This is a genomic window from Mycobacterium europaeum (assembly GCF_034555895.2).
In the GTDB taxonomy this organism is placed as follows: domain Bacteria; phylum Actinomycetota; class Actinomycetes; order Mycobacteriales; family Mycobacteriaceae; genus Mycobacterium; species Mycobacterium europaeum.
The window spans coordinates 2750586-2806342 of record NZ_CP157315.1; the positions used below are offsets into that span (position 1 = coordinate 2750586).

The window sequence follows — 55757 nt, forward strand, 5'->3', positions numbered from 1 at the left end:
TCCCCTGCGACCACGTCGACCTGAGCTTCATCGACAGCGCGCCCTTCGTGTTCCGCAACAGCGTCGACCTGGCCATCACGCCCGAGCAGCTGTTCGAGGTGCTCGCCGACGCCGAGTCGTGGCCGCGCTGGGCCAGCGTGATCACCAACGTGACCTGGACCAGCCCCGAGCCGCGCGGTGTGGGCACCACCCGAGTCGTCGAGATGCGCGGCGGCATGGTCGGCAACGAGGAATTTCTGGCGTGGGAGCCGTTCAGCCACATGGCTTTTCGGTTCAACGAATGCTCCACGCAGGCCGTCGCGGCGTTCGCCGAAGACTACCGGGTCGAGGTCATCCCGGGGGGTTGCCGGCTGACGTGGACGATGGCGCAGAAGCCCGCGGGCCCGGCCCGGCTGGCGATGTACCTGGTGGGGCCGCTGCTGAACCTGGGCCTGCGCCGATTCCTGCGCAACCTGCGCAGCTACACCGATGCCCGCTACTCCGCGACCCAGCAACACTAGGAGCCTGCCATGACCTTCAACGAGGGTATGCAGATCGACACCAGCACCGCGTCGTCGTCGGGGGGCGGCATGGGCATGGCGCTCGGCGGTGGGGGCCTGGGTCTGCTCATCCTCATCGGCGCGCTGTTGTTGGGCGTCGATCCGGGCCGCGTGCTGAACCAGCAGGGAAACACCAGCGGCTACTCGGCGCCCGGGTTCGACCTGAGCCAGTGCAAGACCGGCGCCGACGCCAACAAGTACGTGCAGTGCCGCGTGGTCGCCACCGGCAACTCCGTGGACGCGGTCTGGCACCAGCTGATGCCGCGGTACACCCGCCCGCACGTGCGGCTGTTCACCGGATCGGCCGACACCGGCTGTGGACCCGCCACCACCGCGGTGGGGCCGTTCTACTGCCCGGTGGACCAGACCGCGTACTTCGACACCGACTTCTTCCAGGAGCTGGTCGACAAATTCGGTTCCAGCGGAGGGCCGTTCGCCCAGGAGTACGTGGTCGCCCACGAATACGGCCACCACGTGCAGCAGCTGCTGGGCGTCCTGGGCCGCTCCCAGCAGGGGGCCAAGGGCGCCGGCGGCAACGGCGTGCGCACGGAGTTGCAGGCGGACTGCTACGCGGGCATCTGGGCGCACTACGCATCGACGGTCAAGCAGGAGAGCACCGGCGTGCCCTACCTGCAGCCGCTGAGCGACCAGGACATCGCCGACGCCCTGTCGGCCGCGGCGTCGGTGGGCGATGACCGGATCCAGAAGGAAGCGACCGGGCGGGTCAATCCCGAGTCGTGGACGCACGGCTCGTCGGAGCAGCGGCAGCACTGGTTCACCGTCGGCTACCAGACCGGCGACCCGAAGCAGTGCGACACCTTCGACGCGCCCAGCCTCGGCTAGTTGTACTGGCGGCGGCCCGTCCCCCGCAAGCGGGAGGTGCCCCCATCACCCGGCTCCGCCGCGCTCGCGACCGCCGCTAACCTGATGGCGGCGGCCCGCTTCACCCGGCTCCGCCGCGCTCGCGACCGCCGCTAACCTGCCAGGAGTTTCTTCAGCTCGGCGCGGCCCTCTTCGTCGAGCGGCAGCAGCGGGGCGCGCGGGTCCCCGACCGGGAAGTCGAGCAGGTCCAGGCCGGCCTTCACGGTGGTGGCCAGTCCCCCGGCGACGATGAACTGCAGCAACGGCTTGAGGTCGTCGTAGAGGGTTTGAGCCTTGTCGAGGTCGCCGGCACGCACCGCCTCGTACAGGTCGATGCACGGCTGGGGACGCAAACATGGTGCGGCCGTGCACCATCCAGAAGCGCCGGCTTTGAGGGCGTCGAGCACCAGCGGGTTGCTGCCGTTGTAGAAGGGCAGCCTGCCGCCCGACAGCTCGGTGATGCGCTGCATCCGGGTCAGATCACCGGTGGATTCCTTCACCATGGTGACGTTGTCGATGGTCTCGAACATGCGGACCAGCAGCTCAGGGGGCATGTCGACGCCGCTGGTGGCCGGGTTGTTGTAGGCCATGATGGGAATCGAGATCGCGTCGCTGACGCTTTGGTAGTGCGTGACGATCTCCCGCTCGCGCAGCTTCCAATACGACACCGGCAGGATCATCACCGCGTCGGCACCGGCCCGCTGCGCGTACCGCGCGCGGCGAATGGTCTTGGCGGTGGTCACATCCGACACCCCGACGATCACCGGCACCCGGCCCGCGACCGTGGCGATCGTGGTGTCCACGACGGCGTCGAATTCGGGTTCGTCCAGGTAGGCCAGCTCGCCGGTGCTGCCCAGCGGGGCGATCGCGTGGACGCCGGAGGAAACGAGCCTCTCGACCAGCGCAGCCAGCCGTTCGGTGTTGATGCCTTCGTCGGCGAACGGAGTCACCGGGTAGGCGACGATGCCGTGGATGTCGGGCACGGGCGGACTCCTCGAATGTCGTTGAGCGTGGCGTCAATCGGTCAGCGCGTCGGGATGGCGGGCCAGGGCGCGGCGGGCGGAGTAGGCGAAGTTGGCGCGGCTGCGCTGCGGCGACAGCGTCCAGTCGTGGGCCTCGCGGGCCAGCTTCTCGGGCAGCTCCTGGACGGGGCCGGCGGCCATGGCGGCCAGCTGCAGCCGGGCGGCGCGCTCGATCAGGACCGCCAGCGAGCACGCCTCCTCGACGCTGGCGCCGGCGACCACCTGGCCGTGATGCGCCAACAGCACCGCCTTCTTGTCGCCCAGGGCGGCGGTGATGATCTCCCCCTCCTCGTTGCCGACCGGCACACCGGGCCATTCGGCGAGGAAGGCGCAGTCGTCGTAGAGCGGCGTGGTGTCCATGTGGGACACGATCAGCGGCACCTCCAGCATCGACAGCGCCGCCACGTGGAACGGGTGGGTGTGCACGATGCACTGCACGTCGGGGCGGGCGCGATAGATCCAGCTGTGAAAACGGTTGGCGGGGTTGGGGATTCCGTCACCGTCGAGCACGTTGAGGTCCTCGTCCACCACCAGCAGGTTGGCGTCGGTGATCTCGTCGAACCCGAGGCCCAGGCGCTGGGTGTAGTAGGTGCCGGCGGCCTCGGCCCGCGCGGTGATCTGTCCGGCCAGCCCCGAGTCGTGACCGGCATCGAACAGCGCGCGACAGGTCAGCGCGAGCTTCTGCCGGGTGGTCAGCTGCGAATCGGCGAGGTTGGCCGTCAACTGCTCGGCGGCGCGACGCATCAATGCGGACTTGGAGTCGGTGAACGTGCCAGCCATATGACACAATGTAACACGATAGGACACCTTGTGTCATCGCCGGCTCATTGGAACGTTCATCGGAGGCATCGCCAGTGACAGCACTACTGCGCGCGGTCCGCACCCAGCGCGGCCTGACCCTCGAGGCGCTGGCCGAACGGACGGGACTGACCAAGAGCTACCTGTCCAAGATCGAACGGCGGCAGAGCACCCCCTCGATCGCGGTGGCCCTCAAGGTGGCCAAGGCTCTCGACGTCGACGTCGGGCGGTTGTTCTCCGACGAGGAGGCGCAGGAGAAGATCGCCATCGACCGGCCGTCCGCCGCGGCCGAAAGCCAGCGCTATCGGGTGCTCGCGTCGTCGCTGCTGGGAAAGTCCATGTCGCCGTTCGTGGTTCGCCCGGCCGCGGGCCCGGCCGACGACCCGCACCCCGAGCACGGGGGCCAGGAATTCATGTTCGTGCACGCCGGCAGCGTCGAACTCGACTACGGCGACCGGACGATCAGGCTCGACACCGGCGACAGCGCCTATTTCGACGCGGCGGTCAGCCACACCATCCGGGCCGTCGGCGCCGATCCGGCCGAGGTCGTCGTCGTCGCCCACGAGCCGGGGATCCGGAACCTTCGGTGACGCCGCTCGATCGAGACCCGGTGTTCGCGATCGGCGAACACCGGCGACCCGCTCACCAGGGCCGCGTCGAGCAGGTGACCCCGGTGGTGGCGCTCTGCGTCACCACGACCTGGCCGTCGACGGCGATCTGGCACTGGATCTGCGGCGTGTTCGACGAATCGCAGTCCGGCCAGTGGCACCCGCCGCTGGCGTTGACGAACGCCCACTGATTCGGGTCGTTCAACGTCGTGTTGTAGACCAGCGGCTGATTAGCGGTGAACGCCGTCTGCACGCTGTTCAGATACTGCGAGGAGTTGGCGTTGAACGCCGCCTGGCTGGGCGGATCGGTGTTCATGTAGCGGACGTTGCCGGTGAGGTTGCCGGTGGCGGTGATCGTGTAGGTCACCTGGTGGCCGGCCGGGTCCGCCGATGAGGTCGCGGGCGTGACGGCCACCGCTGCGGCGGCCGCAAACGTCGCCGCCGCCACCCCCGTGATCACTATTCGCACGTTCGTCATATCGAAAACGCTACCCAATTCGTTACGGCGCTACGCACGAATCAGGTTCCCGACCATGCGTCGGTGCCCACGGCAACCACCCCCGGCGGGCGCCGTTCCGCCGACGTTCACCGCCGTCGGGTATGAAGCAGGAGTGGTCGACGATCCCGCTATCCCCCGCAGCGACGATCCGGCCCCCGCCATCAGCCGCCGCAGGCTGTTGACGACCAGCGCGGTTTCGGCCGCCCTCGGCGCGGGCGTCGGGGGCGGGGCCGCGCTGGTGTGGTCCCACCCCAGCGCGCCCGCACTCTGGTATCAGCCCAGCCGCAACGGTGCGCCGCCGGTGACCGGGCTGCACCTGCAATTCGGCCGGCACGCCGGCACCGAGGCGGTGGTGTCCTGGCACACCGTCGACGCGGTCCGCAACCCGCGCGTCATGCTCGGCACGCCGACGGCGGGCCTGGGACGCGCCGTGGCGGCCGAAACCCGCACCTACCGCGACGCCAAGTCCAACACCGAGATCCGCGTGAACCACGCCCGCCTGACGAACCTGACCCCGGACACCGACTACGTCTACGCCGCCGTGCACGACGGCGCGGAGCCCGAGATGGGCACCCTGCGCACCGCGCCGTCGGGGCGTAAACCGTTCCGCTTCACCAGCTTCGGCGACCAGTCCACACCCACGCTGGAGAGGATGCCCGACGGCACGTACGGCACGGACAACATCGGGTCGCCCGCGTCCGCCGACACCACCCTCGCGATCGAACGCATGGCGCCCCTGTTCAACCTCGTCAACGGCGACCTGTGTTACGCCAACCTCGCGCGGGACCGGATCCGCACCTGGTCCGCCTGGTTCGAGAACAACACCCGATCGGCGCGCTACCGGCCGTGGATGCCCGCGGCGGGCAATCACGAGAACGAATTGGGCAACGGCCCAATCGGTTACGCCGCCTATCAGACGTATTTCGCGGTGCCCGACTCGGGATCGAGCCCCGAGACCCGCGGACTGTGGTATTCGTTCACCGCCGGATCGGTGCGGGTGATCAGCCTGAGCAACGACGACGTGGCGCTTCAGGACGGCGGCAATTTCTACGTGCACGGCTACTCGGGCGGGGAGCAAAAGCGTTGGCTGGCAGCCGAACTCGCCGCCGCCCGGCGCGACCCGGAGGTGGACTGGATCGTCGTGTGCATGCACCAGACGGCGATCTCCACCGCCGACGCGCCGGCCAACGGCGCCGACCTGGGAATCCGCGAGGAGTGGCTCCCGCTGTTCGACCAGTACCAGGTCGACCTCGTCTTATGCGGCCACGAACACCATTACGAGCGATCGCACCCGTTGCGCGGCACGCAGCAGACCGACACCCGAACGCCGATGCCGGTGGACACCGGCACCGACGTCATCGACCCCACCAAGGGGACGGTGCACGTCGTCATCGGCGGCGGCGGCACGTCCGCGCCCACCAACGGCCTCTTCTTCGCCGAGCCGCGGTGCCGCGTGTTGACCGGGGTGGGCGCGTTCGACCCCGGGCTCGGGCGCAAGGCACCGATCTACGTTCTCGAGGACGCACCGTGGTCCGCCTTCCGCGACCGCGACCATCCCTGGGGCTTCGCGGCGTTCGACGTCGACCCGGGCCAACCCGGCGGCGACACCTCGATCAGGGCCACCCATTACGCGCTCAACGGGCCGTTCGGCGAAGTGACCGCGGTGGACCGGTTCACGCTGACCAAGCCGCGCCGAGACAAGCCGGCCTGACTCAAAACAACGTCGCCTGCCCGCTTTCCGGCTCCGGCCGGGGCGCCGCGACGGGCCGGCGGAACGAGCGGTGTTCGCCGCCCAGCCGGTACCTCGCGACCAACGGCGCGGCCCGCGCCCGCAGCATCTCGCGGTAGCCGGGCGGCAGGTACGCCCCGCGCCGGTACAGCTCGCGGTAGCGGCCCACCAGCTCGGGGTGCGAGCGTCCCAGCCAGGACATGAACCAGGCCCGGGTCGAGCCGCGCAGGTGCAGGCCGAAGACCGTGACGCCCGTCGCGCCGGCCGCCGCGATCTGGCCGAGCAGGCCGTCGAGGTGCTCGACGGAGTCGGTCAGGTACGGCAGCACCGGCGCGACCATCACGTGCGGATCCAGGCCCGCCTCGCGGATCGCGGCGATCAGGCCCAGCCGCGCCTGCGGCGTGGGCGTGCCGGGCTCGACGTCCCGGTGCAGGTCCGCATCGCCGACGGCGAGTGACACCGCGACCGACAGCGGAACCCGTTGCGCCGCATCGGCGATCAAGGGCAGGTCGCGCCGCAGCAGCGTGCCCTTGGTCAATATCGACAGCGGCGTGCCGGATTCGGCCAGGGCGCCGATGATGCCCGGCATCAGCGCGTAGCGCCCCTCGGCCCGCTGGTACGGGTCGGTGTTGGTGCCCAGCGCGACGGTCTCCCGCCGCCACGACGGCCGGCGCAGCTCGCGGCGCAGCACCTCGACGACATTGGTCTTGACGACGACCTGGCTGTCGAAGTCGTTGCCGCAGTTGAAGTCCAGGTATTCGTGGGTGGGCCGGGCAAAGCAGTAGCGGCACGCGTGCGAGCAGCCGCGGTAGCCGTTGACGGTGTACCGGAAAGGCAGGGCGGATGCGGCGGGCACCTTGTTGAGCGCGGACTTGCACAGCACCTCGTGGAAGGTGATCCCCTCGAACTGCGGCGCGCGCACGCTGCGAACCAGGCCGATCCGCTGCAGCCCCGGCAGCGCCCCGTCCTCGACCGGCTCCCCGTTGACCGCGACGGCCTGATCCGCCCAGCGCATGCCCTATTCGAACACTAGTTCGACGCGAGGTCAAGCGCCCTGGCCGGCGCAGTCAGAGCACCGCGTCGGCCAGGCGATCCACCTGGTCGAGCGCGGCGACGCAGGGATGAAAGACGAGCCCGTCGAAGCCGAGGTCTCGGTAGGCGCGAACGGTGGCCGCCGCGTCCTGCCGCGTGGTCAGCATGTCGGCGACATTGAGCGCCGCATACTCCGGGCTGAATCCGTAGTAGTCCTGCAGGTGCGCGCGGCCGAGGCGAACGGTCTCCTCATCCCCGAAGGCGAAGTTCACGCTGGCGTGTAGCCGCGGCCGCCCCGACCGGTCCGCCGTCCGCCACGCGTCACGTATCCGCTCGGCATACGCCGACTGGTTGGCGTAATCGCGCAGGGCGCCGGCCGACCAGCCGTCACCGACGGTCGCGACGCGGCGCACGGTCGCCTCCGACCTCCCGCCGAACAGGACGGGGATCCGCAGCGGCCGTGGACACAGCGGGCGGTCACCGATACCCGGCGCGGCGCGCCAGGTGTCGCGCAGCAACCCCACCGTGCGATCCAACACTCGTCCCCGTCGGCCGAAGTCCACGCCGGCCGCCGAGTAGTCGTCGGTCCGGTTGCCCACGCCCAAGCCCACGGTCAGCCGGTCACCGGTGGTGTCCGCGACGGTGGCGAGTTGCTTGGCGAGCACGGCTGCCGGATAGAGGGGCGCCAGCAGAACGTTGGTGACCAGGGCGATTTCAGCGGTCGCACCGGCAGCGACGGACAGCGCAACGATCGAATCGAGGCTCTCGTAGACGAGCCGGTCGATCGTGGCCAGGCTGGCGAATCCACGGTGTTCCGCCCGGCGGGCCCAAGGGACAGTCAACGGCCCGGGCACATGGGCGATGTGGGTCGGCAATCCGATTCCGAGTTGCATGGCGTCCTCGGCTATTTCGTTCTCGGGATGGTCGGGCAGTACGTCAGCGTCATGGTGCAAGGCTCGCAGTGCCGATTACGAAATACCCAACGCTGCGGTCCAAATGTGGAGAAATACTCACCGACCCCCGTTGAATGCTTATCATTGTTCATGATCGACCCGCTGGACGGACAGATTTTGCATGCCTTGCAGATCTCGCCCAGGGCATCGTTTCGGCGCATCGCGGACGTTGTCGGAGCGACCGAACAAACGGTTGCCCGCCGCTATCACCGACTCCGCCGGAACGGGGTCGTGCGTGTCATGGGGCTACAGAACCCCGGGGCCGACGGCAATGGCGATTGGGCGCATTGGGTCTGCCGGATACACGCCAAGCCCGACCGCATACCGCAACTGGCCGACGCACTGGTCCGGAACCCGGACGTGTCCCACGCGAACGTCCTCTCGGGCTGGACCGACCTGGTCTGCACCATCCGGGCACCGCTCGGCGAGAGTCGCGAAGACGTGCTGCTGCAGCGGCTTCCGCGCACGGGCTCGGTCATGGACATCGACATCGAGCTGGTGCTGCACACGTTCGGGCGACCCCCGACCGCGCCGTGGACGGGCTACGGCCACAAGCTCAGCGCCGAACAGGCCGAACGAATCCTCGACGGTGCCGAGGCGGTGACAACCGGCCGGCCGCCGCCGCCGGCTCTCGAGGACAGCCCCATGCTCAACGCGCTGGCCGACGACGGCCGCGCGCCCCTTTCGCGACTGGCTGCATGCACGGGGTGGTCGGTGGCGCGAGTGCGCAGGCGCCTGGCGGCACTCGAAGCGGCCGGGTCGTTGGTCTACGACGTGGACGTGCTTCCCGAGCGACTCGGATACCGCCTCAGCGCCATGCTGTGGCTGACGGTCGCGCCCCGGCACATTCAGCGCGTCGGAGAACAGATCGCGGCGCACGACCACGTCGCCTTCGCAGCGGCCGTCAGCGGCAGGACAAACGTGATGGCCGTGGTGATCTGCCGTGACGCCCGCGACCTCTACGCGTATCTCACCGACGGCCTCGGGGCCATCGAGGAAGTCCTCACCTACGAGGTCAGCACCCGCATCCAGCGTCTGAAGCAACACGGATCCGTGATCGCGCACGGACGACTGATGAACCCGAATCCCAGGACGCCGCGGCGGTCGTAGAGTGAGCCACGACCCAGTCGTACTACACCGGCGGCGAGGCACCATGACCGAACGCATCGAGGTTCAGCGCACCATCGCGGCGGGGGCGCCGGACATCTTCGCCGTACTGTGCGACCCGCAGGGGCACGTCGCCATCGATTCGTCCGGGATGCTGCAGGACGCCGAAGGCGATCCGGTGCGCGGCGCCGGTGATCAATTCGTCGTGCACATGGACCGCGAGGCGTTGAACGACTTTCCGCAATTCGGTAAGTACGACGTCACCGTCGACATCACCGAATTCGAACAGGATCGCCTGATCGCATGGACGGTTCTCGGTCAAATCGAGCCGCCGATCGGTCACGTCTACGGTTATCGGCTGGAGCCGGCCGAAGACGGCGCGGCGACCGTGGTCACCTCGTTTTACGATTGGTCGGACATCGACCCGAAGTGGCGGGCGGCGGGGATTTTCCCGATTCTGTCCGAGGGGGCATTGCGGGCGACGTTGGGAATTCTCGACCGCACCGTCCGCCGCGGTTATCCACGAAGATGACCGGTTTCCGGTAAGCGTCCATACCGGACTGCGGTTTTGCCGCGCATTCGGGCGGGTATCACGTCGGGGCCCCTCAAGAAAGGACCTGACATGTTGCACTCGGTGATTGTGGCGAGTTCGGACCCGGTTGCGGCGGGCTTTATCCTTCGCGGCATCAAGGGAATCTTCGTCGCCATCGGCAGCGTGATCGCGGCAATTATCTGCGCACTAATCGCAATGATGAAGGGGCGCAATCCACTGGGCTGGGGAATTCTGGGGCTGTTCTTCTCGATCCTCACGCTGATCGTCGTCATCGTTATTCCAAGCAAGAAAAGCTGACGCACGACCGCTTCCCGATGCAGTTCGGGAGAGGTATATTGCGGCATGCGGTTCGTCTATCTCGCCGCGGCGCTCGGCTTGACCACCGCCGGGCTGATTGTGGGCTCGCCGGCTCACGCCGACACCGGCGTCAATGGTTACGTCCGCTGCATCGGCGGCGACGCGAAGCCCCCGCCGCCGGGAGTGTCCGCAGAAGACTGGTTTCCCAGCGTCCACGTGATAGCGACGGATTTCGATGGCGGTGTGCCTTCCGCCCAAATAGTGCAGCGATTGGTGGATATGGGAGTCGCGCCCAACGACGCCGCCACCCAGGTGCGGTGCTTTGTGGCCAACCAGCCGCATTGACGCAGACACCCGGCGACATCGTCGCAGTGCGCATGCCCGCGTTAGCCGGTTAGCGGGCCGGTTAGCGGGTTAGCCGCGAAAGCACCTCGGGTACAACGGAATCCGTGGCCACGGGCACCTGCTGCCCGGTGGTGAGATCCTTCACCCCGACCGTGCCGGACTCGATGTCGCGGTCCCCGAGGACCAGCGCGAGGCGGGCGCCCGAACGGTCGGCCGCGCGCATCGCGCCCTTGAGGCCGCGGTCGCCGTAGGCCATGTCGACGCGGACGCCGGAGCCGCGCAGCTGCGCGGCCAGCACCGCCAGCCGCAGCTTTGCCTGCTCGCTCAACGGCACGCCGAACACGTCGCAGCGGGCCGTCTCCCCCACGCTCTTGCCCTCGGCGCGCAGCGCCAGCAGGGTGCGGTCCACGCCCAGCCCGAACCCGATGCCCGACAGGTCCTGCCCACCGAGTTCGTGCATCAGCCCGTCGTAGCGGCCGCCGCCGCCGATGCCGGATTGGGCGCCCAGGCCGTCGTGCACGAACTCGAACGTGGTCTTGGTGTAGTAGTCCAGCCCGCGCACCATGCGCGGGTTGATCACGTACGACACCCCGAGCGCGTCCAGGTGCGCCAGCACGGTGTCGAAGTGCTGCTTGGCGACGTCGGACAGGTGGTCGAGCAACACCGGCGCGTCGGCCGTCATGGCGCGCACCTCGGGCCTCTTGTCGTCGAGCACCCGCAACGGGTTGATCTCGGCGCGCCTGCGCGTCTCGTCGTCGAGGTCGAGCCCGAACAGGAAGTCCTGCAACAATTCCCGGTACTGCGGGCGGCAGCTGTCGTCGCCCAGCGAGGTGATCTCCAGGCGGAACCCGTCCAGCCCCAGCGAGCGGAAGCCGGCGTCGGCGACGGCGATCACCTCGGCGTCCAGCGCCGGGTCGTCGACGCCGATCGCCTCCACGCCGACCTGCTGCAGCTGCCGATAGCGGCCGGCCTGCGGACGCTCGTAGCGGAAAAACGGCCCGGCGTAACAGAGTTTCACCGGCAACGCGCCGCGGTCCAGGCCGTGCTCGATCACCGCGCGCACCACCCCGGCGGTGCCCTCGGGGCGCAACGTGACCGAGCGGTCGCCGCGGTCGGCGAACGTGTACATCTCCTTGGACACCACGTCGGTGGATTCACCGACGCCGCGGGCGAACAGGCCGGTGTCCTCGAAGATGGGCAGCTCGATGTCGCCGTAACCGGCCCGGCGGGCGGCGCCCAGCAACCCGTCCCGCACGGCCACGAACTGGGCCGAGTCCGGCGGGACGTAGTCCGGCACCCCCTTGGGCGCAGAGAACGCCGAGAAGCCCGTCACGGGCTCAGGCCTTCGATGAACGGATTGAACCGCCGCTCGGCGCCGATGGTGGTGGCGTTGCCGTGCCCCGGCAGCACCACCGTCTCGTCGCCGAGCACCAGGAGTTTCTCCACGATCGAGGTCAACAGGTCGCGGCCGCTGCCGCCGTGCAGGTCGGTGCGCCCCACCGAGCGCTCGAACAGGGTGTCGCCGGTGAACACATAGTCTTTGTCGTCCTTGTCGGACGACACCCGGAACACCACCGACCCGCGGGTGTGCCCCGGGGTGTGGTCGACGTTGACGGTGACGCTGCCCAGGTCGAGCTTGTCGCCGTCCCGGTCCAGCTCGACCACCTGCCTCGGTTCACGGAAGAAGGCGCCCGCCACCAGCTGCGCCACCCGCGGCCCGAGGCCGTAGATCGGGTCTTTCAGCATGAAGCGGTCCTCGGGGTGGATGTAGGTGGGGCAGCCGTAGGTGTCGGACACCTTCTGCGCGGACCACATGTGGTCGATGTGGCCGTGGGTGAGCAACACCGCGGCCGGGGTCAGTCGATTCTCGTCGAGGATGCGCCGCAACGGGCCCATCACCCGCTGCCCCGGATCCACGATGACGGCGTCCGTCCCGGGCCGCTCGGCCAGCACGTAGCAGTTGCACTGCAACATGCCGGCGGCGAATCCGGTGATCAACACGGTTCCCAGTTTCCCACGGGCCCCACTTGACACCGGTCGCGGCGCCCACATTAGCCTGAGCTGGCCACCGGCGCCTTTGCGGGCCCGCGACCGACCAACCATGGAGGCATACGGCCGTGCCGACCAACGAACAGCGACGTGCCAACGCCAAACGCAAGCTGGAGCGCCAACTGGAGCGCCGCGCCAAGCAAGCCAAGCGGCGCCGGATCGTGGTGATCGCCGCCGGCTCGATCGTGGCCGTGGCCGTGGTCGTCGCGGTGGTGCTCGCGGTCATCAACACCAAACACGAGCACAAGGGCAACAGCGCGTCGAGCACCACTTCCTCCGCCGCCACCAGCTCCCCGGAGTCGACGACGCCCGCCGGCCCGACGCCGCCCGTTCCGCCCTTGCCGGCGTTCAAGCCGTCGGCCGACCTGGGCGCCAACTGCCAGTACCCGGCGTCGCCGCAACCGGCCGTCAAGCCGGTCAAGCCGCCGCGCACCGGCAAGGTGCCGACCGACCCGGCCCAGGTGAGCGCGAGCATGGTGACCAATCAAGGCCGCATCGGGCTGATGCTGGCGAACAACGAATCACCTTGCACGGTAAACAGTTTCGCGAGCCTGATCGGCCAGAAATACTTCGACAACACCAAGTGCCACCGGCTGACCACTTCCCCGGACCTGGGCGTCCTGCAATGCGGCGACCCCAAGGGCGACGGCACCGGCGGCCCGGGCTACCAATTCGCCAACGAATACCCGACCGACCAGTACCCGCCGAACGACCCCAAGGCGCAGCAGCCCGTCCTCTACCCGCGCGGCACCCTGGCGATGGCCAACGCCGGCCCCGGCACCAACGGCAGCCAGTTCTTCATGGTGTACAAGGACTCCCAACTGCCGCCCCAATACACCGTGTTCGGCACCATCCAGCCCGACGGGCTGGCCACGCTGGACAAGATCGCCAAGGCCGGCGTCGCCGGCGGCGGCGAGGACGGCGCGCCGGCCTCCGACGTGACCATCACGTCGCTGCTGCTGGACTAGAGCCAAACACCGCAACGCCGGCGCGGATTCGCGCGACCCGCGGGCGGTCCACCGCTTAAGGTCGTCGGGTGGGGTCAGAGTCTTTCGGGCAATACCGATTGCTGGACGTCCTGGGGCGTGGCGGCATGGGGCAGGTCTATCGGGCCTACGACGCCGCCACCGATCGCGTCGTCGCCCTGAAGGTGCTGCCCCCGAACCTGGCCGAGGACCAGGAATTTCAGCAACGCTTCCGCCGCGAGGCGCGCATCGCGGCGAGCCTCAACGACCCGCATGTGGTGCCCATCCACGGCTACGGCGAGATCGACGGTCGGCTGTATGTCGACATGCGGCTGATCGAGGGCCGCGACTTGGTGCAGTACATCGACGAAAACGGCGGACGCCTGTCCCCCGAGCGCGCGGTCGCCGTGATCGAACAGGTTGCCGCGGCGCTCGACAGCGCCCACCAGGTGGGGCTCGTCCACCGCGACATCAAACCGAAGAACATCTTGGTCGCCAACGCGCGCGACTTCGTCTACCTGATCGACTTCGGCATCGCCCGCGCCGTGGCCGACACCGCGCTCACCCAGACGGGGCACACGATGGGCACCGTCGCCTACATGGCACCCGAACGATTCAGGGGCACAACCGATCACCGCGCCGACGTGTATTCGTTGGCCTGCGTGCTGCACGAGTGCCTGACCGGCAGGCGCCCCTATGGCGGCGACAGCCTCGAGGAACAACTCCACGCCCACCTGAACACCCCGCCGCCGCGGCCGTCGACCACGTCGGCCGGCGTGCCGCCGGCCCTTGACGCGGTGGTCGCCCGCGGAATGGCCAAAGACCCCGAACACCGTTACCAGTCGGCGATGGAACTCGCCGAAGCCGCCAGGGCGGCGTTGGCCGGCGCGGACGGGCCCGCGGCCCCGGGCCGCCCGGCGCCGGCGCCCCCGGCCGCCCCGCCACCGACGCAGGACCTCCCCGCGGCGGGCGCCCCGCCCGCGCCGCAACCGCCGTACCAACCGCCCACCCACTCCCGGCGGCTGCTGCTGGGCATCGTCGGCGCGTCGGCGCTGGCGCTGGCCGCGGTGGTGGCGTTGGTCATCGCGCTGGTCACCCAGAACGACGACTCCGCGAACAGCGCGGCGCCGGCCACCCCGACCCGCGCCCGGGTGCCGGGCAGGCAGGGACCCAACCCCGGCCCGTCCGCGCACGCGACGGCGGCGGTGCCGGCGCTGCCGGCGTTCGCGCCGCCGGCCGATCTGGGCGCCAACTGCCAATACCCGAGCGCGCCGGACACCGTCGTCAAGCCCGTCAGCCCGCCCCCGTCCGGCCGGGTATCCACCGACCCTCCGCAGATCCCGGCCACCCTCTCCACCAACTTCGGCGACATCGGCATCCAGCTGACCAACTACGAATCCCCGTGCACGGTCAACAGCTTCGTCAGCCTGGCCAAGCAGCAATTCTTCGACAACACGCAATGCGCGCGGCTGATCGACTCCACCGACGGGGGATCACTGCTGTGCGGCGGTCCGGAGTCCGACGGCTCCGGCGGCCCCGGCTATCAATTCGCCGACGAATACCCCACCGACCAGTACCCCGCCGGGGATCCCGCCCTCCGGGCGACCGTGATCTACCCGCGCGGCACCGTGATCATGGCGACCGACGGGCCCAACACCAACGGCAGCCAATTCTCCCTGGTTTTCCGGGATTCCGAACTGGCTCCGCAGAGCACGGTCTTCGGCACCATCACCGAGGCGGGCCTGGCGGTCCTCGACAAGATCACCCAGGCGGGCATCGCGGGCAATCGCCAGAGCGGGGCGCCCACCAACCCGGTCACGATCAACTCGGTGCGCATCGGCTAGAACCTCGCCGCGGTGAGCGCCGGCAGGCCGCCTCAGGCGGCGGAGGTCACGCGGTAGACGTCGAAGACCCCCTCGACGTTGCGCACCACATTGAGCAGGTGGCCGAGGTGCTTGGGGTCACCCATCTCGAAGGTGAACCGGCTGACCGCCACGCGGTCATTGGAGGTGGTCACCGACGCCGACAGGATGTTGACCTTCTCGTCGGCCAGCACCCGCGTGACGTCGGAGAGCAAGCGGTGCCGGTCGAGCGCCTCCACCTGGATGGCCACCAGGAACACCGACGACGGCGACGGCGCCCAGTGCACCTCGATGATGCGCTCGGACTGCTGCTGCAGCGACGCGGCGTTGGTGCAGTCGGTGCGGTGCACGCTCACTCCCCCGCCCCGGGTGACGAAGCCCATGATCTGATCGCCCGGCACCGGCGTGCAGCACTTGGCCAGCTTGGACAGCACGCCCGGGGCGCCGGGAACCGAGACCCCGACGTCGTCGCTGCTGCGTGGGCGCCGCAGCATGGTCGTCGGCGTGGACCGCTCGGCGAGATCCTCTTCCGCCTGGTCGATTCCGCCGAGCTCGGCGAGCAGCCGCTGCACGACGTGGCGCGCCGACACGTGGCCCTCGCCGATCGCGGTGTAGAGCGCGGACACGTCCGCGTAGTGCAGTTCGCGGGCCACCGCGGCCATGGATTCAGCATTGACCAAGCGCTGCAAGGGAAGTCCGCCGCGGCGCACCTCGCGGGCCATCGCCTCCTTGCCCGCCTCGAGCGCCTCCTCGCGGCGCTCCTTGGCGAACCACTGCCGGATCTTGGCCTTGGCGCGCGGCGACACCACGAACTGCTGCCAGTCGCGCGACGGCCCGGCGTTGGCCGCCTTCGACGTGAAAACCTCGACGACCTCGCCGTTTTCCAGCTTCCGTTCCAGCGCCACCAACCGCCCGTTGACCCGGGCACCGATGCAGCGGTGGCCGACCTCGGTGTGCACGGCGTAGGCGAAGTCCACCGGCGTGGACCCGTTCGGCAGGGTGATCACGTCGCCCTTCGGCGTGAACACGAAGATCTCCTGCACCGCAAGGTCATAGCGCAACGACTCCAGGAACTCGCCCGGGTCGGCGGCCTCCCGCTGCCAGTCGAGCAGCTGACGCATCCAGGCCATGTCGTCGATCTCGGCCGCGGCGTGCGGATGCGGAAGGCCGTTGCGGCCCTTGGCCTCCTTGTAGCGCCAGTGCGCTGCGATGCCGTATTCGGCGGTGCGGTGCATGTCGCGGGTGCGGATCTGCACCTCCAGCGGCTTGCCCTCCGGACCGACGACGGTGGTGTGCAGCGACTGGTAGACCCCGTACCGGGGCTGGGCGATGTAGTCCTTGAACCGCCCCGCCATCGGCTGCCACAGCGAATGCACGACGCCCACAGCGGCATAGCAGTCCCGGATCTCGTCGCACAGGATCCGGATGCCGACCAAGTCGTGGATGTCGTCGAAGTCGCGTCCCTTGACGATCATCTTCTGGTAGATCGACCAGTAGTGCTTGGGCCGGCCCTCGACGGTGGCCTTGATCTTCGAGGCGGCCAGGGTGTTGGTGATCTCGGCGCGCACCTTGGCCAGGTAGGTGTCCCGGGACGGCGCGCGGCCGGCGACCAGCCGGACGATCTCGTCGTACTTCTTCGGGTGCAGGATCGCGAAGGACAGGTCCTCCAGCTCCCACTTGACGCTGGCCATACCGAGCCGGTGCGCAAGCGGCGCAATGACTTCCAGCGTCTCGCGGGCCTTGCGGGCCTGCTTCTCCGGCGGCAGGAACCGCATGGTGCGCATGTTGTGCAGCCGGTCGGCGACCTTGATCACCAGCACCCGGGGGTCGCGGGCCATCGCGGTGATCATCTTGCGGATGGTCTCGCCCTCGGCGGCGGTGCCCAGCACCACCCGGTCCAACTTGGTCACGCCGTCGACGAGGTGGCCCACCTCCTCGCCGAACTCCTCGCTCAAAGCCTCGAGCGTGTAGCCGGTGTCCTCGATGGTGTCGTGCAACAGCGCGGCCACCAAAGTGGTGGTGTCCATGCCCAATTCGGCCAGGATGTTCGCGACGGCCAGCGGGTGGGTGATGTAGGGATCGCCGGAGTGGCGCAACTGCGTGGCGTGCCGCTGGTCGGCGACCTCGTAGGCGCGCTGCAGCAGCGACAGGTTGGCCTTCGGATAGATCTCGCGGTGCACCGCGACGAGCGGTTCCAGCACCGGGTTGACCGCGTTGCGCTGGGCGGTCATCCGCCGGGCCAGCCTGGCCCGGACCCGGCGAGACGCGCTGCTGGGGGCCTTCAGCGTCTCGGTCGGCGGCTCCGGGGGCTCGGCGGTTTGCGCCGTCACCGGCTCCCCGACCAGCAGGGCGTCGCCGACGTCGGTGGGCGCGTCAAGCGCCTGCGCCGCGCTCTTGTCGTCCGCCACGGTGGTCACCTCCGACCTCGAGGATATCGCGCAGCGGGCCGGGCTCGGTTTGATCGCCCGGTTCGCCCCCTCGCCGCTTCGCGGCCCGGGGGTGCCCCACCTCACGCCGCGTGGCGGCGTGCATCGTCACCGGGCTAGACGCGACTCAGGCTGTGCACCGGCAACTCCGCCACGGCCTGACGGCCCCCGAGCGCGGTCAGCTCCAGGATCACCGCCGCCCCCATCACGGTGGCCCCGGTGCGCTGGAGCAACCGGGCCGCCGCGGCGAGGGTGCCCCCGGTGGCCAGCACGTCGTCGATGATCACGACGTGGCGTCCGCGCAGGTCGATGCCGTCGGCGGGAATTTCCAGCGTGGCGCTGCCGTACTCCAGGTCGTAGTGCTCGGAGTGCACCGGCGGCGGCAGCTTTCCGCCCTTGCGAATCGCCAGCACCCCCGTGCGCAGCCGGTCGGCGACGGCCGCCGCGGCCAGGAAGCCGCGCGAGTCGATCCCGGCCACCAGGTCGGCCCCAGAGGCGATCTCGGCCAGCGCGTCGGTGACCGCGGTCAAACCCCGGGGGTCGGCGAACACCGGGGTGAGGTCCTTGAACTGGACCCCCGGCTTGGGGAAGTCGGACACCTCGCGCAGCAGTGCGGCGATCACGCCGGCCACCGGCACGCCGCCGTCGACACCCGTCACCGGAGCCTCATTCGACCAGGGCCCATCGGTCCATGTTCCAGCCCGCGCCCCAGCGTGTCGGATTCTTGCTCACGGCGTACATCTTCTTCGACATCAACAACGTGCGTTGCTGCCGGTAGAGGGGCAAGGTCGGCATGTCACCCCACAGTATCGGCGCCGCCTCCCCCAGCAACCGGACGCGCTCGGCGGGATCGGCCGACACCGCCAGCGCCCCGATCACGCTGTCGACCTGCGGGTTCGCGTAGCCGGACAGGTTGTTGCCGTTGCCGCTGTGCAGGTCGTAGGCGTCCATCGCCGACGATCCCGTCGACCCGCTGCCGGTGGCGCCGCCGGTGCTGGCCAACAGCACGTCGATCTTGCCGTCCCTGAGCGCTTGGGGCCCCGAGGTGTCGAGGGAGACGTTGGCGACGGTGATGCCCGCCGCGGCGCAGGACTTGGTGATCACCCCGACATTGACCGCCAGCCGCGCGTTGGGTCCGTGGTAGCCGATGCGCACCGTCATCGGGGCGCCACCGAGCGCGTCGCGGGCGGCGGCCGGGTCCGCCTTGCCGAACTGGGCGGCCTCGGCGGCACCGTCGCCGGCGGTGGCCGGGTCGTCGGTGGCCGGGTTGAGGCGCGAATTGGCGATCGGCACGCCCGCGTCGCGGGCAAGCGTGTCGCGCGGCGTGCACAGCGCGAGCGCGCGCCGGGCCTTGGGCTGCGAGAGCGGCCCCTGCGGCGCGAAGATCAGCTGTTCGATGCCGGCCGACGGCGAATCGGCGCGGCCGTAGTTGTCCGGCGTGGTCAGCGTTCCCGACGATCCCGCCGCCACGTCGACCACGTCGACGCTGCGGTTGTTGACGCGGTCCTGGATGTCGGGCCCCTGGGGCCAGACCGTGATCCGCTTGGTGACCGCCTTGGGACCCCACCACCGGTCGTTGGCGACGAGCACCACCGCGCCGCCGTCCAGGATGCGTTCGATCTTGTACGGCCCCGACGACGGGAAGTTCTTCAGGTCCACTCCCGGCTTGAGGTCCCAGGTGGTGTTCCACACCCTGGCGATCTGCTGCACCAGCTGGGTGTTGTTGCTCAGCAGGGCGGCGGTCACGTCGACGTGGAGCTGGTCGGCGATGACGTGCGACGGCATCAGCGACGTGGCGGTGAACAGCTGGTTGTAGTCGACGATGCCGCGATCCGGGATGAACGACACCCGGGCCTTCTTCTGCCCGGGCATGCATTCGACGTTGGCGATGTCGACGTAACCGGCCTGGCTGGCGGCGTTGAAGTCGGGATAGCGGCCGGACTGGGCCGCCCACGTCAGCACCAGGTCGTCGCAGGTCACGGGCTTGCCGTCGGAATAGACGGCGTTGTCGGCGATCTGGTAGTCGAGCACCAGCGGTGAACCGCTCACCACCGCCACGGTGCCGAAGTCACGGTCGGCGACGGTCTGCCCGTCCGGGCCGTGGTAGCTGAAGCCGACGAGCGTGCGGGCGAACGCCTGCGCCCCGGCGGACGCGGCGCCGACGACGGTGTTGGTGTTGTAGGTGACCAGGGGGCCGTCGACCACGTAGTCGATCTGGGAGGCAGCGCTGCCGGAGCACGCGGACAGCGTGACGGCAGCCAGGAGCATTGCGGCCAACCCGATAGCGCCTGCAGCGAGGCGATACCTGCCGGCCATGGCGACTACCGCCGGCCGGCGTTTCGCTTGCCGCTCGGACGCCGGGTTCCGGTCGGGCGCACCGGACGCGCGCCCGGTGCCGGCTTGTTCGGCTTGTCGGAGGGTGCGGGCACCGCCGCGGCCGACTGCGGGGCCGCCGCGTCGTCCTCGGCGGGCTTGGCTTCCTCGGCGGGTTCGGGCCCGGCCTTGCGGCGCCGCGTGACGCGGCGAGTGTGCGTGCGCACCAGCTCGGTCCGCTCGCGCAGCGTGACCAGCAGCGGGGTGGCGAAGAAGATCGACGAGTAGGTGCCGACCAGGATGCCGACCAGCTGCACCAGCGCCAGGTCCTTCAGCGTGCCGACGCCCAGCAACCACACCGCCACGACCATCAGCGCCAGCACGGGCAGCACCCCGATCAGGCTGGTGTTGATCGAGCGCATGAACGTCTGGTTGATCGCCAGGTTGGCCTGCTCGGCGAAGGTGCGCCGGGTGGTGTGCTGGAAGCCGTGCGTGTTCTCCTCGACCTTGTCGAAGACGATGACGGTGTCGTAGAGGGAGAAACCCAGGATGGTCAGCAGGCCGATGACGGTGGCCGGGGTGACCTCGAAACCGACCAGCGAGTAGACGCCCGCGGTCACGGTCAGGTCGAAGACCATGGTCGTCAGCGCGGAGATGGCCATGTACCGCTCGTACCGCACCGTGATGTACAGGCTGACCAGCGCCAGGAACACCACCAACGCGATCAGCGCCTTGTTGGTGATCTGGTCGCCCCAGGTCTCCGACACCGCAGCGTCGCTGATGGCCTGCTTTGTGGGCTTGCCGTCGGCGCCCTTCGGCTGGAACGCATCGAACAGAGCGTTGCGCAGCTTGGACGTCTGGTCGTTGGACAGCGTTTCGGAGCGGATCTGCACCGTGGCCGAGGCGCCGCTGCCGACGATCACCACCGACTCCGGGTCGCGGCCGATGGCCTTCCGGAAGACGTCGGACACCGCGGCGGTGGTGACGGTGCCCGACGAGCCGGCGGTGGGCATCGACACCGTGGTGCCGCCGTTGAAATCGATCCCGAAGGTGAAGCCCCGCAACACGATGCTGACAAGGGCGACGGCGACGATCGCGCCGCTGACCCCGTACCAGAGGCGGCGCCGGCCGATCACCTCGAACGCGCCGGTGCCGGTGTAGAGCCGCGAGAGGAAGCTGTGCCGCGGCTGCGCGGTGTCGGAGGCCGGCTCCACCGCGCCGGATTCGGTGATCTCGGCCGCTTCGGCCGCGCCGGCCTGGCCCTTGCCCTTGGCGGCCATCACGCCCCCCGTCCCGTCTTGACGTGCGCCGAGGCCCGGCGCTCGCGGGCGACCTGCTGGATCGCGCCCAGGCCGTTGTACGCCGGTTTCGCCAACGTCGGCGACTTGGACGCCAGGTAGACCAGCGGCCAGGTCACCAGGAACACCACCACGACGTCGAGGATGGTGGTGAGGCCCAAGGTGAAGGCGAACCCGCGCACTTGGCCGATCGCCAGGGCGTACAGCACCGCGGCGGCCAGGAAGGTGACCGCGTTGCCCGACACGATGGTCTTGCGGGCCCGGACCCAGCCTCGCGGCACCGCCGACCGGAACGAACGGCCTTCCCGGATCTCGTCTTTGATGCGTTCGAAGAACACCACGAAGGAGTCGGCCGTGGTGCCGATACCGATGATCAGACCCGCGATACCCGCAAGGTCCAGGGTGTAGTTGATCTGCCGGCCCAGGATCACCAAGATCGCGAAAATCATTGCGCCCGAAGCGGTCAGCGACAGCGCCGTGAGCAGGCCCAGCACCCGGTAATACAGCAACGAATACAGCAACACCAGCACCAAGCCGATCGCACCCGCGATCAGACCCGCTCGCAGCGAGGTCAAACCCAGTGTGGCGGAGACGGTTTGGGCCTCCGACGCCTCGAAGGACAGCGGCAGCGAACCGTACTTCAACACGTTGGCCAACTGCTTGGCGGTCGCGGCGGTGAAGGGCGGATCACCGCCGGTGATCTGGGTCCGGCCGCCGGGGATGGCCTCCTGGATCATCGGGGCGCTGACCACCTGGGAGTCCAGCGTGAAGGCGGTCTGGGTACCGATGTGCGCGGCGGTGAAATCCGCCCAGGTGTTGGCGGCCGCCGGCTTGAACTGCACGTCCACCACGTAACCGATGCCACGCTGGTTCATCCCCGAGGTGGCGTCCTGGATCTGGTCGCCGCTGATGATCGACGGCGCCAGCAGGTAGGCCACCTTGTGGTCGGTCGAACACGTCACCAGCGGCAGGTTCGGGTCGTCGTTGCCGGCGAGGATGTCCTCTTTGTCGCAGCGGGTGGCCTGGAACTGCAGCGCGAGGAACTGAACGCCCTGACGGGTGCTCTGGCGCCACTTCTTCTCGTCGGCGATGCGCTCGGCGAGTTCCTTGCGCGGGTCGGGGGGCGCCGGCTGATCAGCCGGGGGGACGTCCGCCGGTGGCGCGTTGCCGGCCGGCGCGGGGCTGGGCGACGGCGGGGGGCTGGGCGACGGCGGGGGGTCCTGCGGATACGGCCGCGGCTGGGCCGGCGGCCGGCCGGCCGGCGGGGCGGGCTGAGCCGGTGCGGGCTGACCCGCCGGTGGCGCCTGGCCCGGGGGCGCCATCCCCGGTGCCGGCTGGCCCGACGGTGCCGGCTGACCCGGCGGCGCCTGGCCCGGCGGGGGCGCCTGCGGGGCGGGCTTGGGCTGGACCGCCTGCGCCGGCATCGAGTTGAGCACCGGGCGGATGTACAGCCGGGCCGTCTGTCCGAGGTTGCGGGCCTCGTTGCCGTCGTTTCCGGGGACCGTGATGACCAGGTTGTCGCCGTCGACCACGACCTCCGAGCCGGAGACGCCCAGCCCGTTGACCCGCGCGCTGATGATCTGCTGCGCCTGGGCCAGCGCGTCCCGGCTCGGGCGCGACCCGTCCGGCGTGCGCGCGGTCAGGGTGACCCGGGTGCCGCCCTGCAGATCGATGCCGAGCTTGGGGGCGGCGCGCTTGTCCCCGGTCAAGAACACCAGCAGATACACGCCGACGAGCAGCAACAAGAAGACCGACAGGTAGCGGGCAGGGTGCACCGGCGCCGAAGACGATGCCACGTTCCTTCTATCTCCTCGAGTATCGGTTCTTACCCCGGACAGAGCCTAGTGTCGTGCACGCGCCCGTCGCGCAAGCGGTCCGCCGCCACGGCGGCGGGTCGGGATTCGCGTCAGGAGTCCTTGGGCAGCCGGCCCTCGTCGAATTCCGCCACGTCGTCGGAGTCGTCGGCACCGGGCAGGTCCTCCTCGTCGGGCAGGATCCGGTCGCGGATGGCCAGCTTCATCCACGTCGTCACCACACCGGGCGCGATCTCCAGGTCGACCGTGTCGTCCGTGATCGCCACGATCGTCGCCTCCAGGCCGGACGTCGTGTGCACGCGGTCGCCCGGCTGCAACGACTCGTGCAGGTCGATGGTCGCCTGCATCGCGCGCTTCTGGCGCCGGGATGCGAAGTACATGAACCCGCCCATGATCAGCAGGAAGGGCAGGAACAGGATCAAACTCTCCATGAACGGGCCTGTCTTTTCGTAGTGGCATGCCGGGCGGTTGTCATCGGGTGCGCGCCGGGACGACCCCGCGGGACCGCACACCTCGTTACGGCCAGTGTGCCATTGCCGCAGGTCGCACCCGACCCCCGCGGTGCACGCGGGCCCCGACGGCGCCCGGCCGGATAGGCTTGGGTCGCGACGTGACAGGCGCGCCGCGGGGAGGAGAAAATCGTGGCCGGCCTCGAGCAGACTCGCCAGCTGGTCACCGAAATCCCCGGTCCCGCATCGCTTGAACTGACCAAACGCCGCGCGGCGGCGGTGTCGCACGCGGTGAACGTCTCGTTGCCGGTGTTCGTGGCGCGTGCCTCCGGCGGCATCATCGAGGACGTCGACGGCAACCGGCTCATCGACCTGGCCTCCGGCATCGCGGTGACCACCGTCGGCAACTCCGCGCCCCGGGTGGTGGAGGCGGTGCGCGCCCAGGTCGCCGAATTCACCCATACGTGCTTCATGGTCGTGCCCTACGAGCAGTACGTCGCCGTCGCCGAGGAGCTCAACCGGATCACGCCGGGCTCCGGCGAAAAGCGCACGGTGTTGTTCAACTCCGGCGCCGAGGCGGTCGAGAACGCCGTCAAGGCCGCCCGCTCGTACACCCGCAAGCCCGCCGTCGTGGCGTTCAACCACGCCTACCACGGCCGCACCAACCTGGCGATGGCGCTGACCGCCAAGTCCAAGCCGTACAAGAGCGGTTTCGGCCCGTTCGCCCCCGAGGTCTACCGGGCACCGATGTCCTACCCCTACCGGGATGGGCTGCTCGACAAGGAGTTGGCGACCGACGGGGAGAAGGCCGCCGCCCGGGCGATCGACGTGATCGAGAGCCAGGTCGGCGCCGACAGCCTGGCCGCCGTCATCATCGAGCCGATCGCCGGCGAGGGCGGTTTCATCGTGCCCGCCGAGGGATTCCTGCCCGCCCTGCTCGATTGGTGCCGCAAGAACGACGTGGTGTTCATCGCCGACGAGGTACAGACGGGGTTCGCGCGCACCGGCGCGATGTTCGCGTGCGAGCACGAAGGCATCGAGCCGGACCTGATCTGCACGGCCAAGGGCATCGCCGACGGGCTGCCGCTGTCGGCGGTCACCGGGCGCGCGCAGATCATGGATGCGTCGCACGCCGGCGGTTTGGGGGGCACATTCGGCGGCAACCCCATCGCTTGTGCGGCGGCACTGGCCACCATCGACACGATCGAGAGTGACGGACTGATCGAGCGAGCCCGACAGCTGGAACGGCTGATCACCGAACCGCTGTTGCGTCTGCAGGCCGGCGACGACCGCATCGGCGATGTGCGCGGTCGGGGCGCCATGATCGCCATCGAGCTGGTGAAGTCCGGGACCACCGAGCCCGACGCCGAGCTGACCCGGAAGCTGTCCGCCGCCGCCCACGCGGCCGGGGTCGTCGTGTTGACCTGCGGCATGTTCGGCAACATCATCCGGCTGCTGCCGCCGCTGACCATCGGTGACGAGCTGCTCACCGAGGGGCTCGACGTCCTGGGCGGGCTGCTCGGCGACCTCTAGAACTGGGGATTCGACCGTTCGGCGTGGCCAATCTCACAACACTGGCCGGGGCGCGGCCATGGTGGAATACCGTTACTTTAGCTAACGTTCTATCCGTCAGCGCATTGGGCGCCAAACTGACTCACTATTTTTCATTGCGAGGGAATTGTTTATGTCGACCATGAATCACGACGAGCGCCTCGAGCGCCGCATCGAGGTGCTCACCGCAACAGACCCGCAGTTCGCCGCCGCGCGCCCGGATCCGGCTGTCGAAGCGGCCGTCGGGAACCCGGAGCTGCGACTCCCGCAGGTCATCCGGACCGTGCTCGAGGGGTATGCCGACCGCCCGGCGCTGGCGCACCGGGTGGTGGAGTTCGTCGCGGACCCCGCGACCGGCCGCACCCGGCTCGAGCTGCTCCCCCGCTTCGAGACCATCACCTACCGCCAGCTGGGCGAACGGGTCGCCGCGCTCGGCCGCGCCTGGGCCGGCAACGAGGTGCACGTCGGTGACCGGGTCTGCGTGCTGGGCTTCAACAGCGTGGACTACGCCACCATCGACATGGCGCTGGCGACGATCAGCGCCGTCTCGGTTCCGCTGCAGACCAGCGCGTCGCTGACCTCGCTGCAGCCGATCGTGACCGAGACCGAACCCACGGTCATCGCGGCCAGCGCCAACCAGCTGCCCGAGGCCGTCGAGCTGATCCTGAGCGGCCACCGGCCCGCGAAGCTGGTGGCGTTCGACTACCACCCCGAGGTCGACGACGAGCGCGAGGCGCTGGAAACCGCCCGCGCGCGGCTGGCGGACGCCGGTGTGGCGGTGGAGACGCTGACCGAGGTGCTCGAGCGTGGCGAGGCGCTGCCGGACGCGCCGCTGCCGACCAGCGAGGAGGCCGACCCGCTGGCCCTGCTGATCTACACCTCCGGCAGCACCGGCGCCCCCAAGGGCGCGATGTACCCGCAGAGCAACGTCGCCAAGATCTGGCGCCGGGGCAGCAGGAACTGGTTCGGGGAAAGCGCCGCGTCTATCACCCTCAACTTCATGCCGATGAGCCACGTCATGGGCCGGGGCATCCTCTACGGCACGCTCGGCAACGGCGGGACCGCCTACTTCGCGGCCAAGAGCGACCTCTCGACGCTGCTGGAGGACCTCGAGCTGGTGCGGCCCACCGAGCTGAACTTCGTGCCGCGCATCTGGGAGACCCTGTTCGGCGAATTCCAGCGCCGGGTCGAGCGCCACATGACCGGCGGCGCCGATCGCGAGGCCGTGGCCGCCGAGGTGCTGGCCGAGCAGCGGCAGTACCTGCTGGGCGGGCGGTTCATCTTCGCGATGACGGGCTCGGCGCCCACCTCCCCGGACCTGCGCACCTGGGTCGAGTCGCTGCTCGAGATGCACCTGATGGACGGCTACGGCTCGACCGAGGCCGGGATGGTGCTGTTCGACGGCGAGATCCAGCGCCCGCCGGTGATCGACTACAAGTTGGTCGACGTGCCCGACCTGGGTTACTTCAGCACCGACCGGCCCCACCCCCGCGGTGAGCTGTTGCTGCGGACCGAGAACATGTTCCCCGGCTACTACAAGCGGGCCGAGACCACGGCCAACGTGTTCGACGAGGACGGCTACTACCGGACCGGCGACGTGTTCGCCGAGGTCGCGCCCGACAAGCTGGTGTATGTCGACCGCCGCAACAACGTGCTGAAGCTGGCCCAGGGCGAGTTCGTGACCCTGGCCAGGCTGGAGGCCGAGTTCGGCAACAGCCCGCTGGTGCGCCAGATCTACGTCTACGGCAACAGCGCGCAGCCCTACCTGCTGGCCGTCGTCGTGCCGACCGAGGAAGCCCTGGCCCGCTGGGACCTCGACACGCTGAAGGGAAAGATCGCCGACTCGCTGCAGAACGTCGCGCGTCAGGCGGGCCTGCAGTCCTACGAGGTGCCGCGCGACTTCATCATCGAGACCACACCGTTCAGCCTGGAGAACGGCCTGCTGACCGGGATCCGGAAGTTGGCGTGGCCGAAGCTCAAGCAGCACTACGGCGAGCGGCTCGAGCAGCTCTACGCCGAACTCGCCGAGGGGCAGGCCAACGAGCTGGCCGAACTGCGCCGCAACGGCGCCGACGCGCCCGTGCTGCAGACCGTGAGCCGGGCCGCCGCGGCCATGCTGGGCACGGCGAGCACCGAGTTGACCCCCGACGCGCACTTCACCGATCTCGGCGGAGACTCGTTGTCGGCGTTGACCTTCGGCAACCTGTTGCGCGAGATCTTCGACATCGACGTCCCGGTGGGTGTGATCGTCAGCCCGGCCAGCGACCTGCAGGCCATCGCCCGCTACATCGAGGGCGAGCGCGAGGGCACCAAGCGGCCCACGTTCGCCGCCGTGCACGGCCGGGACGCCACCGAGGTGCACGCCGGCGACCTGACGCTGGACAAGTTCCTCGAGGCCGAGACGCTGGCCGCCGCGCCCAGCCTGCCCAAGCCCGCCGCCGAGGTGCGCACGGTGCTGTTGACCGGCGCGACCGGCTTCCTGGGCCGCTACCTGGCGCTCGAATGGCTCGAGCGCATGGACCTGGTGGACGGCAAGGTGATCGCCCTGGTGCGGGCTAAGTCCGACACCGAGGCGCGGGCGAGGCTGGACAAGACCTTCGACAGCGGGGACCCGAAGCTGCTGGCGCACTACCGGGAACTGGCCGCCGACCACCTGGAGGTCATCGCCGGCGACAAGGGCGAGGCCAACCTCGGCCTCGATCAGCAGACTTGGCAGCGGCTCGCGGACACCGTCGACCTGATCGTCGACCCCGCCGCCCTGGTCAACCACGTGCTGCCCTACAGCGAGCTGTTCGGCCCCAACGCGCTGGGCACCGCCGAGCTGATCCGCATCGCGCTGACCACCAAGCTGAAGCCGTACGCCTACGTGTCGACGATCGGTGTCGGCGACCAGATCAAGCCGGGCCAGTTCGTCGAGGACGCCGACATCCGCCAGGTCAGCGCGACCCGGGCGATCAACGACAACTACGCCAACGGCTACGGCAACAGCAAGTGGGCCGGCGAGGTGCTGCTGCGCGAGGCGCACGACCTGTGCGGCCTTCCCGTCACGGTGTTCCGTTGCGACATGATCCTGGCCGACACCACCTACGCGGGACAGCTCAACCTGCCGGACATGTTCACCCGGCTGATGCTGAGCCTGGTCGCCACCGGTGTCGCGCCCGGTTCGTTCTACGAACTGGACGCCGAGGGCAACCGCCAGCGTTCGCACTACGACGGCCTGCCGGTGGAGTTCATCGCCGCGGCGATCTCCACGCTGGGCACGCAGGTGCTCGACAACGGCGAGGGCTTCCGGACGTACCACGTGATGAACCCGTACGACGACGGCATCGGTCTCGACGAGTACGTCGACTGGCTGATCGACGCCGGCTACGGGATCCAGCGCGTCGCCGACTACGGCGACTGGCTGCGGCGATTCGAGCAGGCGATGCGAACCATGCCCGAACGGCAACGCCAGTACTCGCTGCTGCCGCTGCTGCACAACTACCAGCAGCCGGAGAAGCCGATCAACGGATCGATGGCACCCACCGACCGCTTCCGCGCCGCCGTGCAGGAGGCGAAGATCGGCCCCGACAAGGACATCCCCCACGTCTCGGCGCCGATCATCGTCAAGTACGTCACCGATCTGCAGCTGCTCGGACTGCTCTAACTCATCAGACGACAATCGCCCAGTCCCGCGCGGGACTGGGCGATTGCTTTTCTCTCGCGAGTTACTGCTGCGGGTGCGGCCAGCGCAGGTACGCGGCATTGGCTCCCGACGCCGAGCGTTGCCGACGCCACCCCCGCTTCGGCTCCGGGTCGGCCGCCGAGCGCGGCTTGGTCAGCGCGCCCGAGGACACCTCGGCCGGCTCATACACCGGCTCCCGGTACGGCGCGACACTCGGCGCCGCCGTGGCTTCCGCCGGCGCCAACGGCTGCACGTCGCGCGCCAGGCGCACCGCCGTGCGCGCCAGCGCCACGCCGCCGACGAAGATGATCAGCGCGCCCAGTCCGGAGAAGTAGCTGACCTCGAGCACCGCGTGCTTGCGCTCCGTGGCGGCGACCGGGTCACCGGCGGAGCCGATGCCCAGCAGCGGCGCCAGCTGACCACCGACAACGAACCATGCGCCGGCCAGCACCGCCAGCCATCCGCCGAGCATCGCCGCCACCCGGTTTCCGGCGACGACCAACAAGAGACCGCCCAGCACGGTCGCGGCTCCCGGCAAGACCTCGAGCCACCCTCGAGCCGTACTCCACGCCCACTCCCGATCCGGTGTGTAGGCGAAATTGAAGCGCGGTCCGACAAACGGTATTAACGCCCCCCAAGCTCCCAGAATGACCAGAAGCAATCCGCTGACCGCGCCGCGCGAACGCGGCATGCTCAGTCCGCGGGTTTGGCCGTCTTCTGCGTATTTCATGACATCCCCTCGTTGAATACCGGGCCTGTTTCCGGCCCGCCATGGATACCCGGCGGTTTCTACTCGTAACCCATCTGGCGGCCGAAAGCCACCGCCGTCCGTGGCCTTTGGGGCTGGTGAGGCCGGTGTTACTAGTGGAGCGCGAGGAGCAACAGCACGATCGCGGTGACCGGAAAGGCGCCCTGGGTGACCGCCGCCCGCGCCTTCTCCGGTGCCGACAACAGCAGCACCACCGCGGCCGCGGCCATCGGCCCGACGCCGGCGAAAATCAGCGTGGTGCCAACGGCGTTGTGCCGCAACGCGATCGCGGCAATGCCCACGCCGCTCACGATCGCCAGGAACAAGTTGTAGAAGCCTTGATTGAAGGCCAGCAGCTTGGTGGTCTCGGCCTCCTCGGCCGTGGTGCCGAACGTGGCGCGGGTGCGCGGCGACGTCCAGGTCAACGATTCCATCACGAAGATGTACACATGCAATAACGCCGCGAGTGCGGCGAATATCAGGGCGGCCGTGAGCATCGCTCCTCCTCGTGGGTCGAGGCCTGCGCCAGCGTCACCATCCGGATGGCTCGGCGTGCCGGTGGACTCTACCGACCCGCGGCGGCCGGGACGGGCCGGGCGCGAAAAGAGGGCGCCGGCAGCCAACGCTGCCGGCGCCCTCTCCCGTGTCTCGTCGGCTACACGCCGGCGTGGTGGTGGCGGTGGAACAGGCCGCCGCCCGCGCGCCGGCCGAAGATGCCGCGCCCGCGGGGTTCGGCGTCCACCCGGTCCGTCCGCGCCGGGGTCACGCCGCGCGTCTCGTCGTACATGGCCGGTCCGGCCGCCGGCACGGCGTCGGCCGCGACCGCCGGTTCCGTCACGACGAGGTCGCGCGCGTGCCGAACGGCCAGGCGCCCGACGGCCGCCCCGCCCAGGAACACGATCAACGCGCCCAGTCCGGTGAAGTAGGTGATCTCGAGCAGGGCGCGTTTCGCGTCCGTCGCCGCCATCGGCTGACCGACGCCCCCGATGCCGAGGGTCGGCGCGAACGCGCGGCCGACGATGAACCAGGCGCCGCCGACGACCGCCAGCCAGCCGCCGAACACCGCGTTCGCGCGGTTGCCGGAGAACAGCACCAGCAGGCCGCCCACCGCGGCGGCGGCGCCGGGGAGCACTTCCAGCCAGCCCTTGGCCGTCGTCCACGTCCATGCCGGGTCGGCCATGTAGGACCAGTCGATGTTGGGCCCGAAGAACGGCACCAATGCGCCCCAAGCACCCAACAGAATCAGGAGTAGCCCGGTCAGCGCGCCGCGGGTGCGTGGCATGTACAGCGCGCGAGGGCGTTCATAGTCGTGGCGCGTGGTCCTCATCAGAATCTCCTTCACCAGGTATTGCTGCTGTGACGCTGGTTACCCGGCGGGGACCGCGCATAACCGACCGCGGGGCACCTAGGTGTTTGCTGTGCGACGGTTGGCGGCGCCCCCACGCGTCCTGCGCCGGGTTATCCGTGGTGGCGGAGGGCTGAGCTGGCCAAAGTCCACGGTCGGCAAACGGTCGGGGGCTTGCTCAACCGGCAGGTCACGATTTGGTAATGATCCGGGTTCGCTAGTCGAACAGGCCCGGTTGACCGAGGCCGGCCGCCCCCGCCGGCGGACTCATGCCCAGGTGCGTCCACGCCTGCGCGGTGGCCACCCGGCCGCGCGGCGTCCGCGCGACCATCCCGGCGCGGACCAGGAACGGCTCGCACACCTCCTCGACGGTGGTGGCCTCCTCGCCGACGGCCACCGCCAGCGTCGACACCCCGACCGGCCCGCCGCCGAAGCTGCGGGTCAGCGCCGACAGCACCGCCCGGTCCAGCCGGTCCAGGCCGAGTTCGTCGACGTCGTAGACCGCCAGCGCGGCCTTGGCGACGTCGCGGGTGATCACCCCGTCGGCGCGGACCTCGGCGAAGTCCCGGACCCGGCGCAGCAGCCGGTTGGCGATGCGCGGCGTCCCGCGCGAGCGGCGGGCGATCTCCTCGGCGGCCTCGGCGCCCAGCTCGATGCCCAGGATGCCCGCGGAGCGGGCCAGCACCCGCTCCAGCTCGGCCGGCTCGTAGAAGTCCATGTGCGCGGTGAAGCCGAACCGGTCGCGCAGCGGGCCGGTCAGCGCGCCGGACCGGGTGGTGGCGCCGACCAGGGTGAAGGGCGCCACATCCAGGGGTATCGACGTCGCGCCCGGCCCCTTGCCGACCACCACGTCGACCCGGAAGTCCTCCATGGCCAGGTACAGCATCTCCTCCGCGGGGCGGGCGATGCGGTGAATCTCGTCGATGAACAGCACGTCGTGCTCGACCAGGTTGGACAGCATGGCGGCCAGGTCACCGGCGCGTTCCAGCGCCGGACCGGACGTCACCCGCAACGACGACCCGAGCTCGGCGGCGATGATCATGGCCAGCGACGTCTTGCCCAGGCCGGGCGGGCCCGACAGCAGGATGTGATCCGGGGTGCCGCCGCGATTCTTGGCCCCCTCGATCACCAGCTGGAGCTGTTCGCGCACCCGCGGCTGGCCGATGAATTCCTGCAGCGAACGCGGCCGGAGGCTGACGTCGACGTCGCCCTCCCCGACGGACAGCGCCGGGGACAGCTCGCGATCCGCGTAGTCCTCGTCGTAGTCGCTCATTTGGCCTTACCCAGCAGCGACAGGGCGGCGCGCAGGGCGCCGGACGTCGTCGCGTCCCGGTCGGCGGCCAGCACCTTGTCGGTGGCCTCTTCGGCCTGTTTGACCGCGAAGCCCAGACCGACCAGGGCCTCCACCACCGGCCCCCGCACCGCGTGCCCGTTGGCCATCGACGCGCCGCCCGGTGCGCCCGCCGCGGCGGCGCCGACCTTGTCCCGCAGCTCGAGCACCATGCGTTCGGCGCCGCGTTTGCCGATGCCGGGAACCCGGGTCAGGGCGACGACATCGCTGTCGTGCAGCACCTGCCGCAGCGCCGCGGCGTCGTGCACCGCCAGCGTCGCCATCGCCAGCCGGGGCCCGACCCCCGACACCGTCAGCAGCGTCAGGAACAGGTCGCGGGTCTCGGAGTCGGTGAACCCGTACAGCGTCATCGAGTCCTCGCGCACCACCATCGCGGTGATCAACCGGGCCTCGGCGCCCGTGCGCAAGGTCGCCAGCGTCGACGGCGTCGCGTTCACCCGGTAGCCGACGCCGGCGGCCTCGATCACCGCGTGATCGAGCGCCACCTCGAGCACCTCGCCGCGCACCGAGGCGATCATCGGGCGGCCTTCAGCCGGGCCAGGTAGGCGTCCCGCTGCCGGGCGGCCAGCGCTTCGGCCGCGGCCATCCGGGCCATCATCGGCGCCCGCCAGCAATGACAGATCGCCAGGGCCAGCGCGTCGGCGGCGTCGGCCGGTGTCGGCTTGGCCTGCAACGCGAGGATTTTGGTGACCATCGCGGTGACCTGGGCCTTGTCCGCGGCGCCGTTGCCGGTGACGGCGGCCTTGACCTCACTGGGGGTGTGGAAGTGCACGTCGACGCCGCGCTTGGCCGCCGCCAGCGCGACGACCCCGCCGGCCTGCGCGGTGCCCATCACCGTGGACACGTTCAGCTGGGAGAACACCCGCTCGATGGCCACGACGTCCGGTTGATGGGTGGCCAGCCAATGCTCGACGGCATCGCTGATCGCCAGCAGCCTCTTGGCCAGCGGCGCGTCCGACGCGGTTCGCACCACGTCGACGTCCAACGCGACCACGCTGCGCCCGCGCCCGGTTTCCACGACCGACAGCCCGCATCGGGTCAGCCCCGGGTCGACGCCCATCACCCGCATTGCCCGCTCCCACCTCTAGAACAGCTGTTCGATACCCTAGCGGCCGGGACCGACGGCTCCGCGCAGGACACGCGGCGGCGCCGCCCATTCCCGGGCCGCGAGGTTAAAAACGCCGAACCCACCAGAAAGCTGTTAGCTTTACCCCACGTTCGCTCAAGCAAGGCGGCAACGGAAGGGTTCGCGTGGGATCACTCCTGGTCATGATCGCGATCGTGCTGTTCATCGCGTCCATCGTGGTGCTGATCATCGCTTTGCGGCGGCCCAGGCAAGCGGGCCCCCCGCCCGGACGCCAGGATCCCCTCTCGTTCAACGCGATGCCGCAGTTCGGGCCCCGGCAACTCGGCCCCGGCGCCATCGTCAGCTATGGCGGCGTCGACTACGTCGTGCGCGGCTCGGTGACGTACCGCGAGGGGCCGTTCGTGTGGTGGGAACACCTCCTCGAGGGTGGCGACCAGCCGATCTGGTTCAGCGTCGAGGAGGACGACGGGCGCCTCGAGCTGGCGATGTGGGTCAGCCGCAAGGACCTCAGCCTGCAGCCGGGCGACCAGCTGGTCGTCGACGGGGTGACGTTTCACGAGTCCGAGCGGGGTCGCGCCTCGTTCACCACCGAGGGCACGACGGGCCTGCCGGCGGGCGGCGAGATGGAGTTCGTCGACTGCGCCAACTCCGACGAGTCCGCGCTGCTCTCGTTCGAGCGGTGGGCGCCGGGCACGCCCTGGGAGGTGTCGACCGGCAAGCCGGTGCTGACCGGCGAGCTGACGGTGTATCCCGCGCCCCCGCCCTCCCCGTCCCCCTAGGAGCGCGTCGGTGCCGCTTCACCAGCTCGCCGTAGCGCCTTCGGACGTTTCCGGAGAAAACCTCGGGCTCGCGCTCAACGCGCCCGCGCCGCCGCCGCTGGCGACCTGCCTGCTGGCCCACCCCGCCGGCGGCTCGCTGCTGCTCGGGGTCCTGGGCGCCTCGCACGTCGTCACGGTCGAGCACGCCGCGGGCCGGTTCTCCGAGGAGGTGTCCTGCACGGCCCGCGGTCACGGCGTGGATTTGCCGGAGCGCACGGCCGCCGCCGGCTACTCTCTGCGGTCCCGCACCGACACGTACGGCGAGCCCGCCTTCCGCCGCATTGCGGGCGACCTTCGTGACCGGTGCGCGCGCGAAAAGGGTTGGCTCGGCGGCTCTTTCCCCGGCGACGACGCCGCGCTGACCGCGTTGGCCGCGCGGGCCGACGGCGCCGGGTGGCGTTGGCAGACCTGGCACCTGTATCCGGCCGGCGACGGCGGCATGGTGGTCCACACGGCGAGCCGATGGCGCCCGTGAGCCGCAACCGCCTGTTGGTGATCGCCGGCGCGCTCGCGGTGGCCGCCGTCGCCTGCCTGGTGCCCGGAATCATCTTGCTGCAGAAGAACATCGGCTCCTACATCGCCGGCCACTATCACGAGTACGCCCACGACGCGGACGGGACGCGCTACGAATGCAGCGGCTCCCCCGACGACGTGGCCGACACGCTCGCCGAATACCAGGCCCCCCAGGCCCGGGCCGCCAACGGCAACAACGAGTACCTGCGCTACAGCAACAACATCGTGATCATCGGCCCCGACGGCAACCGCCCGTGCAGCATCCGCCTGGAGGGCCTGAACGCCGGATACAGCCACGGCGCCTTCATCTTCCTCGGTCCCGGCTTCACCCCCGGCTCCCCCTCGGGCGGCGCCGGGGGCACGCCCGGTGGCCCCGGCGGAACCAAGTGACGGCCCACCACCACAAAGGAGAGAACAATGTACCTCGCCGTCGAGATCGGCACCGTCGACCTCAATCCCGTCCTCAAAGGCGCAGTCGCCACGATCCTGTACTTCGGTGTCGGCATGGCCGTACTTCTCGTCGGGTTCTACGCGGTCGACGTGTTGACCCCGGGCAATCTGCGCCGGCTGGTGTTCATCGACCGCCGCCCCAACGCCGTCGTCATCGCGGGCGCGATGTACATCGCCCTGACCCTCGTCATCGTCACCGCCATCGCCAACAGCTACAGCCAGCTGGGCCAGGGACTCGTCGGCGTCGCGGTGTATGGGCTGATGGGCGTGGTCCTGCTCGGGATAGCACTGGTGGCAATGCATCTGCTGATCCCGGGCAGCTTCCACGAGCACGTCGACGACCCGGAGCTGCATCCGGGATCGTTCGCGGTGGCGCTGATCCTGCTCGCGGTGGGGTGTGTCACGGCCGCCGCCGTGTCATGACGTCGGTCGATCTGCCGGCGCCGGAAGTGCGCCGGCCCGCGGAAACTTCGGCGCGCTGGAGGGCGGTGCTGCTGGCCGGCGTCGCGGCGTGCGCGGCGTCCGGCATCATCTACGAGCTCGCGCTGCTCACGCTGGCGGCGAGCCTCAACGGCGGCGGCATCGTCGCCACGTCGCTGATCGTCGCGGGCTACATCGCCGCGCTCGGCGTGGGCGCCCTGGTGGTCAAGCCGCTGCTGGCGCACGCGGCAATGGCGTTCATCGTGGTGGAGGTGCTGCTGAGCATCGTCGGCGGCTTGTCGGCCGCGGCGCTGTACACGGTGTTCGCCTTCATCGACGACGAGTCGATGTGGATGCTGGCGGTGGGCACCGCCCTGATCGGCGGGCTGGTCGGCGCCGAGGTGCCGCTGCTGATGACCATGCTGCAACAGGGGCGGATACGCCCCGAAAAAGACCAGGCTCCCGACACCGGGCGGACCCTGGCCAACCTCAACGCCGCCGACTACCTCGGCGCGTTGCTGGGCGGGCTGGTCTGGCCGTTCCTGCTGCTGCCGCAGCTGGGCATGATCCGGGGTGCGGCGGCCACCGGCATCGTCAACCTGCTGGCGGCGGCCGTGGTGGCGATCTTCGTGCTGCGCCGGCTCGTTTCGACCCGGCAGCTGGTGACGGCGCTGTGCGCGCTGGCCGCGGCGCTCGCGCTGCTGGCCACGCTGCTGGCGCGGTCGGCCGACATCGAGACGACGAGCCGCCAGCGGCTCTACGCCGACCCGATCATCGCCTACCGGCATTCGGCGTATCAGGAGATCGTGGTGACCCGGCGCGGGAACGACATGCGGCTCTACCTCGACGGGGGCCTGCAGTTTTCCACCCGCGACGAGTACCGCTACACCGAAAGCCTGGTCTACCCCGCGCTCGGGGCCGGCGCCCGATCGGTCCTCGTGCTCGGGGGCGGCGACGGCCTGGTCGCCCGCGAACTGCTGCGGCAGCCGGGCATCACCGACATCGTGCAGGTGGAGCTGGACCCCGCGGTGATCCAGCTGGCCCGCACCACCATGCGCGCGGCCAACGGCGGTTCGCTGGACAGCCCGCGGCTCAAGGTGGTGATCGACGACGCCATGCGCTGGCTGCGCGCACCGCACCCGGACTTCGTCCCGGCCGGGGGCTTCGACGCCGCGATCGTCGACCTTCCCGACCCGGACACCCCCGTTTTGGGCCGGCTGTACTCGACGGAGTTCTACGCGCTCGTCGGGCACGCGCTGGCCGCCGGCGGGCTCATGGTCGTGCAGTCCGGCAGCCCGTTCTCGACGCAGACCGCGTTCTGGCGGACCGCCGCGTCAATCCGTGCGGCCGGCTACGCGGTGACGCCCTACCACGTGTACGTGCCGACATTCGGCGACTGGGGTTTCGCGCTGGCGCGCCGCGGGGACAGCGCCCCGACGCCCGTCGTGCCGCCCAGCGCGCCTCCGCTGCGCTTCCTCAACCAGCACGTCCTCGACGCCGCCACGGTGTTTCCCGACGACACCCGGCCCCGCCCGCTCGAGCCCTCGACGCTGGACAATCCGCGCATCGTCGAGGACATGCGGCACGGTTACGACTAGTCCTCGTCGAGGGCGGCCAGAACTTCGTCGGACAAGTCGACGTTGGTCCACACGTTCTGCACGTCGTCGCTGTCTTCCAGGGCGTCGACGAGTTTGAACACTTTGCGGGCGCCGTCGACGTCCACCGGCACGCTGACCGAAGGCTGGAAGCTGGCCTCGGCGGATTCGTAGTCGATGCCGGCCTCCTGCAGAGCCGTTCGCACGGCCACCAGATCGGTTGGCTCCGAGATGATTTCGAAGCTTTCACCCAGGTCGTTGACGTCCTCGGCGCCCGCGTCCAGCACGGCGGCCAGCAGGTCGTCCTCGGTCAGGCCGTTCTTCTCGCACGTGACCACGCCCTTGCGGCTGAAGAGATACGACACCGAGCCCGGATCGGCCATCGTGCCGCCGTTGCGGGTCACCGCCACCCGGACCTCGCCGGCGGCCCGGTTGCGGTTGTCCGTCAGGCATTCGATCAGCACCGCCACGCCGTTGGGGCCGTAGCCCTCGTACATGATCGTCTGGTAGTCGGCGCCGCCGGCCTCCTCGCCGGCGCCGCGCTTCCGGGCGCGCTCGATGTTGTCGTTGGGCACCGAGGTCTTCTTCGCCTTCTGGATGGCGTCGTACAGCGTCGGGTTGCCCGCCGGGTCCCCGCCGCCGGTGCGGGCGGCGACTTCGATGTTCTTGATCAGCCGGGCGAATTCCTTGCCCCGGCGCGCGTCCTTGACGGCCTTCTGGTGCTTGGTGGTGGCCCACTTGGAATGGCCGCTCATCGGTGTCTCTTACCTCTTCTGTCTTCGAAAAGTTCGCCAGACGAGTCTACGTGCACGCTCGGGGCCGCCCGACGGTCCGCTCCCCTTGCGGCCCGGCCGCCCCAGCCGTCACAGGATCCCGGGCATATGCGCCGTCGCGAACGTGATATCGCCCGCGCTATCACGTTCGGTGAGCACAACACCCCCCGAAAGTTGGTGCCGGTGTGACCGGTGGGGGTCAGGCGACGCCGTTGACGATGTCGACGAAGAGCCGGTGGACGCGACGGTCGCCGGTCATCTCGGGGTGAAACGCCGTCGCCAGCTTGGCGCCCTGCCGCACCGCGACCGCGTGCCCCGACGCTTCGGCCAGCACCTGCACGTCGGCGCCGGCGCGCTCGACCCACGGGGCGCGGATGAACACCGCGCGCACGGGACCGTCCAGACCGGCGAACGGGATGTCGCCCTCGAATGAATCGACCTGACGCCCAAAGGCGTTGCGGCGCACCGTCATATCGATCGCCCGCAGGGGCAGCGCCTCCCGGCCGCCCGCGCCTGCGTCCAGGATCTCGCTGGCCAGCAGGATCATGCCGGCGCACGCGCCGTAGGCGGGCAGCCCGTCGGCGAGCAGCCCGCGCAGCGGCTCCAGCAGGTCGAGGTCGAGCAGCAGGTGGCTCATGGTGGTGGACTCCCCACCGGGAATGACCAGCCCGTCGACGTTCTCCAGCTCGCCGCGGCGCCGCACCGGCATCGACTCCGCCCCGGCTTCGCCCAGCGCGGCCAGGTGCTCGCGGGTGTCACCCTGCAGCGCCAGCACCCCGATTCGGGGAGCGCTCACGACCGGAATCCGCGCGGAAAGCGGGTCAGCCCCTCCTGCATGACCGCCGCCACCATCTCGCCGGACTGGGTGAAGATCTTGCCCTGGCACAGCGAGCGACCGCCGCTGGCCGACGGCGACGACTGGTCGTAGAGCAGCCACTCGTCGGCCCGGAACGCCCGCATGAACCACATCGCGTGGTCCAGCGACGCGACCTGCAGATGCTCGCGCACGTCGAGGTGGTTGACCTGCGCCGATCCCAGCAGCGTGAGGTCGCTCATGTAGGCCAGGGCGCAGATGTGCAGCACGGGATCGTCCGGCAGCGGGTCGCGGTGGCGAAACCACACCTGCTGCTGGGAGGCCTTGCCGGGCGACAGCCGCAGCTGGTCGCGCGGCACGATGCAGACGTCCCACTCCTCGAACTGCTTGAACCCCGCGTCGTCGAACACCTTGATCGAGTCCAGGCCGGGCAGCCCGTCGGGTGGCGGCGCGGCGGGCATGACGTCCTGGTGGTGGATGCCCTCCTGGTCGGCCTGGAAGGACGCCCCCATGCTGAAGATGATCTGCCCGTGCTGGATCGCGTTGACCCGCCGGGTGGCGAACGATCCGCCGTCGCGGGTGCGTTCGACGATGAAGACGGTGGGCTGGTCGGCGTCGCCGGGCCGCAGGAAGTAGCCGTGCAGCGAGTGCACCTGGTACCGCGGGTCCACGGTGCGCACCGCCGAGACCAGCGACTGGCCGGCGACGTGGCCGCCGAAGGTGCGCTGGAAATATCCCGACTCCGGGCTGAACACCCGACCGCGGTAGATGTCGACCTCGAGTTGCTCGAGATCGAGGATCTCTTCGATCGCCACCAATAGCCCCCGGCTTACCAGCCGCGTTCGGCGAGCCGGTGGGGCTGCGCGATCTGTTCGACGTTGATGCCCACCATCGGCTCGCCGAGGCCGCGCGACACCTTGGCCAGCACGTCGGGGTCGTCGTAGAACGTGGTGGCCTTGACGATCGCGGCGGCGCGCCGCGCGGGATCGCCGGACTTGAAGATCCCGGAGCCGACGAAGACGCCCTCGGCGCCCAGTTGCATCATCATGGCCGCGTCGGCGGGGGTGGCGATGCCGCCGGCGGTGAACAGGGTGACCGGCAGCTTGCCGGCCCGGGCCACCTCGACGACGAGATCGTAGGGCGCCTGCAATTCCTTTGCGGCGACGTACAATTCGTCTTCCGACAGCGAGGTCAGCCGGCGGATCTCGCCACCGATCGCCCGCATGTGCGTGGTCGCGTTGGAGACGTCTCCGGTGCCCGCCTCACCCTTGGACCGGATCATGGCCGCGCCCTCGCTGATGCGCCGCAGCGCCTCGCCCAGGTTGGTCGCGCCGCACACGAACGGCACGGTGAACTTCCACTTGTCGATGTGGTGGGTGTAGTCCGCGGGGGTCAACACCTCGGACTCGTCGATGTAGTCCACGCCGAGGCTCTGCAGGATCTGCGCCTCGACGAAATGCCCGATGCGGACCTTGGCCATCACCGGGATGGTCACCGCGGCGATGATGCCCTCGATCATGTCGGGGTCGCTCATCCGGGACACCCCACCCTGGGCGCGGATGTCGGCGGGCACCCGTTCCAGGGCCATCACGGCGACGGCGCCGGCGCCCTCGGCGATGCGGGCCTGCTCCGGCGTGACGACGTCCATGATGACGCCGCCCTTGAGCATCTCGGCCATGCCGCGCTTGACGCGCGCGGTCCCGGTTCGTCCGCTGCCGTTGGGTGAAGCGGCGGTGTCCACTGCTGATCTCCTTCAACCGTTGTCGCCCCAGTCTAGTGGGGGCCCGGAGACGGATTTTCCCGCCGCGGACTCACAAAGGGCCGATAGACCCTAGGCCGCGAAATCGGCGCCTTGCTAGACACTTTTTCGTTACTTCGCTCACATCTTCGAGCGGACGGGACGTGTAGTAGCGGGGCCAGCTGGTTGCGGAACGGCGGCCGTCGACCTGGAGGAGGGGTCGGGATGGTGCCGGATTTTGGGTTGCTGCCGCCCGAGATCAATTCAGGTCTCATGTATGCCGGTCCCGGCGCGGGCTCGGTGCTGGCCGCCGCCGGCGCGTGGGCCGGGCTGGCGGCCGAGTTGGGTTGGGCGGCGTCCTCCTATGCGACGGTAATCTCGGCGCTGACGAGCGGGCCGTGGCTGGGTCCGTCGGCCGTGGCGATGGCGGCGGCGGCCAGCCCCTTCGTCACCTGGTTGGCCGCCACCGCGCTGCAGGCCCAGCAGGTGTCGACCCAGGCGATGGCCGCGGCGGCCGCCTACGAGGCGGCGTTCGCGATGACGGTGCCGCCGCCCGTGATCGCCGCCAACCGCGCTCAGTTGGCCGCCCTGATCGCGACGAACTTCTTCGGCCAGAACACCCCGGCGATCATGGCCACCGAGGCGCACTATGCCGAGATGTGGGCCCAGGACGCCGCCGCGATGTCCGCCTACGATGCCGGCACGCTGGCGGCGGGCGCCCAGCTGCCGTCCTTCACCGAACCGCCCGGCAGCGTCGGCGGCGCCCCGCAAGCCCTGGACGCCGTGCAGAGCGCCGCGGGGTCGGCGGCGACCCAGACGCAGTCGATGATGTCGGACGCCCAGCTGATGTCGTCGCTGTTTCAGTCGTTCGGCCTCTCGCCGTCGTCGGCCGCCCCGGGTCTGTCGCCGCTGGACATGCTCTCGATGAGCGGGGAGTTCGCGCTCCAACCCATGAGCATGGTGGTGAGTCAGCTCATGGGCCAGTTCATGGGTGGCGCCAATCCGTTGATGAGCGGTGCCGTCGGCGGAATGCCGTCGATGGGTTCGGTTTTGGCGTCCGCCGGTTCGACCGTCGGGTCGACGAACCCATCGCAGCTGGGCGCTCCCGCGGTGTTGGCGAATGTGGGCAGGGCGGATTCCGTTGGGGCGCTCTCGGTTCCACCGAGTTGGGCCACCGAGGTTCAGGCGTCGACGCCATCCGCTCCGGTTGCCGGGCCGACCCCCGCCGGGGTGGGGCAGGCGACGGCCAGCCTGCCGAGGGTGCCGTTCAAGCCGCCGGTGAGCACGGCCGGACGCGGCCTGGGTGGTCTCACCCCGGCGGCGGAGGCGCCCCGCTCCGCCGTGTTGGCGCGCCCGGTGGTCGGCTAGTCAGGCGGCAGTGCGATGTCATTTGTGATCACCGCCCCGGAGACGTTGACGGCGGCCGCGGGCGATCTGCAGGGAATCGGTTCGGCGATCGCCGCCGCGGACGCCGCGGCGGCGACCCCGACGACCGCGGTGTTCCCGCCGGCCGCGGATGCGGTGTCCGTCCGCACCGCGTCGCTGTTCGCCGCGTACGGCCAGCGCTATCAAGAGATCGCGGCCCGCGCGGAGGCGTTTCATCAACAATTCGTGCAGACGCTGATCAACGGCAGCGATTCGTATGCCCAGGCCGAGGCCTCCAACGCGGCCGCCACACAATTGGCGCCGGCGCTGCCCGCGCAGCAGACGATGACCGGAAGCCTGAGCGTGGCAAGCCAGGTGCAAAGCGCCCCGACGACGACGTCGTCGACCAACGTGGCGTTGATCATGGGCGGCACGGGGAACCCACAACCCACCCCCACCTACGTGACCTCGGTCTACAACACCTACATCGCCCCGCACTACCCCGGCTACAGCCCGGTGGGGCTGACTACGCCGGAGGACTTCTGGCCCGTCACCGGCCTCACCAGCCAAACCTTCGGCCAGTCGGTCCGAGAGGGTGTGACGATACTGAACAATGCGATCCTGACCGAAACCGGCGCAGGCAATCACGTTGTCGTGCTGGGCTATTCGCAAAGCGCCACCATCGCCACCCTGGAAATGCGCTATCTGGACGCGTTGCCCGCGGCCATCCGGCCGAGTTCGGACCTGCTCTCGTTCGTGTTGCTCTCCGATCCGAACGTTCCGGGCACCGGCATCCTGACGCACTTCATCCCCGGCTTCGGGGCGTTTCACGTCGTGACCCCGGTGGACACCCTCTACCAGACCGCGATCTACACGCTGCAGTACGACCCCATCGCCTACTTCCCGCGGTCGATCTTCAACATCCCGGCCGACCTCAATGCCCTGTTGGGTTTCCCCTACCTGCACGGCACCTATCCGACGTTGAGCGCGGCGCAGGTCGCCACGGCCATCCAGACGCATATCGGCGTGACGACCTACTACCTGATTCCGACGCAGAACCTGCCGCTGCTGGACCCTTTGCGCATGATCCCGATTCTGGGCAACCCGCTGGCCGACCTGCTGCAGCCCTTCATCCGGCCGTTCGTCGACTTCGGTTACGCCACCGGCCTTCCCGGGCCGTTCCAGACCCTCTCGGTCACCGTTGCCGGTGGCCTGAGCCCGGTCGCCGTGCAGGCACTTCCGGAATCGCTGGCCGCGGGGTTGGGCCTGCCGCCCGACCTGCATGTCGCGATCGACGGGCTCTAGCGCCGTCAGCGGATGGATTGCAGCGGGCCCGGGGCCCGGCCACCGGCCAGCGCGGCCGCGTCGTTGAGCAGTTCGGACAGCTGCATCGGGTACACCGTCTCGCCGGCCGCCGCCAGTCGGAGAATGTCGGCGCCATCGCACCAGCGATGGCCGTGGATGTAGCTGTGTTCCAAGTCGGTTCGTCCCGCACCAGACGGCTCGAACCGCCGGGTGCGGTAGACGAAATAGAACTCTTCGCTGTCGATCAGGGCGCCGTTGAACTCGAACACCTCGTCGCGCCGCCAGACGGGCCCGACCATCTCGCCGGGCGCGACCCGCAGCCCGGTCTCTTCGGCCAATTCCCGCGCGGCGGCCTCGGCCAGCCGCTCCCCCTTGCGCACCTCGCCGCCGACGGTGATCCACCATTTCGGTGCGTTGGCGCGGCCGAGCGCCGGATCCGAACCACGCAGGAGCAGCACCGCACCCGTCTCGTCGAGCAGCACGACGCGCGCCGACGTGCGGTGGTTGAGCACCCCGTGGTCGCCGTGGGCCAACGCGTGGGGCCGTTCGACGATCTCGAAATAGCTCGGCAGCGCGGCGGTCCCGCCGAGGCGGAGGGACCGCACCAGGAATCGCTCACGCAGTGCGAGGGTGTCCCGGACCGCGTCGTTGTGGAAGCGGCGGGCCAGCAGCACCCGGGCCTCGGCGTCGGCCAGCTCGGCGATCAGCCCGGCCGGCAGCGACGCCGGGTCCACGATCGCCAGCGCGGCGGACAGCTGGTTCTCGCAGGACTCGCGCTCCTGCCGCGGCGCGGCCTCGGCGGCGTCGGCCAGCGCGGCCAGCCGCCTGCCCTCCGAGGCGCCGCCGTAGGCGTCGATGGCGACCGCCCGGGCGACCACCGCGCGCCGCGCCAGCGCTCCGTCGAGCGCCTGCCACGACAGGTCGTAGCGAACGTGCAGCCGGTCCAGCCGGTTCGCCGTCTGATAGGCCCAGGCACCCAAGACGGCCAACAGCCCGACGAGCACCGCGATGGCGACCATCAGCCACGTCATCAGCCGGCCACCTCGACTTTGGCGCCGGACGCGGCGACCGTCTCGTAGACCCGCATGATCTGGCTGGCCACCACCGACCAGTCGTAGCGCTGGACGGCCATCGAACCGGCGGCCACAAAGCGTTCGCGCAGCACATCGTTTTCTAGCACCGAAACCAGCGCGTCCGCGAGCGCAGCGCTGTCACCGACGGGCACCAGGCACCCCACCTCGCCGTCGAGCAGCACCCGCCGGAACGCGTCCAGGTCGCTGGCCACCACCGCGGTGCCGGCGGCCATGGCCTCGACCAGGACGATGCCGAAGCTCTCGCCGCCGACGTGGGGCGCGCAGTAGACGTCGGCGCTGCGCATCGCCGACGCCTTCCCGGCATCGTCCACCTGACCCAAGAAGCGCATGTGCTTCACCAATTCGCCTGCCTGGCCGCGCAATTCGTCTTCATCGCCGCGGCCGACGATGAGTAGTTGCACATCCGGAAAGCGCCGAACCACCCCGGGCAGCGCATCGAGCAGGACCGACATCCCCTTGCGCGGCTCGTCGTAGCGGCCCAGGAACAGCACCGTCTTGCCGGGCCGCGGGTAGCCGTCCAGCAACGGCGCGGAGGCGAACGAGTCGACGTCGACCCCGTTGGGGATCTCGACCGCGTCGGTGCCCAGCGCCTCCATCTGCCAGCGCCGGGCCAGGTCGGAGACCGCGATGCGGCCGACGATCTTTTCGTGCATCGGCCGCAGGATGCCCTGGAAGACGGTCAGCGTCAGCGACTTGGTGGTCGAGGTGTGAAACGTCGCGACGATGGGTCCCTCCGCGATGTTGAGGGCCAGCATCGACAGGCTCGGCGCGTTGGGCTCGTGCAGGTGCAGGACGTCGAAATCACCTTCGCCAAGCCATTTTTTCACCTTGCGGTGCGTCGCGGGACCGAACCGCAGCCTGGCCACCGAGCCGTTGTACGGAATGGGGACGGCCTTGCCCGCGGAGACGACGTAGTCGGGCAGCACCGCGTGCGGCGACGCCGGCGCCAGCACGCTCACCTCGTGCCCGCGCCGGCGCATCACCTCGGCCAGCTGCAGGACGTGCGACTGCACCCCGCCGGGCACGTCGAACGAGTAGGGGCAGACCATCCCGATGCGCATCAGGTCTCCCGGAGGCGCGCCTGTTTAGCGTCGGACAGGTCGGCCAGCCACTGGGGTTGCAGCATGTGCCAGTCCTCGGGGTGGGCGGCGATGTTCGTGGCGAACCGATCGGCCAGCGCCTGGGTGATGGCCACGACGTCGCCGCTGCCGCAATCCAGCGGCGGCTGCATGTTGCAGCCCCAGCCGTCGCCCTCGAACCAGCAGTGCGCGGGCAGCAGCGCCGCGCCCGTCTCGATCGCCAGCTTGGCCGGCCCGGCGGGCATCCGGGTGGGTTCGCCGAAGAAGTCGACCTCGACGCCGGTGCGGGTCAGGTCGCGTTCGGCCATCAGGCACACCACCCCGTTGCCGCGCAACCGCTCGCACAGCACCTCGAAGGGTGGCCGTTCGCCGCCGGACAGCGGCAGCACCTCGAAGCCGAGGCGTTCGCGGTAGGCGATGAAACGCCGGTACAGCGACTCGGGTTTGAGCCGCTCGGCGACGGTGGTGAAGGTGCCGCGGGTCTGCGCCAGCCACACCCCATTCACGTCCCAATTGCCGCTGTGCGGCAGCGCCAGGACAACGCCGCGGCCCGTGGCCAGCGCCCCGTCCAGGTTGTCTTGGCCCAGGACCGAATCGTCGATTTCCCTGGCGAGCCTGCGGTGGTCGACCGTGGGCAGGCGGAACGCCTCACGCCAGTAGCGGGCGTAGGACGCCAGCGAGGCCCGCATCAGCGCGTCGGGCACCTCGGCCGGCGGCACGCCGATGACGCGGGCCAGGTTCTTGCGCAGCTGCTCCGGGCCGCCGTGGCGGGCCGCATAGCGTGCCCCCGTGGCGAACGCGGTGCGCGCCGCGAATTCCGGCATCGCCCGCACCGCCATCCACCCGGCCGCGTACGTCCAGTCGGCCGCGGTGCCGGACACCATCCGGCGGGGCGCGCTGATCAGGTTCGTGCCCGGGATCACGGCATGCGCTCCGTCGCGCCGGGCGAGGTCCGCACCGTGTGCAGCCGCTGCACGCAGGTGAGGACGCTGGCCGCCGCCAGCAGCCACATCGCCACCGGCAGCGCGGGCGGCCAGGCCACGAACGGGAAGTCGGACACCCCGGCGCCGACCAGCACGATGATCAACCGTTCCGGCCGTTCGATGAGGCCGCCGTCACCGCGCAGCCCGCTGGCCTCGGCCCGGGCCTTGATATAGGAGATCACCTGCGACGTGACGAGGCAGATCAGCGTCGCCACCGCCAACAGCTTGTCGTGCAGCCCGAAGGCGGCCCACCACGCCAGCCCGCAGAACACCGCCCCGTCGCTGACCCGGTCGCAGGTGGCGTCCAGCACGGCCCCGAAACGGGTGCCTCCCCCACGCTCGCGGGCCATGGCCCCGTCGAGCATGTCGAACAGGACGAAGAACCAGACCACCAGCGTGCCGACGAACAGCTTGCCCATCGGGAACAGGGTCAGCGCCCCGGCCACCGCCACGATGGTGCCCAGAATGGTGACCGCGTCGGGTGTCAGCCCGATCCGCAGGCATGCCCGGGCGGTCGGCGTGGTGAGCCGCGCGAACGCCGCCCGCGACAGGAACGGCACCTTACTCATGTGCGGCGCTCTCCCCCGCAAGCGGACGGTACCCCCACTGAATCGTCACCGCCGCGACTCATGAGCGCTCAAGCCTCATGGCTGGCTGGCCCACTCCGCGGCCAGCAGCCGGCGGGTCTCGCGCAGCAACTGCGGGATCACCTTGGACCCGCCGATGATGGTGATGAAGTTGGCGTCGCCGCCCCAGCGCGGCACGACGTGCACGTGCAGGTGTTCGGCCAGCGACCCGCCCGCCGAGCTGCCCAGGTTCAGGCCGACGTTGAAGCCGTGCGGCCGCGACACGTTCTTGATGACGCGAATCGCCTTCTGGATGAAGGCCATCAGTTCCGCGCTCTCGTCGACGGTGAGGTCCTCGAGCTCGGACACCCGCCGGTACGGCACGACCATCAGGTGCCCCGGGTTGTAGGGGTAGAGGTTGAGGACGGCGTAGACGAGCTCGCCGCGGGCGACCACCAGGCCCTCCTCGTCGGACAGCTGCGGGATGTCGGTGAACGGCTGCTCGGTCTTGCCCGAAGAGTTCGGGTCGCGCTTCATCGGCGCTTCGGCCAGGTACGTCATCCGGTACGGCGTCCACAGCCGTTGCAGGTGGTCGCTCTGGCCGACACCGGTGTCCAGGATGGTGTCATCGGCGCGGTCCTGGGGATCACTCACCGCCGGCCACCTTCACCAGTTCGGCTGTGGGCAACGCATTTTCGCGATCCGCGATCCAGGCCACGATGGCGTCGACGGCACTGTCGCGGGGCACGCCGTTGATCTGCGTGCGGTCGCCGAAGCGGAAACTCACCGCCCCGGCCTGGACGTCGCGGTCACCGGCCAGCAGCATGAACGGCACCTTCTGGGCGGTGTGGTGGACGATCTTCTTGGCCATCCGATCGTCGCTGCCGTCCACCTCGACCCGCACCCCGTGCGATTTCAACTGCGCGGCAACGCTTTCCAGGTAGGGCAGGTGTTCGTCGGCGACCGGGATGCCGACCACCTGCACGGGCGCCAGCCACGCCGGGAACGCCCCCGCGTAGTGCTCGGTGAGGATGCCGAAGAACCGCTCGATCGACCCGAACAACGCGCGGTGGATCATCACGGGCCGCTGGCGGGTTCCGTCCGGGGCCGTGTATTCCAGCTCGAAGCGTTCCGGGAAGTTGAAGTCCACCTGGATCGTCGACATCTGCCAGCTGCGGCCCAGTGCGTCGCGGGCCTGCACGGAAATCTTCGGGCCGTAGAACGCGGCGCCGCCGGGGTCGGGAACCAGCTCCAGGCCCGACTCGGCGGCCACCTCGGCCAGCGAGTTGGTGGCCTGCTCCCACATCTCGTCGGTGCCGACGAACTTCTCCGGGTCCTTGGTGGAGAGCTCCAGGTAGAAGTCCTCCAGGCCGTAGTCCCCGAGCAACTCGAGCACGAACCGCAGCAGCGACGCCAGTTCGCCGTGCAGCTGCTCGCGGGTGCAGAAGATGTGCGAATCGTCCATGGTGAAGCCGCGCGCCCGGGTCAGCCCGTGCACCACACCGGACTTCTCGTAGCGGTAGACGGTGCCGAACTCGAAGAGCCGCAACGGAAGTTCGCGATAGGAACGCCCCCGCGATCGGAAGATCAGCGTGTGCATCGGGCAGTTCATCGGCTTGAGGTAGTAGTCCTGCCCCGGCTTGCGCACCGTGCCGTCGTCGCCCAGTTCGGCGTCGAGGTGCATCGGCGGGAACATCCCTTCGGCGTACCAGTCCAGGTGGCCCGAGGTGTGGAACAGCTGCGCCTTGGTGATGTGCGGGGTGTTGACGAATTCGTAGCCGGCCTCGATGTGCTTGCGCCGCGAGTACTCCTCGAGCTCCCGGCGCACCACGCCCCCCTTGGGGTGGAAAACGGCCAGCCCGGAACCGATCTCGTCGGGGAAGCTGAACAGGTCCAGCTCGGTGCCCAGCTTGCGGTGGTCGCGGCGTTGCGCCTCCGCGAGCAGCTCGAGGTGTCGGTCCAGCGCCTCCTGCGACTCCCACGCGGTGCCGTAGATGCGTTGCAGGCTGGCGTTCTTCTGGTCACCCCGCCAGTAGGCGGCGGAGCTTCGGGTCAGCTTGAACGCCGGGATGTGCTTGGTGGTCGGGATGTGCGGCCCGCGGCACAGGTCGCCCCAAACCCGTTGGCGCGTGCGGGGATTGAGGTTGTCGTAGGCGGTGAGCTCGTCGCCGCCGACCTCCATTATTTCGGCCATGTGCTCGGTTCCGACGGACTTGTCGTCCACCAGTTCGAGCTTGTAGGGCTCGTTCGCCAACTCCGCGCGGGCCTGGTCCTTGGACTCGTAGACGCGGCGCTCGAACAGCTGCCCGTCCTTGACGATCTGACGCATCCGCTTCTCCAGCGCCGCCAGGTCCTCCGGGGTGAACGGCTCCGCCACGTCGAAGTCGTAGTAGAAGCCGTCGGTGATGGGCGGCCCGATCCCCAACTTGGCTTGCGGGAACATCTCCTGGACGGCCTGGGCCAGCACGTGCGCGGCCGAATGCCGGATGACGCTGCGGCCCTCGTCGGTGTTGGCGGCGACGGGCACGACGTCGACGTCGGCGTCGGGCACCCAGCTCAGGTCGCGCAGCTTGCCGGCGGCGTCGCGCACCACCACGATCGCGTCGGGCGCCCCCCGGCCCGGAAGCCCCGCCTCGCGCACCGCGGCGGCCGCCGTGGTCCCGGCGGGCACCCGGATCGGGGCCTGCGGGTCGGCGCCGTCGGCCTGCGGCGATCGGTTTGCGGGGGCGCTCATCGCGTTGGGTCTCCAGGGCTCAGTCGTTCGGGGGGTGACTAACGATCCGTGATTAGTCGTTGCCATGCTATCGGGGCGGGCGAGCCAGGGCTCAAGCCATTACCGGCCCGGCGCCGACGGCGGGGCCGTCAGGGCTGACCGGGCTTGAGCCGCACGAACAGGGCGTCGGCTTCGGTCAGCAGCGTGTCGCCGTCCGTCAACCGGCCGGACACGAAGATCTTGCGCCCGTCCACCCGGTCGACGCCGGCGTCGAACCGCAATTCCTTCTCGATCGGCACGATGTGCCGGTAGTCGATCTTCAGGTAGGCGGTGCGCTGGTAGGGGCCCCCGGTGAGCACCGCGGACGTCAGCCCGAGCACGCTGTCGAACAGCATTCCCAGGCATCCCCCGTGCACGGCGCCGTTGCGGCCCAGGTGGAACCGGGCGAACCGGGCCGTGCCCTGGATGCGGCCGTCGTCGGTCTTGCGGGCCTTCATGGGCACGCTCAGGATGTTGCCGCGCATCGGCAGGTCCATCCGGCGGCCCGACGGCGACTCCCATTCGTCGGCGTCGAACGGGCTCAGCAGCGCCGACACCTTGTCCAGCAGGTCGGCGGCCTCGGTGATCACCGCGTCGGGCGCGTCGACGGCGCGGGCGTGGTCCTGCAGGGTGCGCACGGCGTCGATGAACCTGCCGTAGTCGGGGCCGCCCTTGGTCGTCGGCTCCGGCGGGTTGAACCCACCGCCGGGATGCCCGGCCCGTTCGCTGGTCATCCGGACACCGTATCCGGGCCGCGAGACTGCAACTACGGACGGGCCGACCCGCGAAACGCGTCGTGGAATACAGTTTCGCGGGCCAAGCCAGGGTCAGACCGTCTGTTGAGCCCCGGCCGCGGACAGGGTTTCGAACTCCTCGTCGGACAGCGTGATCTCGGCGGCGGCGACGTTCTCCTCCAGGTGCGCCACCTTCGAGGTGCCCGGGATCGGCAGCATCACCGGCGACCGCTTCAGCAACCAGGCCAGCGCCAGTTGCGACGGGCTCGCGTGGTGCTCGCCGGCGATGCGCTGCAGCGGGCCGTCGGCGGCGGCCAGCGGCCCGGCCGCCAGGGGGAACCACGGGATGAAGCCGATGCCCTGCTCGGTCGCGGCGTCCAGCAGCGGTTCGGCGCCGCGGGCGGACAGGTTGTACATGTTCTGCACCGACACGATCTCGGTGATCCGCTGGGCCTCCGCGAGTTGGTCGACGTTGACCTCCGACAGGCCGATGTGGCGGATCTTGCCCTCGTTCTTCAGCGCCAGCAGCTCGCCCACCTGGTCGGCCAGCGGGAAGTCGCGGTCGATGCGGTGCAGCTGGAACAGGTCGATGGTGTCGACGCCGAGGCGGCGCAGGCTCATCTCGCATTCCTGGCGCAGATAGCTCGGGTTGCCCAGCGGGATCCAGACGTCCGGTCCGGTGCGCAGCAGGCCCGCCTTGGTCGCGATGACCAGCCCGTCATAGGGGTGCAGCGCCTCGCGAATGATGTCCTCGGCGATGTAGGGGCCGTAGGAGTCGGCGGTGTCGATGAAGTTCACGCCGAGTTCGACGGCGCGCCGCAACACCCTGACCGCCTCGTCCCGGTCGGCCGGCGGTCCCCAGACGCCCTTGCCGGTCAGGCGCATGGCGCCGAAGCCGAGTCGATTGACGGTCAGGTCGCCGCCGAGGGTGAACGTTCCGGACGCTTCTGCAACGGTTTTCGAGTTCTGTGCGGTCACTTTTACGACCGTACGCCGCAAATGCCGGCGCGCATCCCGTCGTGGCAAGCTGGGCAGGTGGACTTAGCAGCGCTCGAGGGCCTCCCGCTGACGTACACCGAGGTGGGAGCGACCGCCTCCGGCGCGCTGCCCGCCGGCTACGGTCACCTGCACACCGAGACCCAGATCGGCGCGGGCCGGCAGCGCTTCGAGCAGGCCGCCCACGCGGTCATGCGCTGGGGGATGCAGCACGGGGCCGGCCTGCGGGTGCGGCCCAGCTCCGAGGTCGCCGAGGTCGACACGGTGGTGGTGGTGCGCATGGGTTTCCTGCCCGCGCCGTGCCGGGTGGTCTATGTCGTCGACGAACCCGATATCCGCGGATTCGCCTACGGCACCCTGCCGGGACACCCGGAATCCGGCGAGGAACGTTTCGTCGTCCGGTATGACCCCGTCACCTCCGCGGTGTTCGCGGAGGTGACGGCGTTCTCGCGGCCGGCCACCTGGTGGAGCAAGGCCGCCGGGCCGGTGGTCTCGGTGGCCCAGCGCGTCATCGCCAAACGCTATCTGCGCGGGGTCTGAGCCGACCCGTCATGGGCGCCCGATGGCGCCGCTGTGCACGCCCTGCCCCAGCCGGGCGAGGGCGATGGCGCCGACCAGCAGCCCGAAGTCGCGCAGCGCCACGTCGTAGAAGCCCGGCCCGGTGAGTAGGTCGACGATGATTCCGGCCAACCACGCCGCGACCACCCAGGCGCCGAACCGCGGGGCGACGGCGACCAGCACGCCGGCCACGATCTCGATGACGCCCACCAGGTACATGCACTGGTCGGCGGTGCCGGGCACCAGGTCGTCGATCCAGCGGGCCAGGTACATGCTCCAGTGATGTGGGTACGTCAGCACGTTGAAGAACTTGTCCAGCCCGAACGCGATGGGCGCGACGGTGAAGACCGTGCGAAGTGCGTAGTACGCCGACAACGCGGGATCCTTCAGCTGGGCCGCGAACGTGGGTGTCGTGTTAGTGGTGCTCATGGCCGCCTCCTTCTTCTAACGGATAATAATTTGAACGCTAGAATCAGTAGACTGTAGCGTCAAGAGTTTTATCCGTTAGAAATGGCGTGAACGTGGACGACGACTCCCTGGAACGCGACGCCGCCGGCATCGGGGCGCTCGCCGATCCGGTGCGCCGCGAGCTCTACCGATACGTGTGCGCGCAATCCGCCCCGGTGAGCCGCGACCAGGCGGCCGACGCGGTCGGGGTCGCCCAGCACCAGGCCAAGTTCCACTTGGATCGGTTGACCGCCGAGGGGCTGCTGGAAAGCGACTACGCACGCGTGACCGGCCGGTCCGGGCCGGGTGCGGGGCGGACATCCAAGCTGTATCGCCGCGCGCGCCGCGACATCGCCGTCAGTCTGCCCCAGCGCGAATACGAATTGGCGGGGCGGCTGATGGCGACGGCGATCGCGGAGTCCGCCAGCACGGGCGAGCCCGTGGTCGAGGTCCTCAACGGGGTCGCGCGCGCTTACGGACGGACCATCGGAGCGACGGCGCGCCGGCCCGCCAACGCGGCGGCCGGGCTCAGGGTCGCCGCCAAGGTCTTGAGCAGGTACGGCTACGAACCCCACACCGTAGGCCGCCGGATCGAACTCGCGAACTGCCCGTTCCACGCGCTCGCCCGGGAGCAGACCGAGCTGGCCTGCAACATGAACCACGCACTCATCACCGGCGTGGCCGATGCCCTGGCGCCGCACGGGCCCGACGCCCGGCTATGCCCCGGGCAGGACCGCTGTTGCGTCGTGCTGACCCCGGGCGACGGCTAGGTGTCGTGACCCGGAAGGTTGTTAACCGCGTGCCTGCTTGAAAGTGGGAGGACCTCCTGACGGAGTGGATGTGTCTGGCATTCACCCGTAGGAGGTCCTTGTGTCTCACGCTAACGCTCGTACCAATGTGTTCGCTCGTCGGCTGATCGTTGAGCGTGTCGCCGCCGGGTGGCCGGCTGCGCATGTGGCTGAGCAACTGGGGGTTTCGCGGGCAACGGTGTACAAGTGGCTGCGCCGATATGCCCAGGGCGGCGATGCGGCGCTGGCCGACCGTTCGTCACGGCCGATCCGGATGCCCAACCGCACGAGTCATCGGGTCGAGCAGAAGGTGCTCGCCGCCCGCCGGCGCCGTAAGCGTGGCGCTGTTGTGCTCGCTGCAGAACTCGATCTGAATCCCTCGACGGTCGGGCGGATTCTGGTGCGCCACCAGATGCCGCATCTGAGTGCCCTTGACCCGATCACTGGCGAGGCGCTGCGCTGCTCTCGGCGCAGCCCCAACCGCTACGAACACCCCACGCCGGGGGCCATGGTTCATGTCGACGTCAAAAAGCTCGGCCGTATCCCGTCAGGCGGTGGATGGCGGCTGCACGGCCGCGACGCCGCGATCTCCGTTGCCCACCGGCACAAGAAGACCAAGATCGGCTACGACTACGTCCACACCGCTATCGATGACTACACCCGGCTGGCCTACAGCGAAGTGCTCCCCGACGAGAAGGACCCGACGTGCGCTGGGTTTCTCCACCGGGCACTGGTCTGGTTCGCCGCCCACGGCGTGCGCGTGCGTCGGTTACTGACCGACAACGCGTTGGTCTATCGCCAGGGCACCGACTGGAGCTGGGTGTGTGCGGCCTGGCAGCTCAAACGCCGATTCACCCAACCCGGCTGTCCATGGACCAACGGCAAAGCAGAACGTTTCAACCGGACCCTGCTCAACGAATGGGCCTACGCCCGCCCCTGGACCAACAACACCCTGCGCAGCCGCGGTCTTGACCAATTCCTTCGCCGCTACAACACTCGACGAGGCCACTCCGCCCTCGGCGGACGACCCCCAATCAGCCGACTCGCTGCCTGACAACAACGTGTCAGGTCACGACAGCTAGGCGCGCGCCGAGCCCCAGCCCGCCAGCAAACGCTCTGCGCCGGAGCACATTTCGTCGATCACGGCGGCCACCGGCGCGTCGTCGCGGATCATCCCGACACCCTGACCGGCGTCCACCGGGGCGACCCGGCGATCGTCGGCCGCGATGGACGCCGCGAGTTCGTCGCAGGCCTGCGGGTCGAGCGCGTCCTCCTTGCCCGTCCAGCGCTCCACGAAGTCGTTGGTCAGCACCCGCGACGGGAATCGCGCGGGCCACGGCCGGGCCTGGGCGACGTCGAACGCCCGGGTGACCGCGGTGTCGGTGGCCCGGGCCGCGATCAGCGCGCGGCGGCTGCCGTCGCCGGAGAGCGCCTCCGGACACGCCGCCAGGCGGGTGCCCACCCACGCCCCGCTCGCACCGGCGGCGAGCACGGCGGCCAGGCTGCGCGCCGACGCGACGCCGCCGCCCGCGAGCACCGGCATCGACACGGCGTCCAGCACGGCGTCGAGCAAGGGCAGGGTCGCGAGCTTGGTCTCACCGTGCCCGCCGCCCTCCGAGCCGCGGGCCACCAGGATGTCGACGCCGGCGTCGGCCGCTCGGCGCGCGCCGAGCCCGTCGTACACCTGCGTGGCGGTGGGGATCCCGGCGTCGTGCGCCCGGGCGACCCAGGACCAGTCGGTGCCGAAGCTGACCGACAGCAGCGCCGGCCGCGCGGCCAGGGCGTCCTCCAGCAACCCCGCCTCGGTGCGCATCACCCAGTCGACCAGGCCGATCCCGAACGTTCCGCGCACGTGCTGCAGCTGGGCTCGGAGCAGCTCTCGCGTCGCGACGCTGCCCATGCCGACCATGCCCAGACCGCCGGCGGCGGTGACCGCCGCGGCCAACCGGCCACCGGCGACCCCGCCCATCGGCGCGTTGACGATCGGTACCCGCAGCCCGAAGTCCCGTGACCAGGGCGTGGACAGCATCGGCTAGTGGGCCGCGGGGACGGTCTTGAGCACGGTCAGCATGACCACCGAATCCTCGACCGCCTGCAGCGCGTGCCGTTCCGGGGGGATCGCGACATAGTCGCCGGCTCTGCCGACCCACGCGTCGGCGCCGGCGGTCAGGCGGACATGCCCCTGCAGCACCTGCAGCGTCGACTCGCCGGGGCTGTCGTGTTCGGAAAGTTCGTGGCCGCCAAGCAAGGCCAGCACGGTCTGCCGGAGCTCGCGGGTGTGGCCACCGTGGATGGTGTGGGCCGCCCGCCCGCTGTGCGATTCCTTTGCCTCCGCCAGCTTTTCGGACGCGAGGGTGGTCAACGAGATCGATTCCATAGCTGAGTCCTTTGCGGTTGAGCGGGGGCGATCAGGCCGTCAGAAGCAGTATCCCCGCCACGACGAGCGCGATGACCTTGACTACCTCGAAGGCCACGTACACGTAATGGGCCCGGGAGCGCGGTCCGTCCGACCCGGCGAGCACCGCGTCGGATCGGCGCGTCAATCGCGGACGCACCGCGATCAGCTGCAGGGCCAGCGCGCCGGCGGCGACGGCGATCGCCGCGACGATGCCCGGAGACGTCGGGCCGGCGACCACGATCGCCAGGACGACGAGGGCGAAGCAGACCTCGACGGTGTTGAGGGCGCGAAACACCAGCCGCCCGA

Annotated in this window: 57 protein-coding genes (2 of these 57 cut by a window edge); 22 read left to right on the forward strand and 35 right to left on the reverse strand. The window is 69.8% G+C overall.

Annotation, left to right across the window (positions count from 1 at the left end; genetic code table 11):
• Both U8D42_RS12110 and ypfJ read left to right on the forward strand, forming a co-directional pair.
• Positions 1-500: the 3' portion of an SRPBCC family protein gene (locus U8D42_RS12110; protein WP_322861500.1), read on the forward strand. 4 nt of this gene lie to the left of the window's left edge; only the last 500 of its 504 coding nucleotides appear in the window; its start codon lies beyond the left edge, outside the window; its stop codon occupies positions 498-500.
• Between the two features lie 9 nt (positions 501-509).
• Complete coding sequence (ypfJ, locus tag U8D42_RS12115) at positions 510-1382, forward strand: KPN_02809 family neutral zinc metallopeptidase (RefSeq protein WP_322861501.1); 873 nt, start codon at positions 510-512, stop codon at positions 1380-1382.
• Positions 1383-1513: 131 nt separating this feature from the next.
• Here ypfJ and U8D42_RS12120 read toward each other — a convergent pair whose 3' ends face one another.
• Both U8D42_RS12120 and U8D42_RS12125 read right to left on the reverse strand, forming a co-directional pair.
• Positions 1514-2383 (reverse strand): dihydrodipicolinate synthase family protein, encoded by an 870-nt coding sequence (locus tag U8D42_RS12120; RefSeq protein WP_322861502.1) that lies wholly within the window; start codon positions 2381-2383, stop codon positions 1514-1516.
• Between the two features lie 33 nt (positions 2384-2416).
• Positions 2417-3202 carry an aldolase gene (locus U8D42_RS12125; protein ID WP_322861503.1) on the reverse strand — a complete coding sequence of 262 codons (786 nt, stop codon included), beginning with the start codon at positions 3200-3202 and terminating at the stop codon, positions 2417-2419.
• Positions 3203-3276: 74 nt separating this feature from the next.
• On the opposite strand from U8D42_RS12125, the gene U8D42_RS12130 reads away from it, so the two are divergent.
• Positions 3277-3810, forward strand: coding sequence for a helix-turn-helix domain-containing protein (locus tag U8D42_RS12130; RefSeq protein WP_322861504.1), 534 nt, complete (start codon positions 3277-3279; stop codon positions 3808-3810).
• Positions 3811-3862: 52 nt separating this feature from the next.
• On the opposite strand, the gene U8D42_RS12135 is transcribed toward U8D42_RS12130, so the two are convergent.
• On the reverse strand, positions 3863-4306 hold the full coding sequence (locus U8D42_RS12135; RefSeq protein WP_085241523.1) for a hypothetical protein: 444 nt from the start codon (positions 4304-4306) through the stop codon (positions 3863-3865).
• 133 nt (positions 4307-4439) lie between these two features.
• Between U8D42_RS12135 and U8D42_RS12140 the strand changes: the two genes are divergently transcribed.
• A complete protein-coding gene (locus tag U8D42_RS12140) occupies positions 4440-6038 on the forward strand; it encodes a purple acid phosphatase family protein (RefSeq protein WP_322861538.1) in 1599 nt (532 codons plus the stop codon).
• A gap of 1 nt (position 6039) precedes the next feature.
• Here the strand turns inward: U8D42_RS12140 and U8D42_RS12145 are convergent, their stop codons facing one another.
• Together U8D42_RS12145 and U8D42_RS12150 are read right to left on the reverse strand one after the other, a co-directional pair.
• Positions 6040-7071, reverse strand: a complete 1032-nt coding sequence (locus U8D42_RS12145; protein WP_322861505.1) for an Rv2578c family radical SAM protein — start codon at positions 7069-7071, stop codon at positions 6040-6042.
• A gap of 52 nt (positions 7072-7123) precedes the next feature.
• Positions 7124-7981 carry an LLM class flavin-dependent oxidoreductase gene (locus tag U8D42_RS12150; protein ID WP_322861539.1) on the reverse strand — a complete coding sequence of 286 codons (858 nt, stop codon included), beginning with the start codon at positions 7979-7981 and terminating at the stop codon, positions 7124-7126.
• 150 nt (positions 7982-8131) lie between these two features.
• Between U8D42_RS12150 and U8D42_RS12155 the strand changes: the two genes are divergently transcribed.
• From U8D42_RS12155 to U8D42_RS12170, 4 genes are all read left to right on the forward strand, one after another.
• A complete protein-coding gene (locus U8D42_RS12155) occupies positions 8132-9151 on the forward strand; it encodes an Lrp/AsnC family transcriptional regulator (protein ID WP_322861506.1) in 1020 nt (339 codons plus the stop codon).
• Positions 9152-9194: 43 nt separating this feature from the next.
• Positions 9195-9680: an SRPBCC family protein gene (locus U8D42_RS12160; protein WP_322861507.1), complete on the forward strand. Its 486-nt coding sequence runs from the start codon at positions 9195-9197 to the stop codon at positions 9678-9680.
• A gap of 90 nt (positions 9681-9770) precedes the next feature.
• Positions 9771-9998 carry a deoxyribodipyrimidine photolyase gene (locus U8D42_RS12165; RefSeq protein WP_322861508.1) on the forward strand — a complete coding sequence of 76 codons (228 nt, stop codon included), beginning with the start codon at positions 9771-9773 and terminating at the stop codon, positions 9996-9998.
• A gap of 45 nt (positions 9999-10043) precedes the next feature.
• A complete protein-coding gene (locus U8D42_RS12170; RefSeq protein ID WP_322861509.1) occupies positions 10044-10343 on the forward strand; it encodes a hypothetical protein in 300 nt (99 codons plus the stop codon).
• Positions 10344-10404: 61 nt separating this feature from the next.
• Here the strand turns inward: U8D42_RS12170 and hisS are convergent, their stop codons facing one another.
• Complete coding sequence (hisS, locus tag U8D42_RS12175; RefSeq protein ID WP_322861510.1) at positions 10405-11676, reverse strand: histidine--tRNA ligase; 1272 nt, start codon at positions 11674-11676, stop codon at positions 10405-10407.
• Positions 11673-12344, reverse strand: coding sequence for an MBL fold metallo-hydrolase (locus U8D42_RS12180; RefSeq protein WP_322861511.1), 672 nt, complete (start codon positions 12342-12344; stop codon positions 11673-11675). The genes hisS and U8D42_RS12180 overlap by 4 nt, the downstream gene beginning before the upstream one ends.
• A gap of 116 nt (positions 12345-12460) precedes the next feature.
• Between U8D42_RS12180 and U8D42_RS12185 the strand changes: the two genes are divergently transcribed.
• Positions 12461-13360 carry a peptidylprolyl isomerase gene (locus tag U8D42_RS12185; protein ID WP_322861512.1) on the forward strand — a complete coding sequence of 300 codons (900 nt, stop codon included), beginning with the start codon at positions 12461-12463 and terminating at the stop codon, positions 13358-13360.
• A gap of 68 nt (positions 13361-13428) precedes the next feature.
• Positions 13429-15201 (forward strand): protein kinase domain-containing protein, encoded by a 1773-nt coding sequence (locus tag U8D42_RS12190; protein ID WP_322861513.1) that lies wholly within the window; start codon positions 13429-13431, stop codon positions 15199-15201.
• A 32-nt stretch (positions 15202-15233) separates the two neighbouring features.
• On the opposite strand, the gene U8D42_RS12195 is transcribed toward U8D42_RS12190, so the two are convergent.
• The 6 genes from U8D42_RS12195 to yajC all read right to left on the reverse strand — a co-directional run bounded on the left by U8D42_RS12195 (position 15234) and on the right by yajC (position 23501).
• Entirely contained in the window at positions 15234-17627 is a 2394-nt protein-coding gene (locus tag U8D42_RS12195) for a RelA/SpoT family protein (protein ID WP_085240185.1), read from the reverse strand.
• Positions 17628-17761: 134 nt separating this feature from the next.
• Complete coding sequence (locus U8D42_RS12200; protein WP_085240160.1) at positions 17762-18304, reverse strand: adenine phosphoribosyltransferase; 543 nt, start codon at positions 18302-18304, stop codon at positions 17762-17764.
• Between the two features lie 7 nt (positions 18305-18311).
• Positions 18312-19961: an ABC transporter substrate-binding protein gene (locus U8D42_RS12205; protein WP_322861514.1), complete on the reverse strand. Its 1650-nt coding sequence runs from the start codon at positions 19959-19961 to the stop codon at positions 18312-18314.
• A 5-nt stretch (positions 19962-19966) separates the two neighbouring features.
• A complete protein-coding gene (gene secF, locus U8D42_RS12210) occupies positions 19967-21238 on the reverse strand; it encodes a protein translocase subunit SecF (RefSeq protein ID WP_085240158.1) in 1272 nt (423 codons plus the stop codon).
• A complete protein-coding gene (secD, locus tag U8D42_RS12215; RefSeq protein WP_322861515.1) occupies positions 21238-23052 on the reverse strand; it encodes a protein translocase subunit SecD in 1815 nt (604 codons plus the stop codon). The genes secF and secD overlap by 1 nt, the downstream gene beginning before the upstream one ends.
• Before the next feature lie 110 nt (positions 23053-23162).
• Entirely contained in the window at positions 23163-23501 is a 339-nt protein-coding gene (gene yajC, locus U8D42_RS12220; protein WP_085240156.1) for a preprotein translocase subunit YajC, read from the reverse strand.
• Positions 23502-23711: 210 nt separating this feature from the next.
• Between yajC and gabT the strand changes: the two genes are divergently transcribed.
• Together gabT and car are read left to right on the forward strand one after the other, a co-directional pair.
• Positions 23712-25052 (forward strand): 4-aminobutyrate--2-oxoglutarate transaminase, encoded by a 1341-nt coding sequence (gene gabT / locus U8D42_RS12225; RefSeq protein WP_322861516.1) that lies wholly within the window; start codon positions 23712-23714, stop codon positions 25050-25052.
• A gap of 151 nt (positions 25053-25203) precedes the next feature.
• A complete protein-coding gene (car, locus tag U8D42_RS12230; RefSeq protein ID WP_322861517.1) occupies positions 25204-28716 on the forward strand; it encodes a carboxylic acid reductase in 3513 nt (1170 codons plus the stop codon).
• Positions 28717-28777: 61 nt separating this feature from the next.
• Here the strand turns inward: car and U8D42_RS12235 are convergent, their stop codons facing one another.
• From U8D42_RS12235 to ruvC, 6 genes are all read right to left on the reverse strand, one after another.
• Positions 28778-29464 carry a hypothetical protein gene (locus tag U8D42_RS12235; protein ID WP_322861518.1) on the reverse strand — a complete coding sequence of 229 codons (687 nt, stop codon included), beginning with the start codon at positions 29462-29464 and terminating at the stop codon, positions 28778-28780.
• 131 nt (positions 29465-29595) lie between these two features.
• Complete coding sequence (locus tag U8D42_RS12240) at positions 29596-29979, reverse strand: DUF1304 domain-containing protein (RefSeq protein WP_085240152.1); 384 nt, start codon at positions 29977-29979, stop codon at positions 29596-29598.
• A 158-nt stretch (positions 29980-30137) separates the two neighbouring features.
• Positions 30138-30809, reverse strand: coding sequence for a hypothetical protein (locus tag U8D42_RS12245; RefSeq protein ID WP_322861519.1), 672 nt, complete (start codon positions 30807-30809; stop codon positions 30138-30140).
• A 235-nt stretch (positions 30810-31044) separates the two neighbouring features.
• Positions 31045-32100 (reverse strand): Holliday junction branch migration DNA helicase RuvB, encoded by a 1056-nt coding sequence (gene ruvB, locus U8D42_RS12250; RefSeq protein WP_322861520.1) that lies wholly within the window; start codon positions 32098-32100, stop codon positions 31045-31047.
• Positions 32097-32696, reverse strand: coding sequence for a Holliday junction branch migration protein RuvA (gene ruvA / locus U8D42_RS12255; protein WP_322861521.1), 600 nt, complete (start codon positions 32694-32696; stop codon positions 32097-32099). The genes ruvB and ruvA overlap by 4 nt, the downstream gene beginning before the upstream one ends.
• Positions 32693-33247: a crossover junction endodeoxyribonuclease RuvC gene (ruvC, locus tag U8D42_RS12260; RefSeq protein ID WP_085240149.1), complete on the reverse strand. Its 555-nt coding sequence runs from the start codon at positions 33245-33247 to the stop codon at positions 32693-32695. Before ruvC ends, ruvA begins: the two co-directional genes overlap by 4 nt.
• A gap of 182 nt (positions 33248-33429) precedes the next feature.
• Between ruvC and U8D42_RS12265 the strand changes: the two genes are divergently transcribed.
• The 5 genes from U8D42_RS12265 to U8D42_RS12285 are packed head-to-tail and all read left to right on the forward strand — an operon-like array spanning position 33430 to position 37064.
• A complete protein-coding gene (locus U8D42_RS12265) occupies positions 33430-34044 on the forward strand; it encodes a DUF4178 domain-containing protein (protein WP_085240148.1) in 615 nt (204 codons plus the stop codon).
• A 10-nt stretch (positions 34045-34054) separates the two neighbouring features.
• Positions 34055-34558 carry a DUF2617 family protein gene (locus U8D42_RS12270; protein ID WP_322861522.1) on the forward strand — a complete coding sequence of 168 codons (504 nt, stop codon included), beginning with the start codon at positions 34055-34057 and terminating at the stop codon, positions 34556-34558.
• Positions 34555-34986 carry a DUF4247 domain-containing protein gene (locus U8D42_RS12275; protein WP_322861523.1) on the forward strand — a complete coding sequence of 144 codons (432 nt, stop codon included), beginning with the start codon at positions 34555-34557 and terminating at the stop codon, positions 34984-34986. Before U8D42_RS12270 ends, U8D42_RS12275 begins: the two co-directional genes overlap by 4 nt.
• Before the next feature lie 27 nt (positions 34987-35013).
• A complete protein-coding gene (locus tag U8D42_RS12280; protein WP_085240146.1) occupies positions 35014-35469 on the forward strand; it encodes a DUF350 domain-containing protein in 456 nt (151 codons plus the stop codon).
• Positions 35466-37064: a polyamine aminopropyltransferase gene (locus U8D42_RS12285; protein WP_322861524.1), complete on the forward strand. Its 1599-nt coding sequence runs from the start codon at positions 35466-35468 to the stop codon at positions 37062-37064. Before U8D42_RS12280 ends, U8D42_RS12285 begins: the two co-directional genes overlap by 4 nt.
• On the opposite strand, the gene U8D42_RS12290 is transcribed toward U8D42_RS12285, so the two are convergent.
• The 4 genes from U8D42_RS12290 to pdxS form a co-directional block, all read right to left on the reverse strand.
• Positions 37061-37816 carry a YebC/PmpR family DNA-binding transcriptional regulator gene (locus U8D42_RS12290; protein WP_322861526.1) on the reverse strand — a complete coding sequence of 252 codons (756 nt, stop codon included), beginning with the start codon at positions 37814-37816 and terminating at the stop codon, positions 37061-37063. The two genes, U8D42_RS12285 and U8D42_RS12290, sit on opposite strands and share 4 nt — an antisense overlap.
• 217 nt (positions 37817-38033) lie before the next feature.
• Complete coding sequence (pdxT, locus tag U8D42_RS12295) at positions 38034-38630, reverse strand: pyridoxal 5'-phosphate synthase glutaminase subunit PdxT (protein ID WP_085240144.1); 597 nt, start codon at positions 38628-38630, stop codon at positions 38034-38036.
• Positions 38627-39463: an acyl-CoA thioesterase II gene (gene tesB / locus U8D42_RS12300; RefSeq protein ID WP_085240181.1), complete on the reverse strand. Its 837-nt coding sequence runs from the start codon at positions 39461-39463 to the stop codon at positions 38627-38629. The genes pdxT and tesB overlap by 4 nt, the downstream gene beginning before the upstream one ends.
• A gap of 14 nt (positions 39464-39477) precedes the next feature.
• Positions 39478-40326 carry a pyridoxal 5'-phosphate synthase lyase subunit PdxS gene (gene pdxS, locus U8D42_RS12305; RefSeq protein WP_348636973.1) on the reverse strand — a complete coding sequence of 283 codons (849 nt, stop codon included), beginning with the start codon at positions 40324-40326 and terminating at the stop codon, positions 39478-39480.
• A gap of 285 nt (positions 40327-40611) precedes the next feature.
• Here pdxS and U8D42_RS12310 point away from each other — a divergent pair, with 285 nt between their 5' ends.
• Complete coding sequence (locus U8D42_RS12310; RefSeq protein WP_322861528.1) at positions 40612-41754, forward strand: PPE family protein; 1143 nt, start codon at positions 40612-40614, stop codon at positions 41752-41754.
• Between the two features lie 15 nt (positions 41755-41769).
• A complete protein-coding gene (locus U8D42_RS12315; RefSeq protein ID WP_322861529.1) occupies positions 41770-43056 on the forward strand; it encodes a PE family protein in 1287 nt (428 codons plus the stop codon).
• 5 nt (positions 43057-43061) lie between these two features.
• On the opposite strand, the gene U8D42_RS12320 is transcribed toward U8D42_RS12315, so the two are convergent.
• The 8 genes from U8D42_RS12320 to U8D42_RS12355 form a co-directional block, all read right to left on the reverse strand.
• Complete coding sequence (locus tag U8D42_RS12320; protein WP_322861530.1) at positions 43062-44087, reverse strand: NUDIX hydrolase; 1026 nt, start codon at positions 44085-44087, stop codon at positions 43062-43064.
• Complete coding sequence (locus U8D42_RS12325; RefSeq protein WP_322861531.1) at positions 44087-45211, reverse strand: glycosyltransferase family 4 protein; 1125 nt, start codon at positions 45209-45211, stop codon at positions 44087-44089. Before U8D42_RS12325 ends, U8D42_RS12320 begins: the two co-directional genes overlap by 1 nt.
• On the reverse strand, positions 45211-46113 hold the full coding sequence (locus U8D42_RS12330; protein ID WP_322861540.1) for a phosphatidylinositol mannoside acyltransferase: 903 nt from the start codon (positions 46111-46113) through the stop codon (positions 45211-45213). Before U8D42_RS12330 ends, U8D42_RS12325 begins: the two co-directional genes overlap by 1 nt.
• A gap of 35 nt (positions 46114-46148) precedes the next feature.
• Positions 46149-46781: a phosphatidylinositol phosphate synthase gene (gene pgsA, locus U8D42_RS12335; protein ID WP_322861532.1), complete on the reverse strand. Its 633-nt coding sequence runs from the start codon at positions 46779-46781 to the stop codon at positions 46149-46151.
• Positions 46782-46856: 75 nt separating this feature from the next.
• Entirely contained in the window at positions 46857-47432 is a 576-nt protein-coding gene (locus tag U8D42_RS12340) for an HIT family protein (RefSeq protein ID WP_322861533.1), read from the reverse strand.
• A complete protein-coding gene (gene thrS, locus U8D42_RS12345; protein WP_322861534.1) occupies positions 47425-49512 on the reverse strand; it encodes a threonine--tRNA ligase in 2088 nt (695 codons plus the stop codon). The genes U8D42_RS12340 and thrS overlap by 8 nt, the downstream gene beginning before the upstream one ends.
• A gap of 128 nt (positions 49513-49640) precedes the next feature.
• Entirely contained in the window at positions 49641-50264 is a 624-nt protein-coding gene (locus tag U8D42_RS12350; RefSeq protein WP_322861535.1) for a PaaI family thioesterase, read from the reverse strand.
• A 93-nt stretch (positions 50265-50357) separates the two neighbouring features.
• On the reverse strand, positions 50358-51242 hold the full coding sequence (locus tag U8D42_RS12355) for an aldo/keto reductase (protein ID WP_085240134.1): 885 nt from the start codon (positions 51240-51242) through the stop codon (positions 50358-50360).
• Between the two features lie 57 nt (positions 51243-51299).
• Here U8D42_RS12355 and U8D42_RS12360 point away from each other — a divergent pair, with 57 nt between their 5' ends.
• The gene (locus tag U8D42_RS12360) at positions 51300-51800 is read left to right on the forward strand and encodes a DUF1990 family protein (RefSeq protein ID WP_085240133.1); all 501 of its coding nucleotides are present in this window, start codon (positions 51300-51302) and stop codon (positions 51798-51800) included.
• 9 nt (positions 51801-51809) lie between these two features.
• Here U8D42_RS12360 and U8D42_RS12365 read toward each other — a convergent pair whose 3' ends face one another.
• On the reverse strand, positions 51810-52247 hold the full coding sequence (locus U8D42_RS12365) for a DoxX family membrane protein (protein ID WP_322861536.1): 438 nt from the start codon (positions 52245-52247) through the stop codon (positions 51810-51812).
• A gap of 92 nt (positions 52248-52339) precedes the next feature.
• On the opposite strand from U8D42_RS12365, the gene U8D42_RS12370 reads away from it, so the two are divergent.
• Complete coding sequence (locus U8D42_RS12370; RefSeq protein WP_085240179.1) at positions 52340-53035, forward strand: helix-turn-helix transcriptional regulator; 696 nt, start codon at positions 52340-52342, stop codon at positions 53033-53035.
• 100 nt (positions 53036-53135) lie between these two features.
• A complete protein-coding gene (locus tag U8D42_RS12375) occupies positions 53136-54107 on the forward strand; it encodes an IS481 family transposase (RefSeq protein ID WP_322861702.1) in 972 nt (323 codons plus the stop codon).
• Between the two features lie 24 nt (positions 54108-54131).
• Here the strand turns inward: U8D42_RS12375 and U8D42_RS12380 are convergent, their stop codons facing one another.
• The 3 genes in view from U8D42_RS12380 to U8D42_RS12390 are tightly spaced (at most 31 nt apart) and all read right to left on the reverse strand, a layout consistent with a single transcriptional unit that may run on beyond the window.
• Positions 54132-55082, reverse strand: coding sequence for an NAD(P)H-dependent flavin oxidoreductase (locus U8D42_RS12380; RefSeq protein ID WP_322861582.1), 951 nt, complete (start codon positions 55080-55082; stop codon positions 54132-54134).
• 3 nt (positions 55083-55085) lie between these two features.
• Positions 55086-55430: a cupin domain-containing protein gene (locus U8D42_RS12385; protein WP_322861581.1), complete on the reverse strand. Its 345-nt coding sequence runs from the start codon at positions 55428-55430 to the stop codon at positions 55086-55088.
• A gap of 31 nt (positions 55431-55461) precedes the next feature.
• Positions 55462-55757, reverse strand: partial view of a hypothetical protein gene (locus U8D42_RS12390; RefSeq protein ID WP_322861580.1) — the 3' portion only. 130 nt of this gene lie beyond the right edge of the window; 296 of the gene's 426 nt are visible here — the last part of the coding sequence; its start codon lies beyond the right edge, outside the window — the gene reads right to left on this strand; its stop codon occupies positions 55462-55464.

What these genes read in the sequence shown, in the direction of transcription:
- ypfJ (WP_322861501.1), top strand. Translation starts at nt 510, where the DNA reads ATGACCTTCAACGAGGGTATGCAGATCGACACCAGCACCGCGTCGTCG.
- U8D42_RS12125 (WP_322861503.1), bottom strand. Translation starts at nt 3,202, where the DNA reads ATGGCTGGCACGTTCACCGACTCCAAGTCCGCATTGATGCGTCGCGCC.
- U8D42_RS12135 (WP_085241523.1), bottom strand. Translation starts at nt 4,306, where the DNA reads ATGACGAACGTGCGAATAGTGATCACGGGGGTGGCGGCGGCGACGTTT.
- U8D42_RS12145 (WP_322861505.1), bottom strand. Translation starts at nt 7,071, where the DNA reads ATGCGCTGGGCGGATCAGGCCGTCGCGGTCAACGGGGAGCCGGTCGAG.
- U8D42_RS12150 (WP_322861539.1), bottom strand. Translation starts at nt 7,981, where the DNA reads ATGCAACTCGGAATCGGATTGCCGACCCACATCGCCCATGTGCCCGGG.
- U8D42_RS12155 (WP_322861506.1), top strand. Translation starts at nt 8,132, where the DNA reads ATGATCGACCCGCTGGACGGACAGATTTTGCATGCCTTGCAGATCTCG.
- U8D42_RS12160 (WP_322861507.1), top strand. Translation starts at nt 9,195, where the DNA reads ATGACCGAACGCATCGAGGTTCAGCGCACCATCGCGGCGGGGGCGCCG.
- U8D42_RS12165 (WP_322861508.1), top strand. Translation starts at nt 9,771, where the DNA reads ATGTTGCACTCGGTGATTGTGGCGAGTTCGGACCCGGTTGCGGCGGGC.
- U8D42_RS12170 (WP_322861509.1), top strand. Translation starts at nt 10,044, where the DNA reads ATGCGGTTCGTCTATCTCGCCGCGGCGCTCGGCTTGACCACCGCCGGG.
- U8D42_RS12205 (WP_322861514.1), bottom strand. Translation starts at nt 19,961, where the DNA reads ATGGCCGGCAGGTATCGCCTCGCTGCAGGCGCTATCGGGTTGGCCGCA.
- secF (WP_085240158.1), bottom strand. Translation starts at nt 21,238, where the DNA reads ATGGCCGCCAAGGGCAAGGGCCAGGCCGGCGCGGCCGAAGCGGCCGAG.
- yajC (WP_085240156.1), bottom strand. Translation starts at nt 23,501, where the DNA reads ATGGAGAGTTTGATCCTGTTCCTGCCCTTCCTGCTGATCATGGGCGGG.
- car (WP_322861517.1), top strand. Translation starts at nt 25,204, where the DNA reads ATGTCGACCATGAATCACGACGAGCGCCTCGAGCGCCGCATCGAGGTG.
- U8D42_RS12235 (WP_322861518.1), bottom strand. Translation starts at nt 29,464, where the DNA reads ATGAAATACGCAGAAGACGGCCAAACCCGCGGACTGAGCATGCCGCGT.
- U8D42_RS12240 (WP_085240152.1), bottom strand. Translation starts at nt 29,979, where the DNA reads ATGCTCACGGCCGCCCTGATATTCGCCGCACTCGCGGCGTTATTGCAT.
- U8D42_RS12245 (WP_322861519.1), bottom strand. Translation starts at nt 30,809, where the DNA reads ATGAGGACCACGCGCCACGACTATGAACGCCCTCGCGCGCTGTACATG.
- ruvB (WP_322861520.1), bottom strand. Translation starts at nt 32,100, where the DNA reads ATGAGCGACTACGACGAGGACTACGCGGATCGCGAGCTGTCCCCGGCG.
- ruvA (WP_322861521.1), bottom strand. Translation starts at nt 32,696, where the DNA reads ATGATCGCCTCGGTGCGCGGCGAGGTGCTCGAGGTGGCGCTCGATCAC.
- ruvC (WP_085240149.1), bottom strand. Translation starts at nt 33,247, where the DNA reads ATGCGGGTGATGGGCGTCGACCCGGGGCTGACCCGATGCGGGCTGTCG.
- U8D42_RS12280 (WP_085240146.1), top strand. Translation starts at nt 35,014, where the DNA reads ATGTACCTCGCCGTCGAGATCGGCACCGTCGACCTCAATCCCGTCCTC.
- U8D42_RS12285 (WP_322861524.1), top strand. Translation starts at nt 35,466, where the DNA reads ATGACGTCGGTCGATCTGCCGGCGCCGGAAGTGCGCCGGCCCGCGGAA.
- U8D42_RS12290 (WP_322861526.1), bottom strand. Translation starts at nt 37,816, where the DNA reads ATGAGCGGCCATTCCAAGTGGGCCACCACCAAGCACCAGAAGGCCGTC.
- pdxS (WP_348636973.1), bottom strand. Translation starts at nt 40,326, where the DNA reads ATGGCCGAGATGCTCAAGGGCGGCGTCATCATGGACGTCGTCACGCCG.
- U8D42_RS12310 (WP_322861528.1), top strand. Translation starts at nt 40,612, where the DNA reads ATGGTGCCGGATTTTGGGTTGCTGCCGCCCGAGATCAATTCAGGTCTC.
- U8D42_RS12315 (WP_322861529.1), top strand. Translation starts at nt 41,770, where the DNA reads ATGTCATTTGTGATCACCGCCCCGGAGACGTTGACGGCGGCCGCGGGC.
- U8D42_RS12320 (WP_322861530.1), bottom strand. Translation starts at nt 44,087, where the DNA reads ATGACGTGGCTGATGGTCGCCATCGCGGTGCTCGTCGGGCTGTTGGCC.
- U8D42_RS12325 (WP_322861531.1), bottom strand. Translation starts at nt 45,211, where the DNA reads ATGCGCATCGGGATGGTCTGCCCCTACTCGTTCGACGTGCCCGGCGGG.
- U8D42_RS12330 (WP_322861540.1), bottom strand. Translation starts at nt 46,113, where the DNA reads ATGGTGTCCGGCACCGCGGCCGACTGGACGTACGCGGCCGGGTGGATG.
- pgsA (WP_322861532.1), bottom strand. Translation starts at nt 46,781, where the DNA reads ATGAGTAAGGTGCCGTTCCTGTCGCGGGCGGCGTTCGCGCGGCTCACC.
- thrS (WP_322861534.1), bottom strand. Translation starts at nt 49,512, where the DNA reads ATGAGCGCCCCCGCAAACCGATCGCCGCAGGCCGACGGCGCCGACCCG.
- U8D42_RS12350 (WP_322861535.1), bottom strand. Translation starts at nt 50,264, where the DNA reads ATGACCAGCGAACGGGCCGGGCATCCCGGCGGTGGGTTCAACCCGCCG.
- U8D42_RS12365 (WP_322861536.1), bottom strand. Translation starts at nt 52,247, where the DNA reads ATGAGCACCACTAACACGACACCCACGTTCGCGGCCCAGCTGAAGGAT.
- U8D42_RS12380 (WP_322861582.1), bottom strand. Translation starts at nt 55,082, where the DNA reads ATGCTGTCCACGCCCTGGTCACGGGACTTCGGGCTGCGGGTACCGATC.
- U8D42_RS12385 (WP_322861581.1), bottom strand. Translation starts at nt 55,430, where the DNA reads ATGGAATCGATCTCGTTGACCACCCTCGCGTCCGAAAAGCTGGCGGAG.